Consider the following 54,132-nt stretch of genomic DNA (forward strand, 5'->3'; position numbering starts at 1 on the left):
TGGCCTATGGTGTAATTGGTAACACACCGGTTTTTGGTACCGACATTCAAGGTTCGAGTCCTTGTAGGCCAACTTAATCCTTACGAAATCCGTAAGGATTTTTTATAAAAACAGATGAATGTTTTTTAATTTTAAAACATTGTTTTTATATTTGCAATAACTTATTGGCCTATGGTGTAATTGGTAACACACCGGTTTTTGGTACCGACATTCAAGGTTCGAGTCCTTGTAGGCCAACTTAAAAAGCTTCATAATCGTAAAGATTTTGAAGCTTTTTTATTTAATATTACATTTAATTTCTTAAAAAAAGAGGTATATGCTTTTATTATTATGTCTGGCATCAAAACATATCTAGTAGTTGAAGTAGATTTTTTTACTACATGAAAAATATTTATTGTTTAATTACGGTGTATATACTACAATAAGTACATCAAAACTACTACAAACCAATTTAACACTTTTATTGAGTATATATTTGTACCGAAGTTATTAAATACCCATTATTAAATAACTTCATTTAATTAATTCCCCAATTAATTAAATCCCCTTTTTTATTGATTAATCCCCCGTTAGTTAATAATGTATAATTTAAAAACTACCAAGAACATATTTCCCTTATGTGCTGGTAGTTTTTTGTATGGTTAGATTATGTATAATGATAATAAGATAAAGCATATTTTTTAATCAACGATACCTTATGTATCATATTAAACGGACAGTATTCTAGTGTAAACTAGCCATTATTGATAGACTATTATACTACAAATAGTTTTTTTGTAAAAAGGAAGCTGTATTAGATACATCAAAACTACTACAACCCAATTTTACGCTTTTATTAAGTATATATTTGTGCCGAAGTTATTAAATACCCTCATTTAATTAATCCCCCAATTAATTAAACTCCCTATTTATTGATTAGTCCCCCGTTAGTTAATAATATATAATTTAAAGACTACCAAGAACATATTTCCATTATATGTTTATGGTAGTTTTTTGTTTTTTTTATTGAAAATAAAGTAAAAATAAGTACGCTTTTAAAGTTTATTTAATCTTTCTTTTAAGATTTCGATTACTTTTTTACTATTTCCGATAAAGATTTTATCTTCAACAATAAAAACTGGACGTTTTAAAAAGGTATACTCTTCTAAAATAAATTGTCGATAATCGGTTTCACTTAATGTTTGGTTTTTTAAATCGCGCTCTTTGTATAATTTGGCTCTCTTGTTAAATAAACTTTCGTAACTATCGGTTAATTTTCGCATTTCTTCTAATTGAGTAACAGTTACCGGAGTTGATTTTATTTCTTGTTTTTCAAATCCGTCAATATTTACTTCTTTCAATATACGTCGGCAGGTATCACAAGTTTGTAAAAAATATACTTTCTTCATAGTTTAATAATTATCTTTGGTCAATGCTAAAATAAGTAGAATAATGAACAAGCAATTTGAAATTTTAAAAAAATCGAGAGCATTAGTTCTTAAAAAAGTCGATAATTTATCAATAGAGCAATTACATACAATACCTGAAGGTTTTAAAAATAATATTGCATGGAATGTTGCTCATTTGGTAGTTACACAACAATTATTGAATTATAAATTATCAGGATTAAATTGTTTAGCTTCTGATGAGTTAATAGAAACCCATAAAAAAGGAACTTTACCAACAAAAACATTTACAGAGGAAGAGTTTGAAGAAGTAAAAGAACTATTAATAGGCTTGCCAGATACATTACAAGAAGATTATGAGGCTGGTATTTTTACCGAATTTAATGCATATGAAACAAGTCTTGGTTTTACGTTAGATTCTATTGAAACAGCAATTTCTTTTAATAATTTACATGAAGGAATTCATTTAGGAACTATAATGGCATTAACAAAATTGGTGTAATTACTATTTAATAAAACGAAAACTTTATTCCAATTATTGGAATAAAGTTTTTTTTAAAAAAATATACCAATAAGTATATTTTAGATATATTTGTTATATAATTTATTTTTGTGTCTAAATCAGAAAAAACAAAGGCTTTTATAATAGAAACAGTTGCTCCTATTTTTAATAAAAATGGGTATGCTGCTACGAGTTTATCAATAATAACAAAAGAAACTGGTTTAACAAAAGGTGCTGTTTATGGTCATTTTGAAAATAAAGAGAATTTAGCATCAGAAGCTTTTAAGTTTTCGGTAAGGAGAGTTTTAAAAGATTTAAATAAAGAGGTTAATAAAGGAGAAACTCCTTTAGCTATGTTATTAAACGTAGCTTCTTTTTATAAAAAATATTATCATTATAATAAACAATTTGGTGGTTGCCCTATTTTAAATATTGGGATAGATTCTGACAATCAAGATAATAATATATCTAAATTGGTTCAGTCGTACAATTATAAAATTTTAGATCGCTTCGCACACTTAATTGATATGGGTAAGGCTTCTAATGAAATAAAAGATTCAATTGATAGCATGTTGTACGCTAAACGTTTTTTTTACATGATAGAAGGTGCTGTGTATATGTCATACGTAATGAAAGATGATAGCTATCTTATTGATTTATCTGAAACAATCAGTCAAATTATAAAAGAACAATTAAAACGCTAACTATTTTTTTAATCAAAAATATACCAATCGGTATATTTTAATAAATATGAAATGTAATGGATTTACCAAAAATTTTAGAGAGTAAAACAAAAATAAGATTTCAAGATTGTGACCCTTTTAATCATTTAAATAATGCCGCTTATTTTGATTATCTTATCAATGCCAGAGAAGATCAGTTAATTGATAATTATGATTTAGATATTTATAAACACGGAAAAAAAACTGGCAAGAGTTGGGTGGTTGCAACACACCAAGTTGCTTATTTAAAGCCTGCAACTTTAATGGAAACAGTAATAATAGATTCTCAATTAATTAATTACGGTAGTAAAAATTTAATAGTTGAAATACGAATGTGGGATGAATCAAAAACAATACTTAAAGCAGTATTGTGGAGCTCATTTGTGTATTTTAATCTAGTAAAATTATGCTCTGAGAATCATACAGAAGATTTACTTGAATTATTTGAAAGTGTAGTTTTACCCCTTAAAGAAAAAAGCTTTGAAGAAAGAGTTGGGAACTTATGGTTTCAGAAAGTTTAAAGATAAAAAATCCGAAATTAAAAATTTCGGATTTTTATTTTTCATAAGACTGAGATGTAAAAAGTAACAGCGTTACTATTTAGCTTCTGCATATCTCTTTTCAACCTCGTTCCAGTTGATTACTTTAAAGAAAGCATCAATATAATCAGGACGACGGTTTTGGTAGTTTAAATAATAAGCATGTTCCCAAACATCTAATCCTAAAATTGGAGTTCCGCCACAAGTTACACCTGGCATTAATGGGTTATCTTGGTTTGGAGTAGAGCAAACCTCTACTTTACCACCAGGGTGTACACATAACCATGCCCATCCTGATCCGAATTGAGTAGCTGCGGCTTTAGAAAAAGCATCGATAAAAGCTTCTTTAGATCCAAATTCGGCTTCAATAGCATCTTTTAAATCTCCAGATAAATACCCTCTGTCTTCTGGGTTCATAACTGTCCAGAATAAAGAGTGATTGTAAAATCCACCTCCGTTATTACGAACAGCTCCGTTGCTCATATCTAAATTAGCAAGAATATCTTCGATAGATTTTCCTTCTAAATCTGTTCCTGCAACAGCAGCATTTAATTTAGTAGTATATCCGTTGTGGTGTTTACTATGGTGAATTTCCATAGTTCTTGCATCTATATTTGGTTCTAATGCATCATAAGCATATCCTAATTCTGGTAAGTTAAAAGCCATAATTGTATGTTTTTTAATAAGTTAATTATTCGTTTATGTAAGTGTAAATTTAATTCAAAAAAATAAGGCAAACAACTGTTTGCCTTATCGATAATTTATTTTGGTATAAATAAATGTTATGATATTAATAATTTTCGTCTTCAGGATACTTAGCCATAAAAGCTTCAGCTTTTTCAACCATCTTTTCACTACCGCAGAAAAAAGGTACTCTTTGGTGTAGTTCGGTAGGTGTTAAATCTAAAATTCTTTTATAACCATCAGTTGCTTTTCCTCCAGCTTGTTCGGCAATAAAAGCCATTGGGTTGCATTCGTATAATAAACGTAACTTTCCTTTAGGACCAATAGTACTTGTTGGGTACATGTAAATTCCGCCTTTAAACATATTTCTATGAAAGTCAGAAACTAACGAGCCGATATAGCGAGAAGTATAAGGTCTGTTTTCTTTTTCTTCTTGACAATATTTTAAATATTCTTTTACCCCTTGCGGAAAGTGGACGTAGTTCCCTTCGTTTATCGAATAAATATTTCCTTTTTCAGGAAATTTAATATTAGGGTGTGATAAGTAAAAAGTTCCGATTGCTGGGTTTAATGTAAATCCGTTTACTCCATTACCTGTTGTAAATACTAACATGGTTGAGGTACCATAGGCTACATAGCCTGCAGCAACCTGTTCGCTTCCTTTTTGTAAAAAATCTTCTTTAGTAACTGGAGTTCCGTCAGGAGAAATTCTACGATAAATAGAAAAAATAGTTCCTACTGAAATGTTTACATCAATGTTTGATGAACCATCTAAAGGATCCATTAGTAAAATATATTTATTATCGTTGGCCTTATTTTTTCCTTCAACAACCACAAAATCATCCTCTTCTTCACTAGCAATACCACAAACAATTTCTCTATTTATTAAGGTTTGCTTAAATAAATCGTTTGCTAAAACATCTAGTTTTTGTTGTGTTTCTCCTTGTACATTAACATCACCTGAAGCACCTGTAATATCAACTAAACCAGCTTTTCTTATTTCATGATTTACAACTTTAGCCGCTAAACGAATAGAATTTATTAAACGAGATAATTCACCCGACGAGTATTTAAAATCTTTTTGATTACCAATAATAAACTCTCCAAGAGTCATGTGCTTGTTGTTCATATTCGTTTTTGTGTTGTTTGTACAAAGATGCCAACTTTTTTACGTTTCTACAACGATTTCGTAGTTTAAAATTTTGAACAAAAAAATGCGATGTGTTTTAAATTTTAATTTACTTTATAGAAATTTATTAAAAATTATCTTTACACAAAATTTTATATAAATGAGTTTTATAATTAGACCTGGAGATAAAAAAGACGCCCAATCAATATTAAATTTAATAATTGAATTGGCTGTTTTTGAGAAAGAACCAAATGCTGTAAAAATAACAGTTGATGATTTAATAAATGATGGGTTTTCTGATGCACCTAAGTTTAAAACTTTTGTAGCTGAGGAAATTGACGGAACAATTATAGGAATGACCCTTTTTTATGAGCGTTATTCTACCTGGAAAGGTAAGGCAATTCATTTAGAGGATTTAATGGTTACTGAAGCAAAAAGAGGTATTGGTGCTGGAAAAAAATTATATGCTTCGGTAATGAAATATGCACACGAAAACAATTTTAAAAGAGTTGCTTGGGAAGTGTTAGATTGGAATATCAATGCAGTAGATTTTTATAAAAAAACTGGAGCTACAGTTTATGATGAATGGAGAGTTTGTCATATGAATGAAGAAAGCTTAACACAATTTTGTAATGAGAATATTTAAGTTTGGAGGCGCATCGGTAAAAGATGCAGCAAGTGTAAAAAACGTAGCAAAAGTGTTACAACATGAAGGGACGGATAATACATTGGTAGTAATTTCGGCAATGGGAAAAATGACCAATGCTTTTGAAAACATTGTAGACGCTTATTTTTATAAAAAAGATACTTTAAAAGAAGCAATAAGTCTTGTTGAAAATTTTCACAACAAAATGCTTCAAGATTTATTTGATGATACTCACGAGATATATCAAAAAGTAACTAATTTGTTAGGTAAGTTGAGTGGTTTTATGGCTCGAAACAAATCAGAAGAATACAATTATGTATATGATCAAATGGTTGGTTTCGGAGAACTTTTATCAACTACAATTGTTAGTGCATATTTAGCAAAAATAGGAGTAGCAAACCAATGGTTAGATGTAAGAGATTATATTAAAACAGATGTTAGTTATAGAGACGCGAAGATTAATTGGGAGTTAACCGAGCAAATAATTAAAGAGAGCATTGTTACTACTCAATTAAATATTACACAAGGTTTTTTAGGAGGCGCTGGTATAGAAAGTACAACTTTAGGAAGGGAAGGGTCTGATTATACAGCAGGAGTTTTTGCCTATTGTTTAAATGCAGATAGTGTTACTATTTGGAAAGATGTTGATGGTGTTTTAAATGCAGATCCACGTGTGTTTTCTGAAACCGAATTGTTAAACGAAATATCATATACAGAAGCTATAGAGATGGCTTTTTACGGAGCATCAGTAATACATCCTAAAACAATACAGCCTTTAGAGCAAAAAAACATTCCTTTATTTGTTCGTTCTTTTGAAGATTTATCAAACAAAGGAACCTGCGTAGGAAGAGGAAAAAAAATAACACCAGAGGTGCCGTGTTTTATCGTGAAGAAAAATCAAATATTGGTTTCAATTTCGGCAAAAGATTTTTCTTTTATGGTAGAGAGTAATATTAGCGATGTTTTTAAAAAATTAGATGAGCATAAGTTGAAAGTTAATTTAATTCAAAACTCTGCCATTAGTTTTTCGGTATGTATTGATGATAAATACAATAATTTTGATGCTTTTTATGACGCCTTAAAAACAAAGTTTACAATTAAGTCATACAAAGCTGTAACGCTTTATACCATTCGTCATTTTGATACGAAAGCAATCGAAGAAATTCGAAAAAAAGGAAAGTCAATTATTCGTCAAATAAACACTGAAACAGCTCAGTTGGTTATACAATAAATATGTACAATTGGTAATTTTCTGTTATATTTGCATTTGTGCCAAATTTAAATAAATGGGAATAGTTACATCAAAAGAAATTGCTAAAGTTATTGGAGTAGAAAAGTTCGGTGCTTTCGGAACTTTTACTGGTTGGATGTTGATGAAAATCTTACGCATTTCTGCGATTAACAAAATTTATAATAATAATAAAAACAAGTCTGATTTAGATTTTTTAAACGGCGTTTTAGATGATTGTAAAATTGAGTTTGAAATACCAGAAGAAGATTTAAAAAGAATACCAAAAGATGGTCCTTTTATTACTATTTCTAATCATCCGTTAGGAGGTATAGATGGTGTTTTATTATTAAAATTATTAATTGAAAAAAGAGCAGATTATAAAATAATAGCTAATTTTTTACTACATAGAGTTGAGCCTTTAAAACCTTATGTAATGCCTGTAAATCCTTTTGAAACAAGAAAGGATGCTAAATCGAGTGTTGCTGGTATTAAAAGTGCGTTAATGCATTTACGAGAAGGAAAACCATTAGGGATTTTTCCTGCAGGAGAAGTATCTACCTATCGAGATGGTAAGTTAATGGTTGATAAACCATGGGAAGAAGGAGCTGTACGTTTAATTAAAAAAGCAAAAGTACCTGTAATACCTATTTATTTTCATGCTAAAAATAGTCAGTTGTTTTATTTACTGTCTAAAATTAGTGGCACTCTACGTACTGCCAAACTTCCATCAGAAGTCATCTCTCAAAAAAATCGTGTTATAAAAGTAAGAATAGGAAAACCTATTTCGATAAAAGATCAAGAACAATATAAAGATGTTCCTTCTTTTTATGAGTTTATAAGAAAGAAAACATATATGTTGGCAAACCCTTTTGAGAAAACACCTCAAAAGATTTTATCAACTCAAAATTTAAAAATTTCTAAAAAAGCAAAAAAAATTACCCTTCAAAAAAGTCCTGATTTATTTATTAAAGAAGTTAATGACTTAAGAAATAAAGGAAGTAGGTTGTTAGAAAGTAAAAACTATGAAGTGTTTTTTGCAAATGCAAAAGAAATACCTAATATTTTACATGAAATTGGCCGTTTAAGAGAAATTACTTTTAGAGAGGTTGGTGAAGGAACGAATAAAGCGATTGATTTAGATAAATTTGACAAGTATTATCACCATTTATTTTTGTGGGATAATGTTAAAAATGAATTGGTTGGTGCTTATAGAATGGGGCTAGGAAAAGACATCTATAAAAAACATGGAATTAATGGATTTTATATCCATACCCTGTTTCGAATAGAGCCAGAGCTTTATACAATGATGCAAAATACCATTGAATTGGGGAGAGCATTTATAGCTAAAAGTTATCAGCAAAAACCAATGCCTTTATTTTTACTTTGGAAAGGAATTGTACATACTACATTACGCTATCCAGAATACAAATATTTAATGGGTGGAGTAAGTATTAGTAACCAATTTTCAGAATTTTCAAAATCGTTGATGATTGAGTTTATGAAATCTCATTATTATGATCCGTATGTAGCGCAGTATATTCATCCGAAGAAAGAATTTAAAGTAAGCCTTAAAGATGCCGACAAAGATTTTGTATTTGATGCTACCGAGGCAGATATGCAAAAGTTTGATAAAATTATTGACGAAATTGAACCAGGAGCATTGCGTATGCCTGTTTTAATTAAAAAATATGTTAAGCAAAATGCACGCTTGGTTGCTTTTAATGTTGACCCGAAGTTTAACAACGCAATAGATGGATTAATGTATATTAAGGTAGCAGAAATACCTGAGAGTACGGTAAAACCAGTAATGGAAGAGTTTCAGGCCGAATTAGAAAGACGTGCTACTGAAAATATGAATAAATAACAAATAAGCTATTAAATTTTGATTACAAGTAAATTTAACAACTTGTTGTTGTATAAGATTTGCATTATTTTAAATTTAGATTATCAGCTATTTTTTATTAAAAACATTATCATCTTGAAAATTAATTTAGAATTATAAATAAAGAGTAAAATAATAACGTTAATAAACAAAAAAGCATCGTAGGTTACTACGATGCTTTTTTGTTTTATATAGTGTAAATGGCTACTTAAATAACCTAAAAATATCATTTCCGTTGGCAAATAATAGTAAAACTATTAGTATGATAAACCCTGTTAGTTGTGCATATTCTAAAAATTTGTCTCCTGGTTTTTTACCAGTAATCATTTCCCATAAGGTAAATACTACGTGTCCACCATCTAAAGCAGGTATTGGTAATAAATTCATAAAACCTAACATGATTGATAAGAAAGCAGTAATGTTCCAAAAAGTTTGCCAGCTAAATTCTGAAGGGAAAATACTCCCTATAGAAATAAATCCTCCTAAACCTTTGTAAGCACCTGTACTTGGATTAAAAATCTTTTTCATTTGCTTAATGTAGTTTGTTAACGTAGTCCATGCTTTTGTAGTACCAGCAGGAATTGCTTCTCCAAAAGAATACGATTTTTCTGCCAAATTATAATAACCTAACTTTTCTAAATCGGTTAAAGAAACAGCGCCCCAAACAACCCCTAAATTACCATGTTCTGAAACTTTAACAGGAACATTTAAAACATCAGCACCTCTTTTTAAAGAAACCGTAATATCTTGTCCTTTTAGGTTGTGCAAAATAGGTTTCGCCTGATCGTAATATGAAATTTGTTGCCCGTTTATAGCAGTAATAATATCTTTAGCAACAATATTTGCTCCAGCATTTAATGAATCTTTTTGTAAGCCAGCAATTATAAAAGGATACCTAGCAGTAATAAAAGCACCAGCGTTTTTACCACGATCTACTAATTTTGAAATAAAATCGGTAGGAATTACTTTTTCAACAACAGTTCCATTTCTTTCAATAGTATAATTATTACCGTTGATAAACTCTAAAGGTAGTTCTCTAAATTTCTGAATCTTTTGACCGTCTATTGTAAGAATTTTATCCCCTGTTTGTAAACCTAAATCTTTACCTAATTGATCTTGTACCCAAACCCCATCTTTTAAGTTTTCATTCGGTAAAAATTTTTCACCGTAGGTATACATTAAACAAATGTATATAACAATACCTAAAACAAAATTTACAATAACACCACCTAGCATAATTATTAAACGCTGCCACGCTGGTTTAGAACGAAATTCCCATGGTTGTGGTGGTAATGCCATTTGTTCGGTATCCATACTTTCATCAATCATTCCTGATATTTTTACATATCCACCTAACGGAATCCATCCAATACCATAAACAGTATCGCCTATTTTTTTCTTAAATAAAGAAAATTTATAATCAAAAAATAAGTAGAACTTCTCTACCTTGGTTTTAAATAATTTTGCAGGAATAAAATGACCTAATTCGTGTAAAACAATTAAAAGCGATAAGCTTAAAATAAATTGTGATGCTTTTATTAAAATTTCCATAAAGGTGTATATCTAAATTTAAAAATCGAACAAATGTACGTTTTTCAGTAGAGCTGTAAAAGTTTGTGAGGTAGATGCGCATTGGTTTTAACAAACATTTTTAATGTTGGTAGACGTAAACCTTGTTTTTAGCCTTATTTTTGCATGAAAAAGATAAAAATGGATTTAAAATTCTTTAAAAAATCGAAAAGCACCTTACTTTTTATTGTAGTTTTTTGTGCAATAGGTATTCCTGTTTTTTATCATTTAGTAAAAGTAGAAGAAAAATTACCTATTTATAATCCTACAGATATCAACCCTAGATTGGTAGATATTTCGGTAAGAAATAAATCGAGAAATCATAAGATTGGGGCTTTTAAATTGATCAATCAAAACGGAAGAACGATTACAAATGCCGATTATAAAGATAAAATTTATATAGCTGATTTCTTTTTTACGCGTTGTCAAACAATTTGTATTGTAATGGCGTATAACATGAACGAATTACAAGAGCATTATAAAGATGATGATGATATTATGTTTTTATCGCATTCAGTAACGCCTGTGATGGATAGTGTGCCTCAATTAAGAAAATATGCTGATGCTAAAGGTGTTATTGATGGTAAATGGAATGTTACTACAGGAGATAAAAAGCATATTTATAATTTAGCTCGTAAACATTATTTTGCTGTTCTAGATGAAGGTGATGGAGGAGACAATGATTGGGTGCATACTGAAAATTTTGTCTTAATTGATAAAAAAGGACAAATTAGAGGTTCTTATGACGGAACAAAAAAGGAGAACATGCAAAAGATTATTGATGACATTACAATGTTGAAAAAAGAATATTTAAAGTAATTTTCGTCGTCGCAATGAAATAAAAAAAAGACCATTAGAAATTAATCTAATGGTCTTTTTTCATGGTATATAACCTTATGTTTTTACTTTATTTAAAATTAATAAGTCAATATCTTCATTCATCAATTTTAATTTATCAAGAGATTCGTTAAGCTCTTTTAAAATTAGATGTTTGGTGTCTTTAAATGATGATTTTATAGTTGAAAACATTGCTTTGTAGTAATCAATTCCTTCTTCTAAATTTTTTGAAAAACTAACTAAGTATTTTTCTTGTTTTTTATTCATTTCAGATGTTGTTTCATCTATTTTGGTTTTTAGATAATCTAAGTATAAACCTAACTCTTTAACAAATACATTTGGTCTATCTACTCTTTCGATTACATTATTTTTTCCATAGATGTGTCCTACCATTTCAGACAAAGAAGTTTCTTTTGAGTAGTAAGCCATATTTGGTCCTGGGCAAATAGAAACTCCATCGCCTTCAACTTTTGTATCCATATCATTTACCACTAAAGCAGTAGTACCTAAGCCAACACAAATACAAGATTTATCAACAATATTAGCATATTCTTTTTTGTATTCAATGTCTGAAAGCGAAGCTTTTTTATCTTCTAATTGTTTAATTTTTAAATGTTGATATTGTCTAGAAGCTGTACATATTGTTTTCTCAGAAAATTCACCATCTAGGGCTAGAAATTTTTTAGGACAAGAACTTCCAGGTCTTCCCTTGGCTATAAAGGCCTTCTTTTGGATATCTTTTGTGTTACCTTTTAAGTTGTTAAAAGGTACACCTAACGGAGAAATATTACTTAAAAATAAATCTTTTTCTTTTGCCTTTTGTAATTGTTTTAACGTGTTGTTGTCAACAGTTGTTGCTTCAGGAACTAATAAGAATGGGCTTCCCCAACCAACAGAATCTAAACCATAATTGTTGATTAAAAACTCTTGTTCTTCAGCAGTTCCAACACCTCCTTGTGCGGTAACTTTTATGGCTAATGTTTTTGTAGGAATGGTTTTACCTTTTGCTTCTAAAGCATTTACTAAAAGATTATATACCGAATTTATTAATTCGTTTCTATTTTTCTTAAACTCCTCTAAAATAGGCCCCATTAAAAAACCTTCAGTAGCAAAAGCATGTCCACCACAGTTTAAGCCAGATTCAATTCTGTATTCAGAAACCCAAATACCTTTTTTAGCTAAAAATTTACCTTGAATTAAAGCAGAGCGATAATCACTAACTTTAATCACTACTTTTTTCTTAATTACTCCATTTAAATCTGGGAAGAAATCATCAAATTTTTCTAAGTACGTAAATAAACGAGGATTCATACCTGCAGAAAATACCATTGATGAATTTAAGTTACTGTTTGCAAAGCCTCTTAAAGCAGCATGCGCATCGTTAAATTCAATTGGTAAGATTTCTTTTTTGTTAGTAGGATTGTAGTTAACCTTATCTAACTTAGTCATGATATTAACATTAATATCGCCCAATGATAAATTATCACTTAACCACTTTTTAATTTCAGAAACATCGGTTATTTTATCAGTCAACTTTATAAAGTCTTGCTTTAAAGTTGAAGAATCTGGTAACATGCTAAAGTATTTTTTAAGCTCATTACTTTTTTCTATCGAAGCATTTTTGATGTTTTCTAGTTTTTTCTCTGCAACATCTTTTATTAGGTTTAAGTAAGAAGTAATTCTTTTAGCTCTAGAATCCTCTTCTTTAGCACCTATCTCTGTGTAGGGTAACTTGAATTTACTCGAATACATTTTGCGCATTTTTTCAAGTAATATATCATCACTTATAAAAATAACGGAGTCAATTCCGTACTGTGCAACTTTTATTGGTGTATCAATAGTAAACCCAATTCCCATTACCGGAATGTGAAATGAATGTCCTTTTTTCATTGTATATCTAAATTAAGAGGTAAAAATAATTAGATATAAATTTCGAAAAGCTAACTTAAATCATGTTTTAATCTAAAATAATATTTTCTATTAAGTTGATTTAGGTGCTAAGGTGTTGGTTTTAAGAAGTAAAAAACACGTAGTAATTTACTTTCTTTCCCCTTCCTCATCAAAGTTTTTACTGATTTCTTGCTCTGTTTTAATAACAGAAACAGCTAAAGATAATAGCATAATTGCCATTGGTTGCCAACTTAAGTTTTTAGAAATATATGCTAGAAATAAAGTTGCAACAAACGAAATAGATGAATATTTTAAAAACTGTTTGGTGAAAAAGTTGTTCGCAAATTTCCAAATAGTTTCATTCTTTATTGTTTTGTTTGTTCGGTAACCATAAATGAAATTTATTTTTTTTGGAGGGAAAAAATAAAAGATAAGACTAAATAAAAAAAGAAATCCGTTTACAGAAAGTACGTAATAGTATGGGTTCATTGTTTAGTTTTTAATTGAAGAAATAATACCTTTTAAAAGCGTGTTCATATCTGCGTTTTTGGTAAGCCCGGTACGAACTACCACTAAATTTTCATTTGGCAATATAAATACATTTTGCCCTTTATAGCCATTAAATGAATACATGTTTTTAGGTACATCAGGATATCTATTTCCTGCATTTAACCATATTTGAGCGCCGTACCAACCATCAGAACCTGGAGTTGGTGTTGTGGCATATTTTACCCAATCTTTATCAAAAAGATGCTCACCGTTCCACTCACCATTATGCAAGTACAGTAATCCTAATTTAGCCCAATCTCTTGCGGTAGCCCAGCCGTATGATGAACCTACATAATTTCCATCCATATCAGTTTCAATAAGCATAGAGTTCATTCCTATTTTATCGATTAAGGCACTGTACCAAAAATCTAAATATTCTTGATGTGTATTAAATTGTTTACGTATAAGGCCCGAAATTAAATTGGTGGTTCCAGAAGAGTAGTTCCAAGTTTCGTTTGGTTTTCCTATTAAAGGTTTGTTAACTTGAGTCTGTGTCATGTTTCTTTCAAGAAAAAGCATTTTGGTAACATCTGAAATGGTGTTGTAATCTTCTAACCATTCTAAGCCCGAATTCATTTGTAATAAATTATGAAGCGTAATGTTTTTTCGCTCATCATCTTTCCATTCATCAAATAAATTATCAGTTGTTACGTGCATTTTACCTTTGCATTGTAAAATACCAACAATAGTACTGGTAATACTTTTAGTCATAGACCAACCTAATTGTTTGGAGCTTTTATCAAATCCGTCGGCATATTTTTCAGCAATAATTTTATCTTTATAAACTACAACCACTGAACGTGTTTTATTTACATCGTTAAAAATAGTATCAATAGTTTCGTTTAGTTTTTTGTAATCAATATTTGCAAAAATAGTATCTTTTTGTTCTGCATTCCCGTATGGGAAAGGGGTAGTATTATCTGGTTTTGTACGTTTAGGAACCAAAGGTTTTTTATGAAAATCAAAATCATCATTAACTAAAACAGCTCCTAAACCTTCTCTGTAAACAGCTTTTCTTTTTAATAAACCGAATACTGAACCTGTTGCCGATTTTTCTTCCTCATTAATTTTGTCAGAAGTTAAGTTTATAGGCGAAAAATTATTGTCTTTTTTATCGGTAAAAGTTAAAGTTCTATCTGCAAGAAAAACTGATGAAGCTGTGTTTTTGGCAGAATAACCAGCGAGAATATTTAATTTCGAGTAGTTAAAGTAAAAAACAACAGCAAATAATATAATAATGAATAGGAGAATTCTTTTAAAAATTTTCATAAGAACAGTTTTAAGCAAATGTAAGAATTTAATTGATTGCTGTTTGTATTTAAAAAGCAAGCATTACCTTTGTTTAAAATTTGGTTTTTATGTTTGATATAGAAAAAATTAGAGCTGATTTTCCTATTCTTAATAGAAAAGTACACGGAAAAAATTTAGTGTATTTTGATAATGGAGCAACTTCGCAAACACCGCAAGTGGTGATTGACACAATTGTTGATTATTATGCTAATTATAACGCTAATATTCATAGAGGTGTACACACATTAAGTCAAGAAGCAACTGATAAGTATGAAGAAGCAAGGCTTAAAGTTCAAAAACACTTTAATGCCCAACATTCGTATGAGATTATTTTAACAGCAGGAACCACACACAGTATTAATATTGTTGCGTCAGGATTTGCAGCGATTTTAAAAGCAGGTGATGAGGTTATTGTTTCTTCTTTAGAGCATCATTCAAATATTGTTCCTTGGCAAATGCTTTGCGAAAAAACAGAAGCTATTTTAAAAGTAATTCCGATGGATGAAGATGGAGGCTTACGAATGGATGTGTATCATGAATTATTAAATGCAAAAACAAAACTAGTTTTTTGTAACCACGTATCAAATGCTTTAGGAACCATAAACCCGATAAAAGAAATTATTCATGCAGCACATAAATTTGGAGCCTATGTTTTAATTGATGGAGCACAAGCTGTACCTCATTTAAAACCTGATGTTCAAGAATTAGACGCTGATTTTTATGTAGCTTCAGCGCACAAAATGTGTGGGCCTACAGGTGTTGGTTTGTTATATGGAAAAGAAGAGTTGTTAAAATTATTACCACCGTATCAAGGTGGAGGTGAAATGATTGAAACCGTAACTTTTGAAAAAACAACCTATGCAGGGTTGCCTCATAAATTTGAAGCAGGAACCCCAAATATTTGTGGCGGAATTGCTTTTGGAGCAGCAATAGATTATATGAATACTATCGGTTTTGAAAGTATAGCAAAACAAGAAAACGAATTATTAGCATACGGAACACAGGAGTTAGAAAAAATAGAGGGATTAAGAATTTACGGAACAACCAATAAAGCATCTGTAATTTCTTTTAATATAGACGGAATTCATCCATACGATATTGGTTCTATCTTAGATAAACTAGGAGTAGCAGTTCGTACTGGTCATCATTGTGCACAACCTATTATGAATTTTTACTGTATTCCGGGTACTGTAAGAGCATCTTTTGCTTTTTATAATACCAAAGAAGAAATAGATGTTTTGGCAGCCGCTGTAAAAAAAGCAAAAATGATGTTGAGTTAAAAATAAAAAAGCATACAAACAAATACCTTCTATTTTGTCAAATAGAAGGTTTTTTGCTTATTAAATAAAGCTTTTTTTAAGAAACTTTTTTACTTTTATCAAATGAATAACTTAAAAAATAGCACTTTTAAACTATTGTTAATAGCAATACTACTTTCGTTAAAAAGTTATGGTCAAATTAGTGAAGATAAAAAGATGAAATCAAACAAAATTGTTATTGCACACCGTGGAGCATCAGGCTATTTACCAGAACATTCTATGGAGGCTAAAGCGATGGCTTATGCTATGAATCCTGATTTTATTGAGCAAGATTTGGTGTTAAGTAAAGATAATGTGCCTATTGTTATTCATGATATTTATTTAGACGATGTTACCAATGTTGCTGAGGTATTTTCAGATAGGAAAAGAGTCGATAATCGTTATTATGTAATTGATTTTACATTTGAAGAGTTACAAAAGTTACAGGTAACTGAACGATTTGATACTAAAACAGGAGAACAGTTTTATCCAAAAAGATTTCCGAAAGGAAAAGGGAATTTTAAATTACATTCTTTTCAACAAGAAATTGAATTGATACAAGGATTAAATTATAGTACCAAAAAAAATATAGGAATTTATCCAGAAATTAAAAATCCAGAGTTTCATCATAAAAACGGAAAAGATATTGCTAAAATCACCTTAGATATTCTTTCAAATTATGGTTATAAAACAAAAAGCGACAACTGTATTTTTCAATGTTTTGATGCTAAAGAGTTAGAAAGAGTTAGAGTTGAATTGCAATCAGATTTGTTTTTAGTGCAATTGATGGAGTTTCCTGAAGAAACAAAAGAACTAAAACATTTTGCAACTTATGCAGATGGAATTGGACCTTGGTACAAGCAAATTTTAAGTGAAAAAATAAATGGTAAGTTTACATTTACAACGTTAGTTAGTGATGCCCATGAATTAGGATTAAAAGTACATGCGTATACTTTTAGAGCAGATCAATTAGATGAATTTTCTTCATTTAATGAAATGATGCAAGTGTTATTTTTTGAAGCAAATATTGATGGAGGTTTTACAGATTTTCCTGATAAAATGGTGCAGTTTTTAGCTAAGAAGTAACTTCAATTAATTTTGTTCGGTAAGCTGATAGTAGTTTTGATTTAGAAATAAAGCCTAAGTATTTACCATTTTTTATAACAGGTAAATTCCAAGCGGCACTTTCCTTAAATTTTTGCATTACTTTTTCAACAGAATCATCGTGTTGTATAATCGATGGTGCACTCCTCATAAAGGTTTCAACAGTTACTTTATCGTACATGTCATTATCAAACATAATAGGTCTAATATCATCTAATAAAACAATTCCTAAAAACTGTTTGTTTTTTTCAATTACCGGAAAAATATTTCTATTAGAATTAGAAACAGCTTTTTTTAGCATATCACCTAAAAACATTTCGGGGTGTACCGCTTTAAAGTTTGTTTCTATTAGTTTGTTAATGGTCATCATCATTAACACGTTTTTATCTTTATCATGCGTAATGAGCTCACCTCTTTTTGCTAATTCTACCGTGTAAATTGAGTTTGATATAAAGTATTTTGTAACAGCAAACGAAATTGCAGCTACTAACATTAACGGAACAAATAAATCATAACCGCCAGTAATTTCAGCAATTAAGAAAATAGCAGTTAAAGGAGCATGTAATACTCCTGCCATTAATCCCGTCATTCCTATTAAAGTAAAGTTAGATTCTGATACGTTACCGCCTAGTTGATTAATTATTTTTGCTGATACGTTACCTAAAGCGCTTCCCATAACTAAGGTGGGAATAAAAATTCCTCCAACACCACCAGCAGCAAAGGTAGTTGTCATGGCAATGGCTTTAAATACTGTGATTAACAATAGAAACATAATAACAATCCAAACATTTTCGAAATCTACATTGTAAGGAATGTCTTTTAAAGCAGCTAAGGTGTTTCCTTCTAATAAATTATTAATTAATCCGTAACCCTCACCATATAAGGGTGGAATTAAAAATAACATTAATCCAATTGCAACTCCTCCAAAAATTAATTTATGAACCGATTTTTTAATACGTTTAAAAAAATTAGTAATTCGAAAATATATTTTTGAAAAATAGACAGATACTAAACCCGTAAAAAAACCTAATAAAACATAATAAAAAATATCCTTTATTTTAAAAGCATCTACTAATTCAAAACCTAGTAGCGCATCTTTTTCAAAAAAGAAATAAGAAGTAATTACAGCTGCAACAGAAGCTAGTAATAAAGGAACTAATGAAGCAAAGGCTAAATCTAGACTAAATATTTCTATGGCAAAAATTATAGCAGCAACAGGTGCTTTAAACATTGATGACATAGCTCCAGCAGTTGCACAACCAATTAAAAGCATTCTTGTTTTTCGGTTCATGTGAAATAGTTGCGATACTCTTGAGCCTAAAGCAGCTCCTGTACTTATTGCAGGGCCAAGTAAACCAACAGAACCTCCAAAACCAACTGTAATTGGTGCGGTAATTATTGAAGCATAAATTTTATATTTTTCTATAATTCCACTTCGTTTAGAAATAGCATGGAGTGTGGTAGAAATACCATGACCAATTTCTTTTTTTAGAAATTTCTTTTTAATATAATAGACTAAAATTAATCCAATAATTGGGAAGATAAAATAGAGATAATAATGAATGTCTTTAATAAATTTTCCTTCTAAAATAGTTTGAAAAAAGGAAGTCATGTTTTTTAAAAAGAGTGTTCCAATACCTGCTAAAAAACCAATTAAAACACTTAAAACGTATACAAATTGACGTTCAGAAATATGTTTATATCTCCAAATTAGTATTTTTTTAAATATGTTTTTAGGTTTAGGCATTTTTTAAATATAAGAAAAACACCTATCTCTAAATAGAGAAAAGGTGTTTAATGTTTAGTAATTGGTTAATTATTTTTCCTGATTACTAATATCTTTAACTAAACTTATAGCAAAATAAATAACTATAAAACTACCAAGAACAATACAAATCCACATAAATAATGTAGTTTCCCAAAAAGGTTTTTCTTCTTCCTTCTCTTTTTTCTTTTCAATCTTAGTAAAGTTTAAAATAGTAGCTTCTTCAACAGCAACTGTTTTATTTGATATAAAATTACCTAAATCGTAAGAAGGTTTAGAAAGTGTATTGTTAATTAGTACTTCATAATCTTGTTTTTGCTTTAAGCTGGTAATAAGATATATTGGCTTTTGTAATAGTTGTATATTTTCTATTGTTAAAGAAGGATTATCTTGATTATCAATTTCTATGATGAATTCTTTTTCATTTAAATTATCAAAAACAAAGGTGTTGTTGCTTTTTGAGTTTAACTGAAATTGAGAAATAACATGATTGTAAGTTTTTACAAGCTTCTTTACTTTTCGAGTTTTCTTTACAATTAACTTTGCATTACGTAGAAAAAAAGCATCTGTAATTTTAAAAGAAATACTATTAATACGATGCTTATTTGTAGCTGTAAATTTAAGTTGTGTAACTTTCTTTTCTTTTATGCTAACGATTTCTTGTTTGTAGTTTGATATTTTACTGAGGTTTTGAGTATAAAATTTACTCTCATAAATACCAGCATTTAAAATGTTGATAGGTAATGATTCTTTATCATTAAAATCAATACGTAAAAAAGTGTAAGTGTTTAGAGGAAAATGAATTGTTTTTTCTAAAAACACCTTTCCTGTTGCCGTTTTTTGAGGCTTATTTATATATGACAAACTTTTGTTAGAAACCAAGCCAAACCATTCCTTTCCGTCATCACTACCATAAACAGTATACCTTTTTGTGATTTTTGTATTTGCTATTTGTAGTGTAATATAATCTTGTATTTTTCTCGTTTTATTTTCGAGAAGAATAGAAGTGATAGAGTCTTTTAATACTTTTTTAGAAGCAATTTTAATTGGTTTAAAAGTAGAAAACTTCTTGTCGTTATTATAAATTAAAACATAAGGAACTTCATTTTTTTGAACATCCTTAATTCTTAAAAAGTTAAAGTTTTCGTTACATGATGAACGTACTTCTTGCGGAACTATTATTTTATGCAATCCATCTTCTTCAATTACGCTAAGTGTACCTTTATAGTTTTGACTAAAACTAGTTAAAACTATAAAGAAGGCTATTAAAAAGTTATATTTATTCATCATTATTTTCTTTTTCGGATACTTCATCAACTACTAATTTTTTAATTTTTTGATACACAAAGGAAATAATTAAAATTAAGACCCCAAGTAATATAAAGGCAACAATTTTTCCTGTTTCTGAAACATTTTTAATATCGTAAACAAACAATTTTACAATGGTTAAACCAAGTAACGAAAGTGCTATTACTCGTAATACCTTCCACTGTCTTTTTATTCCAATAATTAAAAAAATAAAAGAAAATACTCCCCAAAGTATCGGGTAACCTATTTTAATAATTTGTGCTTTGGTTTCTTTTATTTCGTTTTTTATAAAATTTTTCTTTGTGTAAAAATTGTTTTCAGCTTCTGGAAATTTTTCAGCCAATTCTGTTACATCAACAGTGTTTGAAATATATAAACCATGTATCATTATTTCATTACTTAATGTGTACACAATTGCAAAAACAAATAACCACGGTAGCCACTTGCTTTTTGTTGGGCTTATATTAAATACTGATTTTGTTTTTTTAAATAATTGATACCCAAAATACACTAAACAGGCTACAATAATATAATGTAAATAAAATGCATGTTTTGTGTTGGTGCCAGCAACAGCATTTTTAATCATTTCATTTGTTGGAAATTTATAAAAAGATAATATGTATAACAAAATAGAAAAGCTGCTTATAAATAGTAATAGTTTTATAAATTTCTTTTTATTAAAGAAATCGGTTAAGCACAATAGAATTGAAATAAAAACAAAATGATAGGTTAACGGAAACGACAAGGCAGAAACATTGTTTTCTAAAAACTGATTTGCTTGATAATTAATTTCTAAAAAACCTGTAAAATACGTGATAATAGCCGCAATTATAATAACAGTATTTTTATAAAAATTAAGGATAGCTGTTGTTTTTTTCGTAGCACTGTTGTTTTCTTTTTTCAATAACCAATAAGTTAGGTATAATGAAATACTTACAACAACACTTGCAATAAATAAAGGGTTAAATATTATTGACAATTCTTCAGATGATCCATATCTAAACCAATCTATTAGTAAACTAATAAGCGTTAATACTTGTACAATGATGGCACCAACTTTAAAAGAATTTATCTTTGATTTTTGTGATAGCCAAAATAATAATACAACTTCTGCAGCCCAAAATAAAGTAATATAATTTCCTTCAAATTGGATAGGAATGGTAAGGGTAACAAAAGTAAGAGCCAAACCAATCAAAAGGTAGATGGCATTTTTATCTAAACCGAATTTTTTATATAAAATTGTAGCATATCCTAAGTTATAAATCGCTAATAATAAAGTAAATAATCCGGTAAGGTTTGAATTTAAATCTTCAAGAATAATGATTCCGATTCCGAAAAAAATAAAGGTGTTTGCAATTAAAATAAGGTATTCTATTACCGAAAAAACACCTTTGTTTTTAAGATTGTTTAAAACGATGATAATGCTAAAAATAAAATAAAATAGCGTTGCAAATACTAAGGCTCCTGTATGTGAAAATGTTGGTTCACTTATTTTTATGGCACACCAACTTGTAAATAAAAGTGTTGTAAAAATAAAGGCTAAAATGGTGGATACTTTCCACTTTTTAAAATACGAAATTCCTAAAATACCAATATTTAAAATAGCAATGTAAGTAAATAAAACAATGTAATTCCCTTCACCAGTACTTAGCATAAAAGGAGCGGCAAAACCACCAATTAATGATAAAACAGCTAATTCTTGACGGTTATATGAAACAGATACCAAAGTGCTAAAAGCAGTAATTAACGACATAATTACAAAGGCAACTGTTTGACTAAATAATTGGTATTCGTGAAATGCAATATATATTGTAAAATAGAATATACTAATGGCTCCTGCTACTAAAACGGAGCTAAAAGAAGCGTAGTTTTTCTTTAATTTATGAGCAATGACCATCACAAGTGAACCACATAAAATACCAATACCCACTCTTGCAGGTTCGTTTATCCAATCTTTATCAATCGCATATTTAACAAAGAAACTAATACCTAATACTAAAATTAAAATTCCAAGTTTATTAATTAAGTTTTCGCCCACAAATTTTTCTAAATCAGGGTTTTTCTCTTTAAACTTTTTGATCCAAGATTTTTTTGGAGCCGTTTTAACTTTTTGTTTTACAACTTGTTTTTGAGTTTTCGTTAGCGCTGGTTTTTGTGGAATATCAACAGCTGGTTGTATTGTTTTTTGGATGTTTTTTTCGGGAACAATAGAAGTATGTTTTACTTCCTTAGTCGGTTCTTGTTTTACAGGTTCTTTGGCTACAACAACAGTTTCTTTTGTTTCGGAAGCTGGTCTTTTTGAGAGTACTTCATTTTGTAAAAAACGAAGTCTTTTTTTTAAATCTTCAATAGTTAAGTTCTGCTCTTTAAACTTGTTGTTTATATTTCTGTTAAGAAAATAGAAACACAAAATGAGTGTTATAAATAAAAAACCTTCCATAAAATTTCTTTTTGAATTTTTATATCAAATGTAAACTTTTAAAATGATACCGATAGTTGTGTATGTTTTAAGTAAAAAAAATCCCGTTCTAAATTTAGAACGGGATTTATATATCTTATAAAAAAGTAAGCTACTCTTTTATATCTAATTTTATACTTAATTCTGATAATTGCGCATCATTTAACGCAGCCGGAGCATCAATCATTACATCACGGCCTGAATTGTTTTTAGGGAACGCAATAAAATCACGAATGGTTTCTTGCCCACCTAAAATAGCAACCAATCTATCTAAACCAAACGCTAAACCTCCATGTGGTGGTGCTCCGTATTCAAAAGCGTCCATTAAGAATCCGAATTGCTCTTTCGCTTCAGCTTCAGTAAAGCCTAAATGTTTAAACATAATGGCTTGTGTTTCTTTATCGTGAATACGAATAGAACCTCCACCAATTTCGTTACCATTTAATACTAAATCGTAAGCGTTTGCTTTTACAGCTCCTGGATTGGTGTCTAGCATTTCTAATTGCCCTGGTTTTGGTGATGTAAACGGATGGTGCATTGCGTGGTAATGACCTGTTTCTTCATCTAATTCTAATAAAGGAAAGTCGATTACCCATAACGGAGCAAATACTTTAGGGTCACGTAAACCTAAACGCTCTGCCATTTCCATACGTAAAGCAGATAGTTGCGCACGTACTTTAGTAGTATTTCCTGATAAAATACAGATTAAATCACCAGCTTTAGCGCCAGTTTTTTCAGCCCATTTTGCTAAATCTTCTTGGTCATAAAATTTATCTACTGATGATTTAAAAGTACCATCTTCATTACATTTTACATATACCATTCCTAAAGCTCCAACTTGCGGACGGCGTACCCAATCAATTAACTTATCTATTTCTTTTCTTGTATATGATGCAGCACCAGGAACCGCGATTCCTACTACTAATTCTGCATCGTTAAATACCTTAAATTCTTTTTGTTGTGCAACGTCGTTTAACTCGCCAAACTCCATTCCGAAACGGATATCTGGTTTGTCATTTCCATATAAACGCATGGCGTCATCAAACAACATTCTAGGAAACTTATCTACTTCAACACCATTGATTTCTTTTAGTAAATGACGTGTTAATCCTTCAAAAATATTTAAAATATCTTCTTGCTCAACAAATGCCATTTCACAGTCAATTTGTGTGAATTCTGGCTGACGATCGGCACGTAAATCTTCATCTCTAAAACACTTTACAATCTGAAAGTATTTATCCATTCCACCAACCATTAATAGTTGTTTGAATGTTTGTGGCGATTGTGGTAATGCGTAAAACTGACCTGCATTCATACGCGAAGGCACTAAAAAGTCTCTTGCGCCTTCAGGAGTTGACTTGATTAAATATGGTGTTTCTACTTCTATAAATTCTTGGTCAGATAAATATTTACGAACCTCCATTGATACTTTCGATCTAAAAATCAAACTATCTTTTACTGGGTTACGACGAATATCTAAATAACGATATTTCATACGAATATCTTCACCGCCATCTGTTTTATCTTCAATAGTAAAAGGAGGCGTTTTTGCTTCGTTTAAAACTTCTAACTTGGTAACTAATAATTCTACTTCACCAGTAGGAATATTTTTGTTTTTAGATTCGCGTTCAATAACGGTACCTGTAACTTGAACAACAAATTCACGTCCTAAAGTTTTCGCTTCCTCCATTAAATCTTTAGAGGTACGTGCTTCGTCGAAAATTAACTGTGTAATTCCGTAGCGATCACGTAAATCTACCCAAATCATAAAACCTTTATCACGTGATTTTTGTACCCATCCAGATAAGGTAACCTCGGTATTTGTGTGTGATGCTCTTAATTCACCACAAGTATGCGTTCTGTACATTTCTTGAAATTTATAAGTGCGAAATTAAGGAATTATAAGTGTATTTTGTATAAGTTTTTTTAACTTAAGATAATTAGCAATTACTCTATAAATTAAATAACGATTTTTAGTGGCGTATGTATCATAGTTATGATTCTTCTTCTATTTCAAATAAATATTCCACGCTAACATTAAATAAACGTGCCATTTTGATAGCTAATGTTACTGACGGATTGAATTTTTGAGCTTCAATAGCATGAATAGTTTGTCTTGAAACACCTAATTTCTCAGCCAATGCACCCTGTGTTAAATTATGCCTTGCTCTTTCTAATTTAATTAGGTTTTTCATATTAGTACTGCCTTTTTTTAAACCAAAATATTATTAAGAAAATAAGTAAAAAACTTTCTAAAAATAATGAATTATATACTTTTATATCTTTAAAAATTATAAACGTAATAAACGATATAATTATACTGATTAAGAGTGTTAATTGATAGGATTCTAGTCGAATTTTATTAATGTAATCATCTTCAATTTTCTCTTTTGATAAAAAGTAAATTAATAAGCCTAAGTAGAGTATAATATCGTAATGCCATAAATCTTCAGTTCTTATAAAAGAATTACCATGAATTCCATCCATGAATCCTCTATAAGCTGATGGTAATGCTCCTATAACATATAATACTATTCCTGTTTTTTTGCACCAATTAGGTAAAATTTGTGTGTTCATAATATTTTTTCACAAATGTAAATAAAAATTTACATTTTTTTAATAAAACTATACTTTTTTAATCTTCTTTTATTGAGAAATATTTTTTTTAATGGTTTTTATGAAAAATGTAACTTTACAAGCTTTTTTAGAAAACTAATAAATATATATAATTATGTCTTTACAAGATTTTATAAATAAATTAAGAAACAATCCAAAAGAAGTTGTTTTTTCTGAAACCATTAGTGTTATTGAAGAAAATTATGTTTTTACACCAACAGCTTTTAAGAATGGCGATTTGCAAAATAGTGATGCTGAAAATTTGGGTTCGTGTAAAGTGTTTTCTTTTGCAGTAAAACAACAATTAACTAAAGAAGAAACATTGGCTTGTTTTGCGCAGTATTATTTTAATGATGTTCTAGAAAACTTAAACGGAACAGGTCATCAGAACATTAGAAGTTTTATGAATACTGGCTTTGAAGGGCTTTCTTTTGATAAACAAGCGTTAGCAGAAAAATAATACCATTGTTTACTGTAATTGTAGTATTTTTATTTGTGGATTAATTTTATAAATGAATACTACAAAACGTTTAGATTATACAATTACAGGTATTGCTTTGGCTGTTTTTTTGTTATTGCAAATACCGATGCTAAATATTTAAGAAAACAAAACTTAGAATCTTTAGCTAAAGAAAATAATTCTTTTATGTATCAAAATACGGTAGTTAAAGAAATAGAAAACTTGCTGCCTGTAAAAGTTATTAAAGATTTTATGAAAGAGATTGTAGGTGAAAATGTTGTTGAAAAATTAAAAACAATTTCTTTTACAATGAATGATTATAAAGATAAAGGTTTAGGTGAGTTCTATGAAGATGAATTCTTAAAGATAGAAATACCTAAATACCAAAAAGATAATGATTCTAAAAATCAAATGAGGAGTTTTAAAAAAGGTAATACTTTAGAAACTACGTACAAAAACAAACTAGCCAATTTTTTTATTGATGGTAATTACACTTATGAAGATTTAATTGAAGATAATTATCATTTAAAAAACTTGATTGAAGGTTTGTATCGTTTTATTAAAAATGAAAATTTAATAGAGAAGTGATAGGTTATTCTTTGTAAATGTTAAGTAGTTTTTATAAGAATAGTCAATTTTATAAACACACCTAGCCCCGATTGAAGCATTTGTTTGAGCTCTTTTTTACTGTCAGTTTGAGTGAATTTTGAAGTATGAAAAATTTGTATCGAAAACGGCAGTGAAAAAAGCGAGTGCGGAAAGCGGGAAATAGCTTCAAAAAGATAAAAAACACCTATCATAAATTACAATAGGTGTTTTGTTTTATGTTGAAAAAAGTATACTTAGTTAAAAGCGCCTGATTTTAATTTTTGGAAATATAAACTAGCTGCTTTTTTAACTTTTGGCGCTAGAATTAGGGTAGAAAGTACGGTTGGTATTGCCATTAAAGCATAGGCACTATCCATTAAATTGATAACAAAATCTAACTTAATAATAGAAGCAATTACAATTACTAAAATGTAAAAGTGGTTGTAATATTTTCCTGTTTTGGCGCTGGTTAAAAAACTTAAACAGCTATAACCGTAAAAAGAATAGGTAAATAGTGTTGAAAAAGCGAATATTAACACGCAAATAGTTAAAATTATACTTCCGGTATGGTAAGGTAAAACAGCATCAAAGGCTGCTAAGGTCATTGAAATACCATTACCGTCAAAATTTTGCCAAACGCCAGAGGCTAAAATTGCTAAGGCGGTTAGTGTACAAACTAATAAGGTGTCAATTGCAGGGCCTAGCATGGCTACTAAACCTTCTCTAATTGGTTCTTTGGTTTTTGCGGTTCCGTGCATCATCGGTGCGGTTCCTAAACCTGCTTCGTTAGAAAAAGCAGCACGTTTTACTCCGGTAATTATTAGAGCTCCTAAGGCGCCACCTAAAACTGATTTTCCTGAAAAAGCATCGGTAAATATTAGTGAAAATATGCCAGGAACTTTATCAAATTTTAAAAGTAAAATAGCGATTACAGTAAGTAAATAAACAACAACCATTATGGGAACTAACTTACCGGCTACTTTTCCTATTCGTTGAATTCCGCCAAAAATTACCATTGACACTATTATGGCAATTGTTAATCCGATTAGTAATTTAGCGGTAAATTCATTGGATTGATTTACTTTAAAAACATCAATAATTGTTTGGGTTAATTGATTTGCTTGAAAGGCGGGCAAAGTTCCTGCTAAACCAGCTGTTGCAAAAAATATGGCTAAAGGTTTCCATTTTTTACCTAACCCCTCGGTAATTACATACATTGGTCCTCCTTTTGCATTTCCATCTTCATCTTTACCGCGATACATGATGGCTAAACTACAGGTAAAAAATTTGGTTGCCATCCCTACAAAGGCGCTTACCCACATCCAAAAAATAGCTCCAGGACCACCAGTAGCAATGGCAATGGCAACACCACTAATGTTTCCCATTCCTACTGTTGCAGCTATGGCAGATGATAAAGCTTCGTAATGTGATAAATCGCCAGGAGAATCGTGTTTGTCGTATTTACCTCTTAAAATGGCAATGGCGTGTCCCATATATCTAAAAGGAACCAAACCTGAATAAACAAATAAACATAATCCGCCACCGATTAGTAATATTAATAAGGGTATTCCCCAAATCCATGAAGAAAAATCAGCAACTAAACTTTGAATATCTGTAAACATAAAATATTTTTATTTTAGCGAAAATAGTTAAAGCTTCCTCAAAAAAAGAACGATAGCGGTTAATTAACAACTATCGTTCTTTTTGTATGATTTTTAAAAATAGCTTTTTAATGCCATTTTTATGTTTTAAAATTTATTTACAAACAACTCCTTTTTTATTTAAAACATCAATATCTCTAAAAAAGTCTTCTTGTATTGTGCCTTCTTGAAAGATAAAAGTTTTGTCGTGTAATTGATTGTTCTCAAAAAAAGTAACTTGAAAACGATTGTCTAAAGCAAATAATTCGGGTTGCATTATTTCGAATTTAGAAGCTGAATTTGCTGGAAGTATATCTATTTTTCTGCGAAACAATGAGGTTGTTTTAGTGTCTGAAAATCCTTGAGAAACAATAACTACCATTTCTAAATCAACTTCTTTTTTATTGATGATGTATACACACCATTCATCGGTGTTGTCGTTTTGATTTTTTTCTAAAGTGATGGCAATTTCTACATTTTCAACTTTAGGTACGTGAATGTCTTTTCTCATTCTAATTAGTTTAAAAGGAAAGACGAAAGTTTTGAGCTTTCGTCTTTATATAATTTTATTAAATTACCGATTTAAATTGCTCTAAAAAACGTTTGTCGTTTTCGTAAAACATTCTAATATCAGGAATTTGATATAATAACATTGCAATACGCTCTATTCCCATTCCAAAGGCATATCCAGAATATTTTGTTGGATCAATATTAGCGTTTTTTAATACATTAGGATCTACCATACCACAGCCCATAATTTCTAACCAACCTGTTCCTTTGGTAATTCTGTAATCTGTTTCGGTTTCTAATCCCCAGTAAATATCAACTTCGGCACTTGGCTCTGTAAATGGAAAATAAGAAGGACGTAAACGAATCTTAGATTTACCAAACATCTCTTTAGTAAAATATAAAAGCGTTTGTTTTAAATCTGCAAATGATACATCGGTATCAATATATAAACCTTCTACTTGATGAAAAATACAGTGTGCACGTGCAGAAATATCTTCATTTCTAAAAACACGTCCTGGCGAAATTGTACGAATTGGAGGTTCGTTATTTTCCATATAACGAACTTGTACCGATGAGGTATGTGTTCTTAATAAAGTATCAGGATTCTTATCAATAAAAAAAGTATCCTGCATATCACGTGCTGGGTGATATTCTGGTAAGTTTAATGCTGTAAAGTTATGCCAATCATCTTCAATTTCTGGCCCTTCAGAAACAGTAAATCCGATTCGGTTAAAAACCTCAATGATTTGGTTTTTAACTAAAGATATTGGATGACGAGAACCTAAATTAATTGGTTCAGAAGGACGTGTTAAATCGCCATAAATACCGTTTTCTTCAACAGCACTTTCTAAAATATCATTTAATTCGATTACTTTTGTTTCGGCAGATTTTTTTAAGTTGTTTAAAGCTTGTCCAAAATCTTTACGCATTGCTGCGTCTACATTTTTAAACTCGGCAAATAAATCTTTTAATAATCCTTTACTACCTAAGTATTTTATTCTGAAAGCTTCCACTTCTTCTTTTGAAGTTGCTTGAAAAGCTTTTACATCACCAATCAATTCTTTTACTTTATCTAACATCTTATTTTTCGGAATAATTAGGATGCAAATTTATGATTTTTAAATGAAAAATATGTTGGTTTTATAAAGAGTTATCGACTATAAGGCTTAAATAAGCGAAAACGTTTTAGAAATTTAAAAAAATAGTGAAATAATTGTTTTTTTTAAATTTAACAAATTGTAAATTAATTATATTTGCGGTACAAAATTGTTTAAATCATAATACAACATAATTAAAATTATGGAATCTAAAATAAATGCATTTATGGATTACGTGAAAGAACGTAATTCTAATGAACCAGAATTTTTACAAGCTGTACACGAAGTGGCAGAAACTGTAATTCCATTTATTGAAAATAACCCAAAATATCAAGGTAAAAAATTACTTGAAAGAATGGTTGAACCAGAAAGAACTTTAATGTTTAGAGTTCCTTGGGTTGATGATAACGGCGAAACACAAGTAAATAGAGGTTATAGAGTTGAGTTTAACTCGGCTATTGGACCTTATAAAGGTGGTTTACGTTTTCATCCTTCTGTAAACTTATCAATTTTAAAATTTTTAGGATTCGAACAAGTGTTTAAAAACTCTTTAACAACTTTACCAATGGGTGGAGGAAAAGGAGGTTCTGATTTTAATCCAAAAGGAAAATCTGATCGTGAAGTGATGGCTTTCTGTCAAGCTTTTATGTCTGAGTTATTCCGCCATATTGGTGCAAATACTGATGTTCCTGCAGGTGATATTGGTGTTGGAGGAAGAGAAATCGGATTTATGTTCGGTCAGTATAAAAAATTACGTAACGAGTTTGTTGGTGTTTTAACAGGAAAAGGTGCCTCTTGGGGTGGTTCTTTAATACGACCAGAAGCAACAGGTTATGGTGATGTGTATTTTGCACAAAACATGTTAAAAACTAAAGGAGACTCTTTGGAAGGGAAAATTGTTGTGGTTTCAGGATCTGGAAACGTAGCGCAATATGCAACTGAAAAAGTAACCGAATTAGGCGGTAAAGTTGTTACCATGTCTGATTCATCAGGATATATTTATGATGCAGACGGAATTGATGCTGAGAAATTAGCATACGTTATGGAGATTAAAAATGTTCGTAGAGGACGAATCCATGAATATGTAGAGAAATATCCAAATGCACAATTCTTTAAAGGCGAGCGTCCTTGGGGAACAAAATGTGATGTAGCTTTACCATGTGCAACTCAAAATGAGTTAAATGGAGAGGAAGCTAAAACATTATTAGCTAACGGATGTATTTGTGTTGCTGAGGGTGCAAACATGCCATCTACACCAGAGGCTGTTGAAGCATTTTTAGAAGCGAAAATTTTATTTGCTCCAGGAAAAGCATCAAATGCTGGTGGAGTAGCTACTTCTGGTTTAGAAATGAGCCAAAACTCATTACGTTATAACTGGACTAGAGAAGAAGTTGATGCAAAATTAAACCAAATTATGAACGATATTCATGCATCTTGTGTTGAATACGGAACTGATGAAAATGGTTTTGTTGATTATGTAAAAGGAGCAAATGTTGCTGGTTTTGTAAAAGTTGCTGACGCAATGTTAGATCAAGGAGTTGTATAAAACTTAAATAGGTTAAATAAAAAAACTCATAGGCTACTAACCTATGAGTTTTTTTCATTTATAAAACTAATTTTATTTAGATCCGTTTTTTATTACTAATGGCATTTTGTAAAATGTATTTTTACCATTGAAATTTTTATTTATTGTTTTGTAATTTAATTTGTTTTTTATGTAGTAACGAATCTTTGGAGTATTACAATCAACGTTTAAAATAACAATTTCACCATTTTTGTTTATCAAAAAATCTACAGTAGTTTTAACTTTTTCATCAACCAAAAAATCAGGATTCCCTAAAAGTTGTACTATTTTAGTTCTTATTTCTTGTTTTACAGGATTTTCATTTGTTGAAAATACAGAAGTGCTTACAAAGGCAACAAATACTAATACGAATAACTTTTTCATTTTTTTAAATTTAGAGTTTATATAAAGATTTTAGATTTATTTTTTTACATTGTAAATATACTGTATGACAGTTGTTTATGTTCGTATTTTAGTGTTATGATAATCTTTTCTTTTGGTAAAAAATAATAGTTATTTTTGTTGGTTTACAAAGAGTTAACATTAATCAAAAAGAAATAAATCATATTTTATTTTGAATAATTTTTAATTATTTTGTTATTTTTTTAATCTTTTATTTTTTTGAAATTGTTTTTTTTAACTAATCATTAATTTTTATGGTTAGTTTTATGTTATAGCTTTTGATATTTCGTATTTTCGAGTGATTAATTTTATTGCAATAATTGATGAATAAAAGAAAAAATACAATTAGTATTGCTTTTTACAATGTTGAAAATCTGTTTGATACGAAAAATAATTCCAAAACTGCTGATGATGATTTTACTCCGTTAAGTAAACGTAAATGGGATTGTAAGAAATATAAACATAAAATTAAAAAAGTAACATCAGTTATCAGTCAGATAGGAATAAATCAATCTGCTTTTCCTCCTGTTTTAATTGGATTAGCTGAGGTTGAAAACGCTAAAGTAGTTAAGGATTTAACAAAGCATAAGAACTTATCAAAATATGATTATAAATATGTGCATTACGATTCGCCAGATGAAAGAGGAATTGATGTAGCACTACTTTATAATGAAGCCTTTTTTAATGTAATAACTTCTGATACATATTCGTTACATTTAACAGATAAAGAAGGTGCTATTGATTATACACGTGATTTATTGGTAGTAAAAGGTAATTTTAATGGAGAATTAATATATGTTTTGGTTAATCATTGGCCTTCAAGAAGAGATGGAGATGTAGAAACTAAAGAAAAACGTATTAAAGCAGCCATACATGTACATGAAGTTTTAGATGCTATAAAAAAGAAAGATAGTAATGCTAAATTTATAATTATGGGCGATTTTAATGACGATCCCACGAGTGAAAGTATTACTGATTACCTAGTAAGTGATGATTTATATAACCCAATGAAAGCGTTATTCAAAAAAGGAGAAGGAAGTTTAACTTTCTATAAAGAATGGCATTTGTTTGATCAAATAATTTTTTCAAAAGATTTTTTTGATGTCAAAAAGAGTTGTCACAGTTTTATAAAAGCGGGTATTTTTAAGAAAGATTGGATGCGTTTTTACAAAGGAAAATTTAAAAACAGTCCCTTCAGAACTTATATTGGTCCATGGTATCAAGGAGGTTTTTCAGATCATTTTCCTGTATATCTTACTTTTAAAAAAGAATAAAATAAAAAAGCCAAGAAATATTTCTTGGCTTTTTTTATAGATTACTAGTTTGTTTATTCAACAGTAACAGATTTTGCTAAATTTCTCGGTTGATCTACATTTTTATCTAACATTACCGCAATATGATACGATAACAATTGAAAAGGAATTGTAGTTAATAGCGGTGTAAAAGCTTCTTCAGTATCAGGAATCTCGATTACATGATCTGCAATTTCTTTTACAGTAGTATCTCCTTCTGTAACGATAGCAATAATTTTACCGCTCCTAGATTTTATTTCTTGAATATTACTAACTACCTTTTCATAATGACCTTTACTAGTTGCTATGACAAAAATGGGCATATTTTCATCAATTAAAGCAATAGGGCCATGTTTCATTTCGGCTGCAGGATATCCTTCAGCATGTATGTATGAAATTTCTTTTAGTTTTAAAGCACCTTCTAAAGCAACAGGAAAGTTAAATCCTCTACCTAAATACAAACAATTTTTTGCGTCTTTATAAACATTTGCAATATCTTTAATTTGTGCATCCGTTTTAAGTAACTGTTCTACTTGAGCAGGAATTTGTTGCATTGTTTGTAAGTACTTATTTACTGCAGATGTAGCTAATGTTCCTTTAGCTTGTGCCAGCTTTAAAGCAATTAATGTGAGTACAGTTATTTGCGTTGTGAATGCTTTTGTAGATGCAACCCCAATTTCAGGCCCCGCATGAGTGTAAGCACCCGCGTGCGTTTCTCTAGCGATAGATGATCCTACAACGTTACAAATACCAAAAACAAAGGCTCCTTTTGATTTTGCTAATTTAATAGCAGCTAAGGTGTCAGCAGTTTCACCAGATTGAGAAATAGCAATTACGACATCGTTTTCGTTAATAATCGGATTTCTGTATCTAAACTCAGAAGCATACTCTACTTCTACAGGAATACGTGCCATGTCTTCAAAAAGATATTCCCCTATTAAGCCAGAGTGCCATGAGGTACCACAGGCAACAACTATTATTCTATTAGCACTTGTAAATTTAGAAATATTGTCATCAACACCAGCCATTCTAATAATACCTTGGTCAGGTAGCATTCGTCCTCTGTAAGTGTCTATAATAGCTTTTGGTTGCTCGTAAATTTCTTTTAACATGAAATGATCATAACCACCTTTTTCAATTTGCTCTAGGCTCAGTTGAAGTTCTTGGATATTAGCATCAATTTCTTTATCATTATCAATTTTATGAACTTTAATGCCTTTGTTTTTTTTGATGATAGCTAATTCACCATCCTCTAAATAAATAGCATCTTTTGTGTATTCAATAAAAGGAGAGGCATCTGAAGCTACAAAAAATTCTTCATTATTTTTACCTACACCTATGGCAATAGGGCTTCCTAAACGTGCAACAATTAATTCGTTTGGTTTTGTTTTGTCAAAAACGGCAATAGCATAAGCACCAATAACATTTGTTAATGCTAATTGAACAGCTTTACCTAATTTACATCCTTCAGTTTTTTTAACCTCTTCAATTAAATTTACCAAAACTTCAGTATCAGTATCACTATTAAATACATAACCTCTTTCGGTTAATTCTTTTTTAATGGTAGCGTAATTTTCAATGATACCGTTATGAACAATAACTAAGTTACCTGATTGTGAAAAATGTGGATGTGAGTTCAAGTCATTAGGAATACCATGAGTTGCCCATCTAGTATGACCGATACCTATAGTTCCTTTTTTTCTTTTTTCATCGTTGTCGATAATAGTTTCTAAATCAGAAACTTTCCCTTTTGTTTTTGATAAATGCGCTTTTTCCCCATCATAAATCATAATTCCTGCACTATCGTACCCTCTGTATTCTAAACGCTTTAATCCGTTAATTACAACGGGATAGGCTTCTCTGTGCCCAATGTAACCAGTTATTCCACACATAATAAATGTTATTTTTCTTTAGAATATGATATTTTTAACACAGCTCTTTTTGAGCCATTGGCAGTTTCGTTCCCATTGAATAAGGTAACTCCTCTAGGGTTCCAGTTATAGGTGCTAACTGCGGTTGAATTTTGAGGTGTATCAGTAGGGTTATAAACTTTTAAAATTAAAGGTTCTATAGTAGTGTCAGCCTCATTTCTTAATAAGTTTGAAATATAGTTGCTAATTCTAAAGTTATATTTTTCAGGCTTTTCTTCATCTGTTAACTCTAAGTTACCTCCAAAAGCGGCTGGTTCAATATATGAATCAGAAATTTGAGTAGGAGATAAGTTTCCATTATTATTTTTATCTTGATAAATAAATAATTTTTGTGGAATTATGTTTTTATCTGTATTAATTGTTTGGTTAATATAAAACGTTAATGAAGCATCATTGATTAACCAATTATTGTCTCTTAATTCTTGAAGTTTAGTATTGTCTAAAATTGTTACTTTAGCCATCGATCCAGCTGTTCCTTGTACTGTAAAATTATTAGCAGGTGTTGGTGTAGTTGGCTGAGACATCTTGTAGGTACTGTTTCTTATGCCAGAAAAAGGAAAAGAGTATGTTTTTGGTAAGGTATCTTTTAAGGCTAAAACACTTTCTCCTTCTTTTTTAATAAAAGTCGTAATTGTATAATGAAAATCTAGACTGGCATTTGTTAAACTAAATGGAACCATTGCTCCATCTGCTCCTTCTGATTTAACAATAAGACCTTTAAAATGAGCGTTGAAAGCATCTAAACTTGAAAATTCACCACCTTCAAATTTATCCCAGAAAAGCCCCTCCATTTCTGTTTTGTTTAATGGAATGGTTAAAAAGGGAACCTTATCTGCAAGTTTAATAGTATCTTGATAAGTGTTACCGTTACTGATGTTTCTTGTTAATACTAACATCGTATCTATAGGGCTAGGTATAAATGTAAACCCTGGGTCTTCATTTAATAAATCACCTTCAATATAATCATAATCAGATTGAAAGCTATTTGAATTTGCTGGGTTATTAGGATCCAGGTTATTTAAGTAAGTTCCATTTTTAAATACTTTAATGGGAGTTGCTATGGAAGTGTTTCCTAAAACTGAATCTAATCTAAATTTAGGTTTTCCATCACTTTCTTCTCCAATATTTGTAGCAGTATATGGTAATTTAAGAACTACTTTATCTAAAACAAAGATTGAGTCTATTTCACCATCTTCTGTAGCTGGCTCTGCATCTTGTGTTTTTAAAGATAATGGTAACGATAATTGACTAACAAAAGAGGCTTCAATAGTTTTGTAATTATTACTTTTATAAACACCTAACCAATATTCACCTAAAGTACCTATACCTATGTTATCGGCTCTAACAGCCTTGTACAAAGGATTAGTGTTTGAATTAGAAATGTCAATTTGTTCAATTTCTACGTCTAATAAAATTTCTCCTGTTTCAAATTTTGTATTGTTAAGGATACTACCTCCTACGTCGTTAAAATCTTTTTCACATGATATGGTAGTTGCTAAACATAGCAAGCTAATACCTAAAACACCAATTTTTCTAATCATTTGTATTGTTATTCGCTTATTTCTAAAACTGTTTCTTTATAAAATTCTAAATAGGCTTCTGCTAAAACTTCTTCTGATTGAAATTCTAAAACTTTACCTCCTTTTTCATCAATAAAAGCATTAATCTCATCAGGTAAAACTTCACTACCTTTTACAATAGCATCCGAATTTTCGATGGCGCTTTTTAATATGTTTATTTGATTTGGTGTAGCAATAGTTGTTACTTTAGATTCATCAACTTTATCAAAACGAACTTTATTAGCTAACTCATTATTTAATTCACCATCAAAATTACTATTGTAAAGCGAAGTTACAATCTTACTCTCGGTAAACAACGGTTCTTCTTTATAAAATTCTCTTAAATATAAGGGAAGTAATGAAGCCATCCATCCATGAACATGAATAATATCAGGCGCCCAGTTTAATTTTTTTACAGTTTCTACTACTCCTTTTGCAAAGAAAATCATACGTTCGTCATTATCACTAAACATTTGATCATCTTCGTCAGAATATACTGCTTTACGTTTAAAATATTCATCATTGTCAATGAAATACACTTGCATTCTTTCCTTCGGAATTGAAGCCACTTTGATAATCAAAGGCATGTCCATGTCGTTGATTATTAGATTCATACCAGATAAACGAATAACTTCATGTAATTGATGTCTTCGTTCGTTAATTACCCCAAAACGAGGCATAAAAATACGGGTTTGAACTCCTTTAGAATGTGCATTTTTAGCAACATTAAATGCAGTAGACGATAATTCTGTTTCTGGTAAATATGGTGTTACCTCCGATGAAACATATAATATTCTCTTATCCTTCATTAAGTCTGTCTATTTTATTGAAGATGCAAAAATACGAAAATTTATGCTAAAATGGTGTTAAATTGCTAATTTTGCATGTATTTCAACTATAATAACATGAAAGTTTATAAAACGATATCAGAATTAAAAGATTTTTTATCTCAGCTAAAGATAGCAAAAAAATCAATAGGATTTGTGCCAACGATGGGAGCTTTACATCAAGGACATTTATCATTGGTTAAAAAAGCTAAGAAAAAAAATGATATTACTGTAGTCAGTATTTTTGTAAACCCAACACAGTTTGATAATAAAGACGATTTAGAAAAATATCCTAAAACTTATGAAAATGATGTTGCCCTATTAGAATCTGTTGATTGTGATATATTGTTTTTTCCTGCTGTTGAAGAAATATATAGTAAAAAAATCGATGCGAAAAGTTTTAATTTTGATGGGTTGGAGCACCAGATGGAAGGAAAATTTAGAGATGGTCATTTTGATGGAGTAGGAACCATTGTAAAAAGATTATTTGAAATTGTAACTCCTGATAATGCTTATTTTGGAAAAAAAGATTTTCAACAATTACAAATCATAAAAAAAATGGTTGAAAAGCATCACATTCCAGTTAAAATTAAAGGTTGTGATATTTTTAGAGAAGCAGATGGATTGGCAATGAGCTCTCGTAACACTCGTTTAACAAAAGAATACAGAGAGGCGGCACCATTTATATATAAAACATTAAAAAAAGCTAAGAAAAAATTTGGCACAAAAAATGCGACTGAAGTTACTAAATGGGTACAAAAGAAGTTTGCAAAACACCCTTTATTAGAGTTAGAGTATTTTACCATTGCTAATGAAATAACCCTAGAAACTGTTAGTAAAAAAGAGAAAAATCAAAAATACAGAGCATTTATTGCTGTTTTTGCAGGCGATATTCGATTAATAGACAATATCAGCTTAAAATAAAATTGTTCAAACACAATACATTAATCATTAAAAAACTATTTTTGCAGTATGTTAGTTCAAGTAGTAAAATCTAAAATCCACCGCGTAAAAGTTACGGGTGCCGATTTAAATTATATAGGAAGCATTACCATTGATGAAGATTTAATGGATGCTGCAGGTATTATAGAAGGTGAGCGAGTTCAAATTGTAAACAACAATAATGGTGAACGTTTAGAAACCTATGCCATTCCAGGACCAAGAAAAAGTGGCGAAATTACATTAAACGGAGCCGCTGCCAGAAAAGTAGCAAAAGGCGATGTGTTAATATTAATTGTATACGCTTTTATGGAACTTGAAGAAGCTAAAAAGTTTAAACCATCGTTAGTTTTTCCTAACGAAACAGATAATACACTTACCTAATTTTGAATTTTAAAAAGATTTTAAAAATAATATTACCTCTCGTTTTGGGAGGTTTTTTAGTTTGGTACTCCTTATCAAAAGTATCAATAGTAACTTTGTTGGGTTATTTCAAAGAGGCAAACTACTGGTGGATAGCATTAGGATTGTTTTTTGGAATTTTAAGCCACCTTTCAAGAGCATACCGTTGGAAATTTTTGTTAGAACCAATGGGCTATAAACCAGATTTTGGTAACAGTACCATGGCAGTTTTAGTAGCTTATTTAGTAAATTATGCAGTACCAAGAGCCGGAGAAGTATCCCGCGCAGCGGTAATGACAAACTACGAAAACATTCCGTTCGAAAAAGGATTTGGAACCATAGTAGCCGAAAGAATTGCAGACCTAGTAATGATGTTAAGTATTATAGCAATTACACTATTTGTACAGTTTGATTTTATTTATGAGTTACTAACCAAAAATTTTAACCCAATAAAAACAGCAACTATTTTAGTTGTTTTAATTGTAGGAGGATACTTACTAACCAAATATGTTAAAAAAGCACAAGCAGGAATCGGATTAAAAATTAAAAACTTTGTTTCAGGCTTAATAGAAGGTGTAACAAGCATCTTAAAAATGAAACATAAATGGGCATTTATTTTCCACACCATATTTATTTGGGCAATGTATGTAGCCATGTTTTGGGCAACAATACCAGCAATTAATGGATTAAATGTTCCCTTTGGCGGTGTGTTAATAGGGTTTATCGCAGGTGGTTTTAGCATCGCGGCAACCAACGGCGGTATCGGTTTGTATCCTGTAGCCGTTGCAGGAGCCTTGGCATTATTTGGCATTAACGAAGAGCCAGCAACCGCTTTTGGTTGGATTATGTGGACAGCCCAAACCTTAATGATTATTATTTTCGGAGGCTTAGCATTCTTATTTTTACCCATTTATAATAAAAATAAAAAGTAATTGGGCGTTCCCTTTCAGGGCGCGCTTTCACTACTCGCTTTTTTGTTTTAAAAAGAAAACAAAAAGAGCTCAAACAAACCGTTCAATCGCTAACGCAGCCAAACTATAAATCTTGGGTAAAAGCAGTAACTATTGTGTTTCAATTTTTACAAAACTTAAAAAAATGAATATTACAATTAGAAAAGCTCAAATTGAAGATTTACCTGAGCTTCAAAAATTGTTTTCTGAAACCATTATAAAAACATGCCAAAATGAATATTCATTAAACCAAAGAAAGGTGTGGAGCAAGGCTGTTAAAAAACAGAAAAATGGGAAAAATCTTTAAAAGAGGAATTTTTTATTGTTGCTGAAAGTGAAAAAATAATAGTAGGTTTTAGTTCGCTAAAAAATAAAAACCATTTGAATTTAATGTATATTCACAAAGACTATACAAGAAAAGGAATAGCTAGTTTATTATACGAGCATATTAAAGCTAAATCTATCGAGTATAAAGTTGAAAAGTTAAGCGCAAACGTGAGTAAAACAGCAAAACCTTTCTTTGAAAAATTAGGGTTTAAAACTGTAAAACAACACAAAAATATTATAGAAAACGAAATTGTAATTAATTACAAAATGACTGAATAAAAACAGTACAAAAACAATGTTTATTATAAATATAACTTACAAAACAGCACTAGATAAGGTTGATTTATTTTTAGAACAACACATCGAATATTTAAATAATCAATATGAACTAGGAAATTTCCTTGCTTCAGGTAAAAAAAATCCTAGAACCGGAGGAGTAATATTATCAAACGTTAAAGACAAATCTGATTTAGAAAAAATTATCGAAAAAGACCCTTTTAAAATTAAAGGTTTAGCTAATTATGATTTAATTGAATTTGTTCCGAGTAAAACTTGTCACGAATTAAAATTTCTAATTGAAGAATAAAACGAAAACATAAGATAAACTTAATAAAGATTTTATTTAAAGATAAAATAGTGTGTTTTCGTAATTATGAAAATCATATTACTGTCATGCTGAATTTATTTTAGCATATCATAACCTTGATAAATTAGACTGTGAAACTCAAATAAATTTAGATTGATATGTTTACTTTTTTTAATAAAATTAAAACAGACGTTAAAAAACAATCAATAGTATTAAAGATTACTTTGTAACTTTGGTGCTTTACTAATAGCACAATTAAACTTAAATGGCTAAAACCAAAACTACTTTTTTCTGTCAAAACTGTGGAGCACAACACGCACAATGGGTTGGACAATGTGGCTCATGTAAACAATGGAACACTATTGTTGAAGAAGTAATTCAAAAAGAAGAAAAAAGAAGTTGGAAAACACCTGAAAGTACTCAAAAAAGAGTTTCAAAGCCATTAAAAGTACAAGATATTCAGTTAAATGCTGAAGAACGAGTTGAAACAAAAAACAATGAATTAGATACCGTTTTAGGTGGTGGAATTGTAAAAGGAGCTGTTGTTTTATTAGGTGGTGAACCAGGAATTGGTAAATCAACTTTGTTACTACAAATAGCTTTAAAAATTCCACAAAAAGTATTGTATGTTTCGGGTGAAGAAAGCCAGTCGCAAATAAAAATGCGTGCCGAGCGTTTAGAGTCAACAAACTCTAATTGTTTAATATTAACAGAAACCAATACGCAACAGATTTTTAAAAATATAGAACAGGTTAAGCCAGATGTTTTGGTGATTGATTCTATTCAAACCTTACATACTAATTCTATTGAAGCTTCACCAGGAAGTATTTCTCAAATTCGTGAAACATCAGCAGAACTTATAAAATTCGCCAAAGAAACTTCTACTCCGGTATTATTAATTGGTCATATTAATAAAGAAGGACATATTGCTGGACCTAAAATTTTAGAACACATGGTAGATGTTGTTTTACAATTTGAAGGCGACAGAAATCATACCTATAGAATATTACGTTCTCAGAAAAACCGATTTGGTTCCACTGCTGAACTCGGAATTTATGAAATGTTATCTAGCGGATTACGAGAGGTATCTAACCCGTCTGAAATATTAATTTCAAAAAAAGATGCTGATTTAAGCGGAACCGCAATTGCATCAACTTTAGAAGGTATTCGTCCTTTAATGATCGAAATTCAGGCGTTGGTTTCTACTGCAGTTTACGGAACACCACAACGATCTACGACAGGTTATAATTTAAAAAGATTGCACATGATTTTAGCTGTGTTAGAAAAAAGAGCAGGTTTTAAATTAGGTGCAAAAGATGTGTTTTTAAATGTTACAGGCGGAATTCATGTAGATGATCCTGCGATAGATTTAGCGGTTGTTGCAGCGATTTTGTCATCGAATCAAGATTTAGCAATTAATCCGAATGTTTGTTTTGCAGCCGAAGTTGGTTTGGCAGGAGAAATACGACCAGTTTCTAAAATTGATCAACGTATTATAGAAGCTGAAAAATTAGGATATAAAACTTTAGTAGCCTCGAGATACAATAAAATATCTTCTAAAAACCATGGTATAAAACTCGTTTTGGTTGGGAAAATAGAAGAGGCTTTTGCTACGTTGTTTGCTTAACTTTCACTAATATCTCAAAAAACGAAAAGGTGTTTAAATACATTTTATGCAAAGTTGTATGGAGTACTGATACCAATATAATTAACCTGTTAGTAAAATGAATTTAGTAAAAGTTACAAAAATGAACTTAAGTAAAAAAAAGAGATACTATCATAATTACTGATGCCTGTTTAGTTAATCATCTTGTCAAGGCACATGAAGTAAAAGTTAGTAGTGATGGAGCTGAAATTATTTTATAATAAAGGAAAAAACTTGTATATCAATTTATAAATGTACCTAAGTGGTAAATCATGGTGTAAAGAATTAGCAATACATAATTAAATTACAAATAAAATAAAACCCTTGAAATCAAGGGTTTTAAATAATGTTAACCTTTTTGTTGGTAATGTGTTTGGGAAATAAAATATTAAGCTGTTACTTCATAGTCTACTCCACGAATCCACAACTGAAACCTATCCCATCGAGAACAATCTGATAAACTGTACATTGTACCTTTTGAATTTGTCCAACTACAAGTATTACCCCCATTAATTGATTTAAGTTCAGATTTATTTAAAACTGTACCAAATTTTGAAATTTTTTTTAACATAACAATAATTTTTAAGATTAATAAAATCAAATTTAAAATTTTTATATAAAAAAAACTAAAATCGTAATAAAATAAATACGATTTAAAATTTAAATTAAGGAGATAATTTAGAGACGTATTCTCATATCGAAGCTGAAAATCCAAAGTGTAAAGAGGAGTTAATTAAACGAACAAGTGACAGTTCTATCGAAAAGAAAAGGTTACAGTTCTGAAGAAGTTGTTTTTCTTGATGGTGTTATCGGGTGTTTTTAGCTTATTTTTTGAAGAAAATAGAATTCAGTCAACATTTTAAGAATATGGTTCCTTTTTAATAAATTAAATTCAGCGCTAGCTAAGTTACCAGAAAACAAGTTAAAGTAAAATTAAACATTTCAAAACTATAAAGACTAATCTTCCTTTTTTTTCTTCTTTCCAAAAAGTCTATTAAAAAAACCTTTAATTCCTTTTTGTCTGTAAGGAGGGCATTTTATTGATTCGTAAACATCATCTGGAATATTAAAATCGGTCAAGTATTTTTTACTTAGCTCGGCGTCTTTCTCTATTTCTTTAATAATATTGGCAATAATAGGTAGGGCCAATGACGAGCCAGAACCTTTTCCGCTTTTAAAATGTATGGTGTTTTTAGAGGTCCCGACCCAAGTACCAAAAACAATATTGGGCGTATAGGCAAGAAACCAAGCATCGGTATAATTTTGCGCGGTACCTGTTTTTGCAGCAAGCTGACTTTTAATTTTATAAGTGTTTCTAATCTTAGATCCCGTACCTTGGTCAACAGCTTTTTGTAAAATAGCTGTTAGTGTTTCAGTAGTTTCTTTTTTAAAGACATCTGCGGCTTTTTGCTCTTTACTTTCATAAATAATAGCACCTTCTTTATCGGTAATTTTAGTAATCATGTACAAGTCGTTCATTGCACCATTATTAGCAAAGCTACTGTAAGTTTTTACTATTTCAGACAATGATAAATCTAAGGTTCCTAAAGCAATAGACGGGGCATTATTGGTAATTTTAGGAAACTGTAGTTTTTCACAGTAATTGATTAATAATTCTCTTTCGAGTTTAAAATAAAGATCGATAGTTGGTAAATTCATAGAATGAATTAAGGCATTCCATAGCGCAACTTTACTCTTGGGTGTTGAGCTGTAATCGGCATTTTGAGGCTTCCAATTATTAAATTTGGGATATGTTTTTTCTTCGTTGTTAAAATAATCGCAAGGCGAAATACCATTTTCTAAAGCAGTGGCATATAAAATTGGTTTAAAGGCAGAAGCTATTTGACGATGCGATAAAACCATATCAAAAGGAAGCATTTTAAAATTATTTCCACCAACCCAACTGATCACTGCTCCGCTTTTAGGGTTTGTAACTAATACAGATGCATTAAGCATTTTTGCATAATGCCATAAACTATCAATTTTAGTACCTGTTATCGTTTTAGTACTATCCCAATCAAACAACTTAAAGGTTTTGTTTTGTTTGTCTTTTTCAGAAGAAAAACGATTTTTTTTTAACCAGCTGTTTTTTAAAATATTTGATCGTAATTCTTTATCTAACTCCTTTTGTTTAACTATAAGTTGTTCCTTAGCTGCTTTTTCGGCAATTTTTTGAATACTGTAATTTAACGTGGTATATATTTTTAAACCGTCGGCTTCTATATTGTGTTTTATATTTCTTGTTTCATTAATGCTATCTATTATTTTAACAGCTTTTTTCTTTACTTGATAAGAAAAATAACCCGCAGTTGTTTTTAAATCAAGGTTTTTATAACTTAGAGTAAGTGGTAATTTTTGTAAACTATCAGTAGTTTTGGTATTTAAATACTGTTCGTTTTTCATAAGTTGCAGGACAGTATTTCTTCTACTTAAAGAATTTTTAGGATGCAACCTTGGGTTGTAATAAGTGTTTGCTTTTAACATACCAACCAACACAGCAGATTCTTCGGCAGTTAACTCATTCGTGTTTTTATTAAAAAATCGATTAGCGGCAGATTCTATTCCGAAGATATTTTCACCAAAAGGAACCGAATTAAAATATAATTGAAGTATCTCGTTTTTAGAATATAAGTTTTCCATTCTGCTAGCAATAATAAGTTCTTTAATCTTATTTATGGGCATGCTTAAAAAACCGTGATACTTTCGTCCGTATAAGTTTTTAATTAATTGTTGCGTAATGGTGCTCCCGCCACCACCAGAAGCATCTTGCATTAAAATACTTTTAAATAACACCCTTGCATAGCTCTGACCATCGTAACCATTATGAGTATAAAAACGTTTGTCTTCCGTAGCAATTAAAGCTTCTTTTAAATGATTTGGTATTTGTGATATGTTGATGTTGGTACGGTTTTCTGTAAAAATTTTACCGATAATTACATCATCCGAAGAATATATTAAAGAGGCTTCTTCATTTATTATTGATGATAGTTTTTCGTTGTTAGGTAAAGCGCCAAACACTTCAAAATATACCAAAGAGAAAAGTAGTAATATTGATAGAAATATTATACTAACCAAACCCGTTATATATTTTAATAAACGGATTAAAGTTTTCTTTTCAGTAAGTTTATGGTACATTTCTTTGAGTGTTTTCATTAAAGTGTAAAACGTAGTGTAAGGGATAAAATTGTAAGCAGTTTATACAGAGCAGTAGTACTAAATTTCAGGTAAAAAGAGTAGGTAAATCAGCTTTTAAAAAGTTAATTGTATATGTTTTTAAAGTAGCTAGTAATTCCGCTTAAAATACTTTGTATTGCATAAGAGGCTAATATTAGCCCCATAATTTTACTTAAAACGGTAATTCCGTAATTACCTATTCTTTTTTGTAAATGATTTGCAGTTAAAAGAATTAAACAAGTAATACCAATTACAAGCAGTACAATTATGGTTGTAATTGTTTGTTGTTGAATTGTATAAACATGGTTATTGGTCATTAAAACAACAGCCATAATTGCTCCAGGAGATGCTATAGAAGGAATTGCTATTGGAAATATAGTAACATGTTTATAATCAGTTATTCTGTTTTTTTCTTGTTCAGGTTTCCCGTCGCCAAATATCATTGTTAATGCAAATAAAAAAAGAATCACTCCTCCAGAAATTTGAAAAGCATCAAGAGATACTGACATGCTTTCTAAAATTAATTGCCCGATAACAATAAAAAACAGTAGTATTATAAAAGCAATTATTGATGCCCTAATAGCAATTTTCTTTTTATGAATCAAATCAAATTCTTTAGTTGCTTCTAAGTAAACGGGTATTGTACCTATAGGGTCAATTACTGCTAAAATGAAGAAAATAGTTGTTAAAATTTCGGCCATAATTACTTAATACGTTTAGCGCTTGTTGTGAAAGATAAACCTTGTTGCCCCATAGTTGATGTCATTACACCTTCAAATAAAGGTTCTGGACAATTTTGAGGTGTTTTCCATTCAAAAATAAAATTAGAACCAGTGCCTCCAGAAACATCAATTTCATCTATAATTATTTCTGTAGTTTCCATAGGTGCTAAAAAAATAGGATAATCAAAATATTTTCTAATTGTTTTACCATCAGTATCATAATACTGAGCTTTTAAAAGATAAATTGTATCTAAATCACTGGTGTTTCTCATACTTACCATTGAGGTTAAATTATGAGTTTTATGTTCTGTAAAGCTATAAATTTGGGAATAAATGGATAGATAAGATTTTCCGAATTTAAGTAATTTTTTGTTGTTTATATTGATGGCTCTTTTTGACCAGTTCTCAGAGTTTATAGAGCTAATTTTGTTTTTTTTACTACAGCCTAAAACTAATACTAGCAGTACTACGATAAAAGATATATATTTCATGTAAATAGGATGTTTTTTATGTAAAAACTAGTTTCAGCGAAGTTATTAGAAAATAAGTTTAGAATCAAGTAAAATATAATATGCTGAGAAATAACAAGCTGCTTTGAGTGGTTGTAATTAAAAATTAACTATCCATTTTTCCGAGTTTTTCGACTTTTTTTAAATACTTTTTCCTGAATTTTTCTTCAGACATTCTAATAGGACCAATCGTTGTTACTTTTACTTTTTTTACTCCTATAAAATGAAGCGTTAATTTTTTCATAGCATTAGTACTTGGTCTTTTATAATACCAACGATAATACCATGAAGGTTGATCTAAAGTACAAATTATTCGGGCAGTTTTATTTGTCAAGCATTTATCTGACCATAATGAGTTGGCTCTTTTTTTAAATGCAAAATCAGGTAACAAAACTCTATCTATAAAACCTTTCATTATTGCGGGTAATGAACCCCACCATACTGGATATATCCAAACCAAATGATCGGCCCATTTTAATTTATTTTGAGCTTCTAATAAATCGGGTTCTAGTTCGGTTCTTTTTCGGTAGCCAAACTCAAGGTTTGGATTAAAATTTAGTTCTCTAATATTAATTATTTTTACTTCAGTATTAGACTTTTCGACACCTAATTTATAAGATTTAGAAAGTGCGTAATTAAAACTTTCTTTATCTGGATGCCCATTTATGATTAATATTTTTTTCATTTTAGTTATAAGTATAAAATAGTGGGGGTTTTAGAGAAGTTTTTTAAGTTTTACTTCAAACTTAGTACCTGATAAATTATATACGGTAAAGAATTTATATAAAATAAAACTTGTCGGAACTGTTAAGAAAAAAGTACATACTAAAAAAGTAATACCACTACATGTAATATTTAAAAACGAGGCACCAATATCTCCAATATAGGGCGAAATATTTTCTTGTTGCTTGTTAAAATAATTATAAACGCCGTAAGTATAATCGTAAAAACGAATTAAAGTTTCATAAATAAGCCAAGTAGGGTAAAACCATTTTCTAATTGATAGCCACCAGTTGCCCCAAATTGATTTTAATTGTAAACTGTTTGTCTCCATTATGTTTGTTTTTTACAAAGGTCATACAAACAAAAGAGGTGTCATTTGATATTAATCAAGTTCGGTTTTTGGGGTTTCTAATTCTGCTTAAAGTTTCGAGTGTAATTCCTAAATAAGAAGCAATATGTGTTAAAGGAATTCTGTTTGTTATTGTTGGATGAATAGTTATTAAGTGATTATATCTTTCGTTGGCCTTATTAAATTGAATGGTGTATAAACGTTCACACAAACCTAACATAGTTTCGGTAACAACTTTACTAATAAAACGTTCAAAATCATGATGTTTTTTTGAAAGAAGCGTCATCGTGTTCTTTGAAAATTCAATAACCGTTGCATCTTCAATAAACTCAATATAATGCGGACTTGGATTATCGCTAAAAAGACTTACAATTGATGCCATAAATTGGTTTTCGAAAGCAAACCAATCAGAAATATCTTTTCCATCTTTTAAATAGTAGGCTCTGGCGCACCCTTCTATAATTAAATACGCTTTTTCAGCATATTGCCCTTCACGAACTATAATTTCACCTCTTTTAAACGTTTTAATTTTTGAATTATGGATAAAATCTTGTTTGCAGACTGCGGATAATGGAGCGTAAATTTTTTCAACTTCGTTTAAGATTTTTTCGCTATTCATTATTGTAAAGATTTAAGTTCCTAAAAATAACAATGAGCAAAGTTATTTGAAATGAAGTAAAAAGTCAAACAAAAACGATTTAATAAAAAACCCTTACAAAATGCAAGGGCTTATTTTTATTTTGAAAGCTACTTAACAACAGCCACCACCATCATAGTGAAAGGTAGATTCTGAGAAGAAAATATCATCTCTTCCTAAATCTTTTAAAGCTGCGGCTGTTTTATCGCATATTGCTAAAGGTTGATTTTTCAACAAGGTATGTCCTAATCCGTCATCAAAATAATCTTCGTCACCGTAGTAGATGGCTGCTTTTCCTGTAAAAACGCAAGGGCCATCAGCTGGCATTGGGTCTTTAATTGCGGCAACTTCAATAGATTCTATATAAATTAATTCATTTGTTGGGTAATTCTTCGGATCTAAAATTCGATAAGGTTTACGTGCTCTAATTTCAATGGTTCCAAAACCAGCATCGGTTAAGGCTTTTACATAATTAGCAATGGTTAAACTTCCACTTAAACACAAAGCTCGTAAACGTTCATCATTACGTAATTCTTCATTCATCTCTTGCTCGCAAGTAGGGTCGCTCATTACTAATTTACCGTGAGGTTTTAAAACGCGATACATTTCTGCGATGGCTTTTTGCAAATCATCTTCCTTAAAAATATTGAACAAACAATTTTGTGCAGCTACATCAATCGAATTATCTTCTACAGGTAAATTCATGGCATCACCTTTACGTAAATCAACAAAATTAGATTTAAACCAATCGTTTTGCTGTTCAGCTTCAATAAAGTTTTTGCGTGATGCTTCTAGCATTTCATCAACTACATCTAAACCAATTACGCCGCCTTTATTTCTATTAAAATAGGCAAATTGTAGTAATTCCATTCCGCCACCAACACCAACATATAACATTTTAGGGTTGTTGGTTAAATCGCGTGCATGCACAGTAGAGCCACATCCGTAGTTCATTTCTTGCATAATTTTAGGAATCTTTAATCCTGGTAATTCCCAAATAGGATTTGTAGTACAGCAAAGACCAACATCTGGTGTTAAGGCAGCTTCTTTATATACGTTTTTTGTGGTTTCTAAGTAACTCATATTCTTTATGATAAAAGAAACAAGAGCTAAGATTTTCTATGTAGTTGTCTTAGTTCTTGATTCTATAATTTAGTAATTAATTCTTTAAATAAGGTAATCATTTTTGGTTCTGCTTTACCAGCAACTTCAATAATTTCGGCAATATTAACGGGCTGTAAGTTTTTAGGATCACACTCATCAGTTAATACTGAAACTGCAGCACATGGTAAACCAATTTGTTTAGCAACAATAACTTCGGGTACGGTACTCATACCAACAGCATCTGCTTCTAAAATTTGTAACATTCTATATTCAGCTCTGGTTTCTAATTGCGGACCAACAACACTTGCATATATTCCCTCATGTAGTTGTATGTCGTTGGTTTTTGCAATTACTTTCAATAAGTTATTGATTTTTTTAGAATAAGGCTCTAACATATCAGCAAAAATATTTCCGAATTCATTAGCTCCTTTAAATGCTAATGGCGATCCACCTTGTAAATTAAGATGATCTTCTAATAGCATTAAGTCGCCTTTTTTGTAAGTAAGGTTAACGGCGCCAGCGGCATTAGATATTAATAAGGTAGTAATTCCTAAACCCTGCATGGTTCTAATTCCGTAAGTAACTTCCCAAAGATTATAGCCTTCATATAAATGAAAACGACCAGACATTACCACTACTTTTTTGCCTGCTAAATCACCATAAATTAATTTACCTGAATGAAACTCTACAGTTGCTTGTGGAAAATGCGGAATATCAGCATACGCAATTTCTTTTTCTATGGTTATTTCATCTACTAATTTTCCTAAACCAGTACCTAAAACAATACCTATTTTCGGATTTGTAATTCCGTTTGATTTTAAAAAATCTATCGTTTCTTGTAGTTCTTTTTTTCTCATTAGATATTTTCTTTAAACTTCACAGGTTTTAAAAACCGGTGAGGTCTTGTATTATAAAAATTGTTGAAATGCAGGATGATTTTCAATGTCTTCAAAAACATCTACATCATTAAGCGTTGTTAACAAATGTACTTTTTTATCTTTTAAATTGGCCAATGTTTCTTTTCTAACCGATGAGGTTCCCCAATCTTTATTTTGAAAAATATGAGGTTGTAAAAGATTCATGCCAAGTAAGTAATATCCGCCATCTTCGGCAGGACCAATTACCACATCGTTTGAGTTTAGTTTTAAAAAAGCATCTTCAATAATTTTAGGAGTTAAATCGTACAAATCACTTCCAATAATCATCACTTTTTCATAGCCAGCATCAAAAGAATCTTGAAAAGCATTCTGCATTCTAGCACCTAAATCATTACCATTTTGTTGGTGTTTTTGATAAATTGTTGCATCCCAAATATCATTTTTCCGCACTTTTACAGAGTAGTAAACCGCTTTATTACAAGATAAATCCTTTGTAACTTGATTCGTTTTGTTCAATAAAAATTTATAAATTTCTAGAGCAGTTTCGTCGCCAACAGTTTTTGCTAGTCGTGTTTTTGCTTTTCCTAGTTCTGGGTTTCTAGTAAAAATTAACAGTAAGTTTTTACTCATAAATCTTTTCTCCTTTTAAGAGCCACTTGCTCCATTCCTTATTAAAAGTATGCACTTTGTTTGTTGGTGTATTTTTAGAGTTTACAACCGTATTCTTTTTGTTTTTCCATTCAAAAATTCCGCCATACAAATTGTAAACATTTTTAAAACCAGCTTTTTTAAGCTGTTCGGCAACATTTTCAGAGCGTATTCCTAACGAGCAATACACTACAATTTTAATGTTTTTATCAGCAGAAAGCCTTTTTGTAGTTTTTGTAATATTAAAATCATCATACCCCACACAAATAGCGTTTTTTAGATGACTCACATTAAACTCTTTTGGTTCACGAGCATCTAACAAAACAACATCCGAAGCAATCGTTTTTAAACTATCTACAAAAATATAAGGAACATTTTCGGTGTTATATTTTTTTAATAATTGATGTAGATCCTTTTGAGAAAAAGAATTAAAGCTAATTAGTAAAAAAAATAAAATTAGATGTTTCATTTTACTATAAATAATTAGAAGCTTTTTCCCGCTTTCTGCACTCGCTCTCTGCGAGGAGCTCAAACAAATGCTTCAATCGGGGCTAGGCTTATTTGCAAAGTAATTATAATTATTACAAATAGTTTTGTCTTTTTAATAGCTGTTTAAAAATCACTAAAAAAACAACGGTCGTTATGCTAAATTTATTTTCAGCATCATAAAACTGAGGCAAATTATGATGAGAAACTAAAATAATTCAATTCCTCATTTCAATAGTTATATTGTTGCATTGTGGAATCAATTTATTGAATTTTAAGCCACAACGCCTTGGCAACTACTTCCTGCGCCAGCAGTACAACCGTAACAATGTTGATTAATAATGATGTCTCTATCTTGTAGTAACTCTTCATTATAATCAGCTATGTGCTTAACTTTTGAGTTTACCTTTAAATTTAACATCTGATTAAAATCACAATCATACAAATTACCATCCCAACTTACCGATAAAGTATTAGTGCACATTACGTTTTTCACCGCAGCAGGATTGTAAGCTTCTACTAAAGAATACATATAATCTTCGTAATTTTCAGAAGCGATTAAATAATCTAAAAATCGACTAATTGGCAAGTTTGTAATCGCAAAAAGATTGTGAAAATCGATATTAAAATCATCTTTCAAAGCCTTTTTAAAGTCACTTTCTAATGCCATTTGATCTCCAGGTAAAAATGCTCCTGACGGATTGTATACTAAATCGAGTTTTAAATTAGACCCAGCAATACCATAACCAATATCATTAAGCATTTGTAATGCTTTTATTGATTTGTCAAAAACGCCATCACCACGTTGTTTGTCTGTTTTTCCACGTGTCCAGTGTGGCATAGACGATACTACATGCACATTATGTTTTTTAAAAAATTCAGGTAAATCGTAATATTTTTTGTTGGCTCTAATTATGGTTAGGTTAGATCGAACGATAAAATCTTTAATTCCGGCTTTTGCTGCTTCTTCAACAAACCATCTAAAATTCGGATTCATTTCTGGTGCTCCGCCAGTTAAATCTAAAGTATGTGCTTCGGTTTTTTTAATTACCTCCAAACATTGTTGCATGGTTTCAATCGTCATAATTTCTTTACGATCAGGCCCTGCATCAACATGGCAATGTGCACAAACTTGGTTACACATGTAACCTAAGTTTATCTGTAAAATTTCTAACTTTTTTGGACGCAAAGGAAACTGATTTGTTTCCTTTAATTTTTTAGCAAATGTTGGCAATTCTCCATCAGCAAAAATTCCATTAGATAAAATTTTTAACTGACGTTGTGTATTTGCTAAATCGTTATTTCTTGCTTTTAAAGATTTTTTCATTTAATTACGAATGTAGAATTATGAATTACGAACTTTTATTTAGCAGTTCGTAATTTAAAATTCATAATTTTTTTACATTTCTAACTTATTTACTTTGTTCATCATTTGAACTCCGTGGACCAAAGTTGCACCACTTTTTATAGCGGCACCTACATGAATAGCTTCCATCATTTCTTCTTTGGTAACACCGCGTTGTAAACCATCTTTTGTGTAAGCATCTATGCAGTATGGGCATTGTTCTGTATGTGCAACAGCTAAGGCAATTAAGCTTTTTTCGCGAGCAGTTAAAGCGCCTTCTTCAAATACTTTTCCGTAATAATCAAAGAATTTGTTTCCAAGTTCTTCGTTCCATTCTGTTATTTTTCCGAACTTACGTAGGTCGGCAGGGTCGTAATATGTTTTTGACATGTTGTTTTTAGCTTGAAAAGTAAAAATACAAATAGTTTTTAAAATTAGCTTTCACTAAAAGTAGTAATAGTAGCTATTTTTCGTTTAAATTCCAGTTGTATTCTAAGAACTTAATTTTTGCGTTTTTATTAATTTTAATGGTCGAATATTTATTTAAAAAATCAATAAGACTTCCTTTTTTGGTGAAATCATCTTTAAACCATTCGAATATTTTTGACAACTGAACCTTGTTTTTTGAAATTTTATTTCTGTTAGTGTCATTAATAAAGTTTTTTATTAATTTTTCTGTTTTACTTTTATAGTTAGCTTCTGTAAAAGCAAAATTCCCTAATTTCGGACAAGAAATAGAAGCACAATTTACACCTACGTGAATTTTAGGATCGTTATAATTTTTACGTAAAATTTTGTGCTCAATAAAATTTAGCGTGTAGGTTTTGCCGCCAACTTTAGCAAACGCAATATTCCAAGCATCTTTTCCTTTTTGTTTAATATTTAAAATACTTTTTAAAGGGTAGTGTTTTAAAATTAATTTGATAGTGTAAGCATTGTATGCGTTTACCCAAAATGCTTTGGTTTTTGATGCAGACCAATTTTTTTGAGGGGTAGTTTTGTTTAAATACTCTAGGTAAGTGTCAAGCTTAGTCTCTTCTTTTTTGAATGTTTTGTAGTTTACAACTCCTTTATTAGTAACATGTTTGTTTAATAAATCGTTAAGAATACTTGTTTGTCCAAAAGAATTGATGAAAAAAGTTAAGCTAAATAATAAGAATATTTTACGCATAATTTATAATTTTATCTATTGCTTTAGACGTTTGTTTAAAGGTAGCATTACAAAGAATAGGTTTTAAGTATAAAATATTTTAAAAACAATCTTTGTTAATTACATAGTTTACTTGTTAGGAAGCGTGTATAAAGTGTTTAGGAAAAGGGGTAAAATAAAAAAACCTTAACAAATAAATGTTAAGGTTTAGTACTGAAGGCGGGACTTGAACCCGCACGGACATTACAGTCCATTGGATTTTAAGTCCAACGTGTCTACCAATT

54 protein-coding genes and 2 tRNA genes are annotated in these 54,132 nt (G+C 30.1%); 22 read left to right on the forward strand and 34 right to left on the reverse strand.

The features are described from left to right. Positions 1 to 72, forward strand: a tRNA-Gln gene (locus Q4586_RS13015). Between the two features lie 93 nt (positions 73 to 165). Beyond that, positions 166 to 237 (forward strand) — tRNA-Gln (locus Q4586_RS13020). A 797-nt stretch (positions 238 to 1,034) separates the two neighbouring features. Here Q4586_RS13020 and Q4586_RS13025 read toward each other — a convergent pair. Beyond that, the gene (locus Q4586_RS13025) at positions 1,035 to 1,388 is read right to left on the reverse strand and encodes an arsenate reductase family protein (protein WP_068702279.1); all 354 of its coding nucleotides are present in this window, start codon (positions 1,386 to 1,388) and stop codon (positions 1,035 to 1,037) included. Positions 1,389 to 1,431: 43 nt separating this feature from the next. Between Q4586_RS13025 and Q4586_RS13030 the strand changes: the two genes are divergently transcribed. The 3 genes from Q4586_RS13030 (at position 1,432) to Q4586_RS13040 (ending at position 3,130) form a co-directional block, all read left to right on the forward strand. After that, positions 1,432 to 1,887: a DinB family protein gene (locus Q4586_RS13030; RefSeq protein ID WP_068702282.1), complete on the forward strand. Its 456-nt coding sequence runs from the start codon at positions 1,432 to 1,434 to the stop codon at positions 1,885 to 1,887. Positions 1,888 to 1,997: 110 nt separating this feature from the next. Beyond that, positions 1,998 to 2,591: a TetR/AcrR family transcriptional regulator gene (locus tag Q4586_RS13035; protein WP_068702284.1), complete on the forward strand. Its 594-nt coding sequence runs from the start codon at positions 1,998 to 2,000 to the stop codon at positions 2,589 to 2,591. Positions 2,592 to 2,647: 56 nt separating this feature from the next. Further along, on the forward strand, positions 2,648 to 3,130 hold the full coding sequence (locus tag Q4586_RS13040) for an acyl-CoA thioesterase (protein WP_068702286.1): 483 nt from the start codon (positions 2,648 to 2,650) through the stop codon (positions 3,128 to 3,130). Between the two features lie 75 nt (positions 3,131 to 3,205). Here Q4586_RS13040 and Q4586_RS13045 read toward each other — a convergent pair whose 3' ends face one another. Together Q4586_RS13045 and fbp are read right to left on the reverse strand one after the other, a co-directional pair. After that, on the reverse strand, positions 3,206 to 3,814 hold the full coding sequence (locus tag Q4586_RS13045; protein ID WP_068702288.1) for a superoxide dismutase: 609 nt from the start codon (positions 3,812 to 3,814) through the stop codon (positions 3,206 to 3,208). Between the two features lie 124 nt (positions 3,815 to 3,938). Beyond that, the gene (gene fbp / locus Q4586_RS13050) at positions 3,939 to 4,961 is read right to left on the reverse strand and encodes a class 1 fructose-bisphosphatase (RefSeq protein WP_068702290.1); all 1,023 of its coding nucleotides are present in this window, start codon (positions 4,959 to 4,961) and stop codon (positions 3,939 to 3,941) included. A gap of 160 nt (positions 4,962 to 5,121) precedes the next feature. On the opposite strand from fbp, the gene Q4586_RS13055 reads away from it, so the two are divergent. From Q4586_RS13055 to Q4586_RS13065, 3 genes are read left to right on the forward strand one after another with little or no spacing between them, the layout of a single operon-like run. Beyond that, the gene (locus Q4586_RS13055; RefSeq protein ID WP_068702292.1) at positions 5,122 to 5,607 is read left to right on the forward strand and encodes a GNAT family N-acetyltransferase; all 486 of its coding nucleotides are present in this window, start codon (positions 5,122 to 5,124) and stop codon (positions 5,605 to 5,607) included. After that, positions 5,594 to 6,838: an aspartate kinase gene (locus Q4586_RS13060; RefSeq protein ID WP_068702294.1), complete on the forward strand. Its 1,245-nt coding sequence runs from the start codon at positions 5,594 to 5,596 to the stop codon at positions 6,836 to 6,838. The genes Q4586_RS13055 and Q4586_RS13060 overlap by 14 nt, the downstream gene beginning before the upstream one ends. A 55-nt stretch (positions 6,839 to 6,893) precedes the next feature. Then, positions 6,894 to 8,702: a GNAT family N-acyltransferase gene (locus Q4586_RS13065; protein WP_068702296.1), complete on the forward strand. Its 1,809-nt coding sequence runs from the start codon at positions 6,894 to 6,896 to the stop codon at positions 8,700 to 8,702. 222 nt (positions 8,703 to 8,924) lie between these two features. Here the strand turns inward: Q4586_RS13065 and rseP are convergent, their stop codons facing one another. Beyond that, positions 8,925 to 10,271: an RIP metalloprotease RseP gene (rseP, locus tag Q4586_RS13070; RefSeq protein ID WP_068702298.1), complete on the reverse strand. Its 1,347-nt coding sequence runs from the start codon at positions 10,269 to 10,271 to the stop codon at positions 8,925 to 8,927. A 159-nt stretch (positions 10,272 to 10,430) separates the two neighbouring features. Here rseP and Q4586_RS13075 point away from each other — a divergent pair, with 159 nt between their 5' ends. Beyond that, positions 10,431 to 11,108, forward strand: a complete 678-nt coding sequence (locus Q4586_RS13075) for an SCO family protein (protein ID WP_303529677.1) — start codon at positions 10,431 to 10,433, stop codon at positions 11,106 to 11,108. A gap of 75 nt (positions 11,109 to 11,183) precedes the next feature. Here the strand turns inward: Q4586_RS13075 and Q4586_RS13080 are convergent, their stop codons facing one another. The 3 genes from Q4586_RS13080 to Q4586_RS13090 form a co-directional block, all read right to left on the reverse strand. Continuing rightward, the gene (locus tag Q4586_RS13080; RefSeq protein WP_303529680.1) at positions 11,184 to 13,016 is read right to left on the reverse strand and encodes a hypothetical protein; all 1,833 of its coding nucleotides are present in this window, start codon (positions 13,014 to 13,016) and stop codon (positions 11,184 to 11,186) included. Positions 13,017 to 13,163: 147 nt separating this feature from the next. Next, positions 13,164 to 13,505 (reverse strand): SdpI family protein, encoded by a 342-nt coding sequence (locus tag Q4586_RS13085; protein ID WP_303529682.1) that lies wholly within the window; start codon positions 13,503 to 13,505, stop codon positions 13,164 to 13,166. A 3-nt stretch (positions 13,506 to 13,508) separates the two neighbouring features. Then, complete coding sequence (locus Q4586_RS13090) at positions 13,509 to 14,834, reverse strand: serine hydrolase domain-containing protein (RefSeq protein ID WP_303529684.1); 1,326 nt, start codon at positions 14,832 to 14,834, stop codon at positions 13,509 to 13,511. 89 nt (positions 14,835 to 14,923) lie between these two features. Here Q4586_RS13090 and Q4586_RS13095 point away from each other — a divergent pair, with 89 nt between their 5' ends. Then, positions 14,924 to 16,135 (forward strand): aminotransferase class V-fold PLP-dependent enzyme, encoded by a 1,212-nt coding sequence (locus Q4586_RS13095; RefSeq protein WP_303529687.1) that lies wholly within the window; start codon positions 14,924 to 14,926, stop codon positions 16,133 to 16,135. Positions 16,136 to 16,237: 102 nt separating this feature from the next. Next, positions 16,238 to 17,239: a glycerophosphodiester phosphodiesterase gene (gene glpQ / locus Q4586_RS13100; protein WP_303529689.1), complete on the forward strand. Its 1,002-nt coding sequence runs from the start codon at positions 16,238 to 16,240 to the stop codon at positions 17,237 to 17,239. Here glpQ and Q4586_RS13105 read toward each other — a convergent pair. The 6 genes from Q4586_RS13105 to Q4586_RS13130 form a co-directional block, all read right to left on the reverse strand. After that, positions 17,229 to 19,004 carry a chloride channel protein gene (locus Q4586_RS13105; protein WP_303529691.1) on the reverse strand — a complete coding sequence of 592 codons (1,776 nt, stop codon included), beginning with the start codon at positions 19,002 to 19,004 and terminating at the stop codon, positions 17,229 to 17,231. The two genes, glpQ and Q4586_RS13105, sit on opposite strands and share 11 nt — an antisense overlap. 69 nt (positions 19,005 to 19,073) lie before the next feature. Continuing rightward, entirely contained in the window at positions 19,074 to 20,336 is a 1,263-nt protein-coding gene (locus tag Q4586_RS13110) for a hypothetical protein (RefSeq protein WP_303529693.1), read from the reverse strand. Next, entirely contained in the window at positions 20,302 to 22,770 is a 2,469-nt protein-coding gene (locus Q4586_RS13115; protein ID WP_303529695.1) for a DUF2339 domain-containing protein, read from the reverse strand. The genes Q4586_RS13110 and Q4586_RS13115 overlap by 35 nt, the downstream gene beginning before the upstream one ends. A 130-nt stretch (positions 22,771 to 22,900) precedes the next feature. Continuing rightward, a complete protein-coding gene (aspS, locus tag Q4586_RS13120) occupies positions 22,901 to 24,655 on the reverse strand; it encodes an aspartate--tRNA ligase (RefSeq protein ID WP_303529696.1) in 1,755 nt (584 codons plus the stop codon). Positions 24,656 to 24,782: 127 nt separating this feature from the next. After that, positions 24,783 to 24,983 carry a helix-turn-helix transcriptional regulator gene (locus Q4586_RS13125; protein WP_303529698.1) on the reverse strand — a complete coding sequence of 67 codons (201 nt, stop codon included), beginning with the start codon at positions 24,981 to 24,983 and terminating at the stop codon, positions 24,783 to 24,785. 1 nt (position 24,984) lies between these two features. Next, entirely contained in the window at positions 24,985 to 25,365 is a 381-nt protein-coding gene (locus Q4586_RS13130) for a hypothetical protein (protein WP_303529700.1), read from the reverse strand. Positions 25,366 to 25,519: 154 nt separating this feature from the next. Between Q4586_RS13130 and Q4586_RS13135 the strand changes: the two genes are divergently transcribed. Both Q4586_RS13135 and Q4586_RS13140 read left to right on the forward strand, forming a co-directional pair. After that, complete coding sequence (locus Q4586_RS13135; RefSeq protein WP_303529703.1) at positions 25,520 to 25,864, forward strand: HopJ type III effector protein; 345 nt, start codon at positions 25,520 to 25,522, stop codon at positions 25,862 to 25,864. Positions 25,865 to 26,050: 186 nt separating this feature from the next. After that, positions 26,051 to 26,452, forward strand: coding sequence for a hypothetical protein (locus Q4586_RS13140; protein WP_303529706.1), 402 nt, complete (start codon positions 26,051 to 26,053; stop codon positions 26,450 to 26,452). Positions 26,453 to 26,706: 254 nt separating this feature from the next. Here Q4586_RS13140 and Q4586_RS13145 read toward each other — a convergent pair whose 3' ends face one another. From Q4586_RS13145 to pheS, 3 genes are all read right to left on the reverse strand, one after another. Further along, positions 26,707 to 28,074 carry an alanine/glycine:cation symporter family protein gene (locus Q4586_RS13145; protein ID WP_303529707.1) on the reverse strand — a complete coding sequence of 456 codons (1,368 nt, stop codon included), beginning with the start codon at positions 28,072 to 28,074 and terminating at the stop codon, positions 26,707 to 26,709. Positions 28,075 to 28,207: 133 nt separating this feature from the next. Next, positions 28,208 to 28,603 carry a hypothetical protein gene (locus Q4586_RS13150; RefSeq protein ID WP_271407201.1) on the reverse strand — a complete coding sequence of 132 codons (396 nt, stop codon included), beginning with the start codon at positions 28,601 to 28,603 and terminating at the stop codon, positions 28,208 to 28,210. Between the two features lie 58 nt (positions 28,604 to 28,661). Continuing rightward, the gene (gene pheS, locus Q4586_RS13155) at positions 28,662 to 29,681 is read right to left on the reverse strand and encodes a phenylalanine--tRNA ligase subunit alpha (protein ID WP_303529712.1); all 1,020 of its coding nucleotides are present in this window, start codon (positions 29,679 to 29,681) and stop codon (positions 28,662 to 28,664) included. Positions 29,682 to 29,901: 220 nt separating this feature from the next. Between pheS and gdhA the strand changes: the two genes are divergently transcribed. Continuing rightward, positions 29,902 to 31,245 (forward strand): NADP-specific glutamate dehydrogenase, encoded by a 1,344-nt coding sequence (gdhA, locus tag Q4586_RS13160; RefSeq protein ID WP_303529715.1) that lies wholly within the window; start codon positions 29,902 to 29,904, stop codon positions 31,243 to 31,245. Between the two features lie 72 nt (positions 31,246 to 31,317). On the opposite strand, the gene Q4586_RS13165 is transcribed toward gdhA, so the two are convergent. After that, on the reverse strand, positions 31,318 to 31,647 hold the full coding sequence (locus Q4586_RS13165; protein WP_303529717.1) for a hypothetical protein: 330 nt from the start codon (positions 31,645 to 31,647) through the stop codon (positions 31,318 to 31,320). 341 nt (positions 31,648 to 31,988) lie between these two features. On the opposite strand from Q4586_RS13165, the gene Q4586_RS13170 reads away from it, so the two are divergent. Continuing rightward, the gene (locus Q4586_RS13170; protein ID WP_303529719.1) at positions 31,989 to 32,939 is read left to right on the forward strand and encodes an endonuclease/exonuclease/phosphatase family protein; all 951 of its coding nucleotides are present in this window, start codon (positions 31,989 to 31,991) and stop codon (positions 32,937 to 32,939) included. Between the two features lie 53 nt (positions 32,940 to 32,992). Here the strand turns inward: Q4586_RS13170 and glmS are convergent, their stop codons facing one another. The 3 genes from glmS to Q4586_RS13185 are packed head-to-tail and all read right to left on the reverse strand — an operon-like array spanning position 32,993 to position 37,256. Beyond that, the gene (glmS, locus tag Q4586_RS13175) at positions 32,993 to 34,849 is read right to left on the reverse strand and encodes a glutamine--fructose-6-phosphate transaminase (isomerizing) (protein WP_303529722.1); all 1,857 of its coding nucleotides are present in this window, start codon (positions 34,847 to 34,849) and stop codon (positions 32,993 to 32,995) included. 8 nt (positions 34,850 to 34,857) lie between these two features. After that, positions 34,858 to 36,429: a DUF4270 family protein gene (locus Q4586_RS13180; RefSeq protein WP_303529724.1), complete on the reverse strand. Its 1,572-nt coding sequence runs from the start codon at positions 36,427 to 36,429 to the stop codon at positions 34,858 to 34,860. An 8-nt stretch (positions 36,430 to 36,437) separates the two neighbouring features. Beyond that, positions 36,438 to 37,256, reverse strand: coding sequence for a glycogen/starch synthase (locus Q4586_RS13185; protein ID WP_271407194.1), 819 nt, complete (start codon positions 37,254 to 37,256; stop codon positions 36,438 to 36,440). Positions 37,257 to 37,352: 96 nt separating this feature from the next. Here Q4586_RS13185 and panC point away from each other — a divergent pair, with 96 nt between their 5' ends. The 7 genes from panC (at position 37,353) to radA (ending at position 42,105) form a co-directional block, all read left to right on the forward strand. Next, the gene (panC, locus tag Q4586_RS13190; protein ID WP_303529728.1) at positions 37,353 to 38,198 is read left to right on the forward strand and encodes a pantoate--beta-alanine ligase; all 846 of its coding nucleotides are present in this window, start codon (positions 37,353 to 37,355) and stop codon (positions 38,196 to 38,198) included. Between the two features lie 48 nt (positions 38,199 to 38,246). Then, on the forward strand, positions 38,247 to 38,597 hold the full coding sequence (panD, locus tag Q4586_RS13195; protein WP_068702345.1) for an aspartate 1-decarboxylase: 351 nt from the start codon (positions 38,247 to 38,249) through the stop codon (positions 38,595 to 38,597). Between the two features lie 44 nt (positions 38,598 to 38,641). Beyond that, a complete protein-coding gene (locus tag Q4586_RS13200; RefSeq protein ID WP_438273389.1) occupies positions 38,642 to 39,547 on the forward strand; it encodes a lysylphosphatidylglycerol synthase transmembrane domain-containing protein in 906 nt (301 codons plus the stop codon). Between the two features lie 163 nt (positions 39,548 to 39,710). Next, positions 39,711 to 39,872, forward strand: coding sequence for a hypothetical protein (locus Q4586_RS13205; protein ID WP_303529736.1), 162 nt, complete (start codon positions 39,711 to 39,713; stop codon positions 39,870 to 39,872). 14 nt (positions 39,873 to 39,886) lie between these two features. Then, entirely contained in the window at positions 39,887 to 40,171 is a 285-nt protein-coding gene (locus Q4586_RS13210; protein ID WP_303529760.1) for a GNAT family N-acetyltransferase, read from the forward strand. Between the two features lie 16 nt (positions 40,172 to 40,187). Then, complete coding sequence (locus Q4586_RS13215; protein ID WP_303529739.1) at positions 40,188 to 40,478, forward strand: YciI family protein; 291 nt, start codon at positions 40,188 to 40,190, stop codon at positions 40,476 to 40,478. 265 nt (positions 40,479 to 40,743) lie between these two features. Continuing rightward, the gene (gene radA / locus Q4586_RS13220) at positions 40,744 to 42,105 is read left to right on the forward strand and encodes a DNA repair protein RadA (protein ID WP_068702350.1); all 1,362 of its coding nucleotides are present in this window, start codon (positions 40,744 to 40,746) and stop codon (positions 42,103 to 42,105) included. Between the two features lie 406 nt (positions 42,106 to 42,511). Here radA and Q4586_RS13225 read toward each other — a convergent pair whose 3' ends face one another. The 14 genes from Q4586_RS13225 to Q4586_RS13290 all read right to left on the reverse strand — a co-directional run bounded on the left by Q4586_RS13225 (position 42,512) and on the right by Q4586_RS13290 (position 53,869). Then, positions 42,512 to 42,694, reverse strand: coding sequence for a hypothetical protein (locus tag Q4586_RS13225; RefSeq protein ID WP_068702352.1), 183 nt, complete (start codon positions 42,692 to 42,694; stop codon positions 42,512 to 42,514). Between the two features lie 386 nt (positions 42,695 to 43,080). Further along, the gene (locus Q4586_RS13230) at positions 43,081 to 45,276 is read right to left on the reverse strand and encodes a transglycosylase domain-containing protein (protein ID WP_084443034.1); all 2,196 of its coding nucleotides are present in this window, start codon (positions 45,274 to 45,276) and stop codon (positions 43,081 to 43,083) included. Positions 45,277 to 45,380: 104 nt separating this feature from the next. Beyond that, entirely contained in the window at positions 45,381 to 45,998 is a 618-nt protein-coding gene (locus Q4586_RS13235; RefSeq protein ID WP_068702354.1) for a MarC family protein, read from the reverse strand. Between the two features lie 2 nt (positions 45,999 to 46,000). Continuing rightward, positions 46,001 to 46,510 carry a DUF3124 domain-containing protein gene (locus Q4586_RS13240; protein WP_068702356.1) on the reverse strand — a complete coding sequence of 170 codons (510 nt, stop codon included), beginning with the start codon at positions 46,508 to 46,510 and terminating at the stop codon, positions 46,001 to 46,003. A gap of 124 nt (positions 46,511 to 46,634) precedes the next feature. Beyond that, a complete protein-coding gene (locus tag Q4586_RS13245) occupies positions 46,635 to 47,213 on the reverse strand; it encodes an NAD(P)H-dependent oxidoreductase (protein ID WP_068702358.1) in 579 nt (192 codons plus the stop codon). A gap of 30 nt (positions 47,214 to 47,243) precedes the next feature. Continuing rightward, positions 47,244 to 47,582 (reverse strand): hypothetical protein, encoded by a 339-nt coding sequence (locus Q4586_RS13250; protein WP_068702361.1) that lies wholly within the window; start codon positions 47,580 to 47,582, stop codon positions 47,244 to 47,246. A 55-nt stretch (positions 47,583 to 47,637) separates the two neighbouring features. Further along, the gene (locus Q4586_RS13255; protein ID WP_068702363.1) at positions 47,638 to 48,219 is read right to left on the reverse strand and encodes a Crp/Fnr family transcriptional regulator; all 582 of its coding nucleotides are present in this window, start codon (positions 48,217 to 48,219) and stop codon (positions 47,638 to 47,640) included. Positions 48,220 to 48,351: 132 nt separating this feature from the next. After that, positions 48,352 to 49,320: an arsenosugar biosynthesis arsenite methyltransferase ArsM gene (gene arsM, locus Q4586_RS13260; protein ID WP_068702365.1), complete on the reverse strand. Its 969-nt coding sequence runs from the start codon at positions 49,318 to 49,320 to the stop codon at positions 48,352 to 48,354. Positions 49,321 to 49,382: 62 nt separating this feature from the next. Then, positions 49,383 to 50,198 carry a purine-nucleoside phosphorylase gene (locus Q4586_RS13265; protein ID WP_303529749.1) on the reverse strand — a complete coding sequence of 272 codons (816 nt, stop codon included), beginning with the start codon at positions 50,196 to 50,198 and terminating at the stop codon, positions 49,383 to 49,385. Between the two features lie 51 nt (positions 50,199 to 50,249). After that, positions 50,250 to 50,849 carry a TIGR04282 family arsenosugar biosynthesis glycosyltransferase gene (locus Q4586_RS13270; RefSeq protein ID WP_303529750.1) on the reverse strand — a complete coding sequence of 200 codons (600 nt, stop codon included), beginning with the start codon at positions 50,847 to 50,849 and terminating at the stop codon, positions 50,250 to 50,252. After that, positions 50,842 to 51,336, reverse strand: a complete 495-nt coding sequence (locus tag Q4586_RS13275) for a rhodanese-like domain-containing protein (protein WP_303529751.1) — start codon at positions 51,334 to 51,336, stop codon at positions 50,842 to 50,844. Before Q4586_RS13275 ends, Q4586_RS13270 begins: the two co-directional genes overlap by 8 nt. Before the next feature lie 291 nt (positions 51,337 to 51,627). Further along, positions 51,628 to 52,680, reverse strand: a complete 1,053-nt coding sequence (gene arsS, locus Q4586_RS13280) for an arsenosugar biosynthesis radical SAM (seleno)protein ArsS (protein ID WP_303529754.1) — start codon at positions 52,678 to 52,680, stop codon at positions 51,628 to 51,630. Between the two features lie 72 nt (positions 52,681 to 52,752). Continuing rightward, positions 52,753 to 53,088: an arsenosugar biosynthesis-associated peroxidase-like protein gene (locus tag Q4586_RS13285; protein WP_068702373.1), complete on the reverse strand. Its 336-nt coding sequence runs from the start codon at positions 53,086 to 53,088 to the stop codon at positions 52,753 to 52,755. Positions 53,089 to 53,161: 73 nt separating this feature from the next. Continuing rightward, entirely contained in the window at positions 53,162 to 53,869 is a 708-nt protein-coding gene (locus Q4586_RS13290) for a DUF547 domain-containing protein (protein ID WP_303529758.1), read from the reverse strand. Positions 53,870 to 54,132 lie beyond the last annotated feature (263 nt).

The sequence above is a fragment of the Tenacibaculum soleae genome, assembly GCF_030549005.1.
GTDB classification, from domain to species: Bacteria; Bacteroidota; Bacteroidia; order Flavobacteriales; family Flavobacteriaceae; genus Polaribacter; species Polaribacter soleae.

Coding starts and splice junctions, on each gene's coding strand:
- Q4586_RS13115 (WP_303529695.1), bottom strand. CDS start 22,770: ATGGAAGGTTTTTTATTTATAACACTCATTTTGTGTTTCTATTTTCTT.
- Q4586_RS13030 (WP_068702282.1), top strand. CDS start 1,432: ATGAACAAGCAATTTGAAATTTTAAAAAAATCGAGAGCATTAGTTCTT.
- aspS (WP_303529696.1), bottom strand. CDS start 24,655: ATGTACAGAACGCATACTTGTGGTGAATTAAGAGCATCACACACAAAT.
- Q4586_RS13185 (WP_271407194.1), bottom strand. CDS start 37,256: ATGAAGGATAAGAGAATATTATATGTTTCATCGGAGGTAACACCATAT.
- Q4586_RS13245 (WP_068702358.1), bottom strand. CDS start 47,213: ATGAAAAAAATATTAATCATAAATGGGCATCCAGATAAAGAAAGTTTT.
- Q4586_RS13225 (WP_068702352.1), bottom strand. CDS start 42,694: ATGTTAAAAAAAATTTCAAAATTTGGTACAGTTTTAAATAAATCTGAA.
- Q4586_RS13250 (WP_068702361.1), bottom strand. CDS start 47,582: ATGGAGACAAACAGTTTACAATTAAAATCAATTTGGGGCAACTGGTGG.
- Q4586_RS13150 (WP_271407201.1), bottom strand. CDS start 28,603: ATGAGAAAAGACATTCACGTACCTAAAGTTGAAAATGTAGAAATTGCC.
- arsS (WP_303529754.1), bottom strand. CDS start 52,680: ATGAAAAAATCTTTAAAAGCAAGAAATAACGATTTAGCAAATACACAA.
- Q4586_RS13270 (WP_303529750.1), bottom strand. CDS start 50,849: ATGAGTAAAAACTTACTGTTAATTTTTACTAGAAACCCAGAACTAGGA.
- Q4586_RS13025 (WP_068702279.1), bottom strand. CDS start 1,388: ATGAAGAAAGTATATTTTTTACAAACTTGTGATACCTGCCGACGTATA.
- Q4586_RS13110 (WP_303529693.1), bottom strand. CDS start 20,336: ATGAAGTATCCGAAAAAGAAAATAATGATGAATAAATATAACTTTTTA.
- Q4586_RS13125 (WP_303529698.1), bottom strand. CDS start 24,983: ATGAAAAACCTAATTAAATTAGAAAGAGCAAGGCATAATTTAACACAG.
- Q4586_RS13085 (WP_303529682.1), bottom strand. CDS start 13,505: ATGAACCCATACTATTACGTACTTTCTGTAAACGGATTTCTTTTTTTA.
- glpQ (WP_303529689.1), top strand. CDS start 16,238: ATGAATAACTTAAAAAATAGCACTTTTAAACTATTGTTAATAGCAATA.
- fbp (WP_068702290.1), bottom strand. CDS start 4,961: ATGAACAACAAGCACATGACTCTTGGAGAGTTTATTATTGGTAATCAA.
- Q4586_RS13095 (WP_303529687.1), top strand. CDS start 14,924: ATGTTTGATATAGAAAAAATTAGAGCTGATTTTCCTATTCTTAATAGA.
- glmS (WP_303529722.1), bottom strand. CDS start 34,849: ATGTGTGGAATAACTGGTTACATTGGGCACAGAGAAGCCTATCCCGTT.
- Q4586_RS13065 (WP_068702296.1), top strand. CDS start 6,894: ATGGGAATAGTTACATCAAAAGAAATTGCTAAAGTTATTGGAGTAGAA.
- gdhA (WP_303529715.1), top strand. CDS start 29,902: ATGGAATCTAAAATAAATGCATTTATGGATTACGTGAAAGAACGTAAT.
- Q4586_RS13045 (WP_068702288.1), bottom strand. CDS start 3,814: ATGGCTTTTAACTTACCAGAATTAGGATATGCTTATGATGCATTAGAA.
- Q4586_RS13040 (WP_068702286.1), top strand. CDS start 2,648: ATGGATTTACCAAAAATTTTAGAGAGTAAAACAAAAATAAGATTTCAA.
- rseP (WP_068702298.1), bottom strand. CDS start 10,271: ATGGAAATTTTAATAAAAGCATCACAATTTATTTTAAGCTTATCGCTT.
- Q4586_RS13075 (WP_303529677.1), top strand. CDS start 10,431: ATGGATTTAAAATTCTTTAAAAAATCGAAAAGCACCTTACTTTTTATT.
- panC (WP_303529728.1), top strand. CDS start 37,353: ATGAAAGTTTATAAAACGATATCAGAATTAAAAGATTTTTTATCTCAG.
- Q4586_RS13130 (WP_303529700.1), bottom strand. CDS start 25,365: ATGAACACACAAATTTTACCTAATTGGTGCAAAAAAACAGGAATAGTA.
- Q4586_RS13255 (WP_068702363.1), bottom strand. CDS start 48,219: ATGAATAGCGAAAAAATCTTAAACGAAGTTGAAAAAATTTACGCTCCA.
- Q4586_RS13170 (WP_303529719.1), top strand. CDS start 31,989: ATGAATAAAAGAAAAAATACAATTAGTATTGCTTTTTACAATGTTGAA.
- Q4586_RS13060 (WP_068702294.1), top strand. CDS start 5,594: ATGAGAATATTTAAGTTTGGAGGCGCATCGGTAAAAGATGCAGCAAGT.
- Q4586_RS13055 (WP_068702292.1), top strand. CDS start 5,122: ATGAGTTTTATAATTAGACCTGGAGATAAAAAAGACGCCCAATCAATA.
- pheS (WP_303529712.1), bottom strand. CDS start 29,681: ATGTTAGATAAAGTAAAAGAATTGATTGGTGATGTAAAAGCTTTTCAA.
- Q4586_RS13230 (WP_084443034.1), bottom strand. CDS start 45,276: ATGAAAACACTCAAAGAAATGTACCATAAACTTACTGAAAAGAAAACT.
- arsM (WP_068702365.1), bottom strand. CDS start 49,320: ATGAGTTACTTAGAAACCACAAAAAACGTATATAAAGAAGCTGCCTTA.
- radA (WP_068702350.1), top strand. CDS start 40,744: ATGGCTAAAACCAAAACTACTTTTTTCTGTCAAAACTGTGGAGCACAA.
- Q4586_RS13240 (WP_068702356.1), bottom strand. CDS start 46,510: ATGAAATATATATCTTTTATCGTAGTACTGCTAGTATTAGTTTTAGGC.
- Q4586_RS13080 (WP_303529680.1), bottom strand. CDS start 13,016: ATGAAAAAAGGACATTCATTTCACATTCCGGTAATGGGAATTGGGTTT.
- Q4586_RS13145 (WP_303529707.1), bottom strand. CDS start 28,074: ATGTTTACAGATATTCAAAGTTTAGTTGCTGATTTTTCTTCATGGATT.
- Q4586_RS13235 (WP_068702354.1), bottom strand. CDS start 45,998: ATGGCCGAAATTTTAACAACTATTTTCTTCATTTTAGCAGTAATTGAC.
- Q4586_RS13285 (WP_068702373.1), bottom strand. CDS start 53,088: ATGTCAAAAACATATTACGACCCTGCCGACCTACGTAAGTTCGGAAAA.
- Q4586_RS13090 (WP_303529684.1), bottom strand. CDS start 14,834: ATGAAAATTTTTAAAAGAATTCTCCTATTCATTATTATATTATTTGCT.
- Q4586_RS13290 (WP_303529758.1), bottom strand. CDS start 53,869: ATGCGTAAAATATTCTTATTATTTAGCTTAACTTTTTTCATCAATTCT.
- Q4586_RS13135 (WP_303529703.1), top strand. CDS start 25,520: ATGTCTTTACAAGATTTTATAAATAAATTAAGAAACAATCCAAAAGAA.
- Q4586_RS13215 (WP_303529739.1), top strand. CDS start 40,188: ATGTTTATTATAAATATAACTTACAAAACAGCACTAGATAAGGTTGAT.
- Q4586_RS13165 (WP_303529717.1), bottom strand. CDS start 31,647: ATGAAAAAGTTATTCGTATTAGTATTTGTTGCCTTTGTAAGCACTTCT.
- Q4586_RS13180 (WP_303529724.1), bottom strand. CDS start 36,429: ATGATTAGAAAAATTGGTGTTTTAGGTATTAGCTTGCTATGTTTAGCA.
- panD (WP_068702345.1), top strand. CDS start 38,247: ATGTTAGTTCAAGTAGTAAAATCTAAAATCCACCGCGTAAAAGTTACG.
- Q4586_RS13140 (WP_303529706.1), top strand. CDS start 26,051: ATGTATCAAAATACGGTAGTTAAAGAAATAGAAAACTTGCTGCCTGTA.
- Q4586_RS13105 (WP_303529691.1), bottom strand. CDS start 19,004: ATGCCTAAACCTAAAAACATATTTAAAAAAATACTAATTTGGAGATAT.
- Q4586_RS13205 (WP_303529736.1), top strand. CDS start 39,711: ATGAATATTACAATTAGAAAAGCTCAAATTGAAGATTTACCTGAGCTT.
- Q4586_RS13275 (WP_303529751.1), bottom strand. CDS start 51,336: ATGAAACATCTAATTTTATTTTTTTTACTAATTAGCTTTAATTCTTTT.
- Q4586_RS13265 (WP_303529749.1), bottom strand. CDS start 50,198: ATGAGAAAAAAAGAACTACAAGAAACGATAGATTTTTTAAAATCAAAC.